The organism is Cupriavidus sp. YR651 (genome assembly GCF_900101625.1).
Lineage (GTDB): Bacteria > Pseudomonadota > Gammaproteobacteria > Burkholderiales > Burkholderiaceae > Cupriavidus.
Window position 1 is genome coordinate 111,636 of record NZ_FMYZ01000010.1, and the last position, 56,053, is coordinate 167,688.

Here is a 56,053-nt window from a genome sequence, read left to right on the forward strand (position 1 = left end):
CACCTGGTCGTGCGCATCCGCTTCCACCGGTTCCGCCACGGCGTTGTCGTCGACCGGGCTGACCAGCAGGCGGCCCACATGCGGCCACTCGGCCCACTGCGCGCCGCGCGCCAGGCCATGCTCGCGCGCCTCGGGAAAATCGTTGTCGAGATACAGCGTCACGCGGGCGCCGGCGTGTTCCACGATGTTGGCGATCTCACGCGCGGACAGCCGCGCATTGACCGGTACCGACCACGCGTCGATCGCGCTCAGCGCCAGCAGGATGATCGCGCATCCCACGCTGTTTTCGGTGAGCAGCACCACGCGGTCGCCCCCGCGCACGCCCAGGGTCGTCAGCGTCTGGGCGGTCTTGCGCACGGCGGCATCCAGCTCGCCATAGCGCAGCGCCCGGTGCGCATCCATGACGGCCACGCGATCGGGGTCGCTGGCAACCCACGGGGCCATGGTCTGGTGCAGGCGCTGGAAAGCGGGCAGGAAGGGAGGGAGGGTGGCGTGACCGGTACGGTCCGAGTTGTCGGTGGGGGAGGTGGGGGAGGTGGGTGTGGCGGTACTACGCATGCATGTCTCCGGCTAAGGCATCCGGTGTGATTCCACCGGTATTCGTTGGACCGGATCGTCCCATCGATTGGCGGACGCTGTCAACCGCAGTGTGGAATTGAAATTCTGCAATGCAGAATACAAAAAACTGGACGGAAAACGCGTCGATCCGTGAGGCGCGCCGTTTCAGGGTTTTTGCAACATGTCTGGCATTGTCTTGACGAAAATACAATGGCCGATGCGGTCTGGGATACACAACGCAGATGAGAACGCTTATCATCTGCGTTCTCGGATAGCAGGGAAGACGCAGGACATGAAGCAGGGCATTTCGGCCGGATACCGCGTGGCAGTCGCCTCGCGCGCACTGGCCGCCATCGTGGGCGGATACGCACTGGCTGCCGTGGCGACCGGATGTCTGTCCCTTGCACTCGTGCACGGCGCCGGATTGCCGCGTGCCGAGGCTGTTCTCACCGCCACCTTGTTGTCGTTCCTCTGGTACGGGGTGGCCGTGGTGTGGGTGTTCGCGGCGGATAGCGTGTGGCGCGCGTGGCTCGGTCTGCTGGTGCCATGCGCACTGCTGGGCCTGGGTTGGCTGACGATGCGTGGGATGTGATGGCAACGCTCAGAAAAGGTCAGGGCTTGCGCCAGTCGATGGCGTGGCTCCACACATGGTCCGGCTTGCTGGTCTGCTGGGTACTGTTCCTCGTGTTTTGCGGCGGCACTGCCAGCTACGTCAAGGAAGAGATCACCCTCTGGATGAAGCCGGAGCTGCACGCATCGCTGAACGAACACGTGCCCGCGACCGACGCCGCGCGACGGGCGATGGATTTCCTGCAGCGTCAGGCGCCCGATGCCGAGCGCTGGTTCATCACGCTTCCCGACGACCGCCGGCCGACGATTTCGGTGTTCTGGCTGCGCCAGCCCCGTGCGGCTGACGCGGGCAAGGGCAATCGCGCCCGGCTGGAATCGCGCACGCTCGATGCCGCTACTGGCAATCCCGTGCCCGGCGCGCGCGATACCCGCGGCGGCGAGTTTCTCTACCGCCTGCACTTCGACCTGCACTACATGCCCGCGATCTGGGCACGCTGGATCATCGGCATCTGCACGATGTTCATGTTCGTGGCCATCATCAGCGGCGTGATCACGCATCGGCGGATCTTTGCGGACTTCTTCACCTTCCGTGCGCGCAAGGGCCAGCGCTCCTGGCTGGACGCGCACAATGCCACGGCCGTGCTGGCGTTGCCGTTCCACCTGATGATCACCTACACGGGGCTGGTCACACTGCTGTTCCTGTACATGCCGTGGGGCATCCAGGCCGTCTACAACGGCGACGAGAAGGCGTTCAACGCGGAGCTGGCCGCCCGGGCGCCCCGCGTCAAGGCCGCCGACGTGACAGCACCGCTCGCTCCCCTGGGGCCGATGCTGACGCAGGCGGTGGCGCACTGGGATGGCACGTTGCCTGCGCGCATTGCGGTGGAACGGCCCAACGACGCCAATGCGATCGTCAGCCTCACGCGCGACGCGGGGCGCAACCTGACCGCGCAGCCGCCCACGATGGTGTTTTCGGGCACGACGGGAACGTTGCAAACCACGCTCGGCGATGACCCGGCCGCAGCCAGCGCCACCCGAGGCGTGATGGTCGGCCTGCATGTAGCGCATTTCGCGCCGCCGTTACTGCGCGCGCTGCTCTTCCTGTCCGGGCTGGCCGGTTGTCTGATGGTCGCCACCGGGGCGTTGCTCTGGGCGGTCAAGACACGGCAGTCCCATGCCCGCACGATCGCCATCACGGGGCGCACCCCGTTCGGTCTGCGGTTGGTGGAGAGCCTCAATCTCGGCGTCATCGCCGGAGTGCCGATCGCATTCGCCGCCTACTTCTGGGCCAATCGGCTGCTGCCGACTGATATGGCCCACCGTTCCGACATGGAAATCCGCGCGTTCTTCGCGGCCTGGGTGGTCGTGGCGCTGCTCGCGCAATGGCGGCCGACGCGTGCGATGTGGCGCGGATGGCTGTGGATGGCGGCCGCGCTGTTTGCCGGCTTGCCGGGGCTGAATGCACTCACCACGACGTCGCACCTCGGCGTGACGCTGGTCCACGGGCCGGCTGTCGTGGCGGGCTTCGACCTCACGGTGCTGGCGCTCGGTATCGGATTTGGCGCTGCCGCGTGGATGCTGGGACGGCCGCACGGGATGCGGCGCACCAGCGGCGCAGCGCGCGCGGCGGGCGGCGTGGGAGAAATGTCGTGACGAGCCTCGCGATGTGGCCAGTCGGCCTGGCCGGCCTCGGCTTTGCGCTCGGCGGATTTACCTGGCTGGCGCAGACGATCGAGCGACATCACGCCGATCGCTTCGGACGCGGCACATCGCCATCTGCGCAACGCATGCGGCGGCTCCGGCTGCAAGGGTGGGGCGCGCTGGGCCTGGCGTTGGCTGCCTGCGTCGCGGCGCAGGGCTGGGTGTTCGGCATCCTCTATTGGGCGGGACTGCTCACCGTGAGCGCGTTTGCCGTAGTGGGCGCGTTCGCGTGGGCCCCGCGCGCCACGAGCCGGATCGCGGCAGCGTCGATTGGCATTGGCGTCTTCGCATCGGCCGTTTTCATGCAGTGGTAGTGCAGTACCCGAGCCGCGCCTGCAGAGCGCGGCCGGCATCAACGGACACGGGTCAGTCCATACCCGCGGCAGTCAACCTGCTTCGCGGGTCATTCATCATTCAGGGAGTTTTACGTTGTCTTCCGCAGCATCTCGCGCTTTCTTGTGCACTCGCGCGCGCACATCACAATCCCCATCCACCAGACTTCGCCGCATGGTCGCGGTATTGGCCGCCGCTGGCGCGCTACCGTCGCTGGCATTCGCCCAGGAAGCTGCCACGCCGGCTGAAGCCACCAGCTTGCCGGCCGTGACCGTGCGCGGCGAAGCCACGCCGGACCAGTCGCCGCCTCCCTACGCCGGCGGCCAGGTGGCCCGAGGTGGCCGGCTTGGCGTCCTGGGCAACCAGGACATGATGGATGTGCCGTTCAGCATCACGTCCTATACAGCCAAGACGATGCAGGACCAGCAGGCGCACAGCATTGCCGACGTGCTGGCCAATGATCCGGGCGTACGCAGCAGCTATGGCTTTGGCAATTTCTCCGAGACGTTCGTGGTGCGCGGCTTCCCGCTCTCGGGCGATGACGTCGGCTACAACGGCCTGTTCGGCATCGCGCCGCGCCAGCTGGTGGCGGTGGAAGGCCTGGAACGCGTGGAGATATTCAAGGGCGCCAGCGCATTCCTGACCGGCGTGTCGCCGGGTGGCTCCGGCATTGGGGGCGGTATCAACCTGGTGCCGAAATATGCAACCGCTGCGCCGATCACGCAGGCGACGATCGACTATACGAGCGACGCCCAGGTTGGCGGCCACGTGGACATCGGCCGCCGTTTTGGCAACGCCAAGGAGTTCGGCATCCGGGTCAACGCGCTGGCGCGCGGGGGCGAGTCGTCGATCGACAAGGAAGACCGGCAGCAGCGACTGTTCACGCTCGGCCTGGACTACCAGGGTGAGTCGTTCCGCATCAACGGTGACTTTGGCTACCAGAAGCAGGCCGTGAACCAGGGACGTGGCCCGGTGCAACTTACGTCGACGGCGACAGCGCTGCCGCCCGTGCCGTCATCGACCACGAACTTCGCCCAGCCGTGGACGAACTCGATGCTCGAAGACACGTACGGCACGGTGCGCGCCGAGTACGACATCACGAAGAACTGGACAACATTCGCCGCGTTTGGCGCGCACCATACCAACGAGTTCGGCAACTATGGCGGCGCCACGGTGGGCAACGACGGATTCGGCACCTCATCGCGCCTGACCGTGCCGTTCAAGCAGGATACGTATACCGGCGAAGTCGGCGTGCGCGGCAAGTTTGCCACCGGCCCGGTCAAACACGCCGTCAGCCTGAGCTGGTCCGGATTACAGTCGCAGAAGCGCACGGCCTATGAGCTTTCCCGCAGCTATGCCACCAACCTCTACGATGCGCCGGAGGTGCCGCGTCCCGCTACCTTCCTTACCGGCAACAGCATGACCGACCCGGCCGTCACCGGCCGCACGAACCTCAACGGTGTATCGATCGCGGACACGCTGTCGTTCCTCGATGACCGCGTGCTGCTGACCGGCGGCGTGCGCCGCCAGAACATCGGCGTGCGCGGCTACGGCTATAACAACGGCCCAGTGACCTACTACAGCGAGGCCGCCACGTCGCCGGTGTTCGGCCTGGTGGTCAAGCCGCTGCAGAGCGTGTCGGTCTACTACAACCACATCGAAGGGCTCGCGCAGGGCCCGACGCCGCCGACCCGTGCGATCAACCGCGACGAGGTGTTTCCGCCGATCAAGTCCAAGCAGAACGAAGCCGGCGTGAAGTATGACGCTGGCACGTTCGGCACGACGCTGGCCATCTACGAAATCAAGCAGCCTACCGGCGTGACGCAGAACGATGTGTTCAGGGTCGCGGGCGAGCAACGCAACCGCGGCGTGGAGTTCAGCCTGTTCGGCGAGCCGATGCGCGGCGTGCGCCTGCTGGGCGGCGTCGCGTATATCGACACCAAGGTGTCGAACACCGGCGATGCGAACACCGAAGGCAAGCAAGCGGTGGGTGTGCCCAACTACACGCTGAACCTGGGTGCCGAATATGACCTGCCGTTTGTGCCGGGTTTGACGGTGTCCGGCCGCTATCTGCAGACCGGCCGGCAGCAGGTCAACGCGACCAACACGATCAGCGTGCCGTCGTGGAACCGCTTCGACCTGGGCGCGCGCTATGCCTTCAAGGCGGCGCAGCAGCGCTATACGGTCCGGGCGTTGGTCGAAAACCTGGGCAACAAGGACTATTGGTCGTCCGCATACGGTGGCTACCTGGTCCAGGGCGCGCCGCGCACGTTCAAGGTGGCGATGACGGTCGACTATTGACGTCAGCCTGACGGGCATTGTCAGGCATGACGATGCCCGCTTAGCGCGCCTCCCGGACTTCGACGTCGCGCAACCAGTCGCGCGGCGACTGTCCCACCTTGGCCAGGAAGACCCGCGATAATGCCGACGCATTGGCATACCCCAGTTCGTCGGCCATCAGCTTGATCGGTACGCCCGCGCGCAGCTTCGACTGCGCCAGGCTCACGCGCCAGTCGGCCAGATAGTCGGCGGGCGTCTGGCCGACGATATCGCGAAATGCTGCCGCAAAGGCGCTGCGCGACATGCCGGCGCAAGAGGCCATGTTCTCAAGATTCCACGCATCGCCAGGCGACTCATGGATGGCCACCAGCACGCGGGCGAGTCGCGGATCGGACATCCCTGTAATCAGCCCGGGCTGGATGCCGGCCTGGTCCGGATGGTCCAGCAGCCAGCGCAACAACTGGATGACCACCACCTCGAACAGCCGGTCCGCCAGCAGCCGCTGGCCGCAGCGCACGCGTTCCGTTTCGGCGAAAAGCAGCGCCAGCGCGGGATCGAGACCTTCCACACGCGCCAGGGGCAGCACAATCAGCGGCGGCAATGCGCGGGCGATCGGATTCATCGCACCGCCATCGAAATCGAGCGTAGCGCACGTGAACTGTGAGCCGTCGAGCGGTGGGTTGTGGAACATGTGGACCGTCTGGCGCGGGTAGAACAGCAGCGTCGGTTCATCGATCCGCAAGCGTCGCGGCAGTGCGCGCGAGGCGTGCGTGACCTCCATCTGGCCTTCACGCAGGACGTGGAGGAAGCCCCGGCCTTCCTCGTCGAACCGGGTGACGCCACAGAGCGGGCCCGCATGGAACAGGTGGGCTCGAATGCGAAAGCGCTCGAGCAGTGCGGACAAGCGATCGGGCGGCGGCCCGGCGGTCGGCGGCATGGTCTGGATGAATGGGTATGTTTGGTGGATGAATTGTATCCTTCCGTGCGGTGTTCGCGACGATAGTGGATTCCAAGGGCAGTGGCCTCATGCACCACGCCAACGCCCGAAACCCAATCCGGCTTTTCGCCTGACACCAGTAGAAGGAGTTCATCATGACCGCACGCGTACCCCTGCATAGTGCCGAGACCGCCCCGGCTGGCAGCGCTGCTGCCCTTGGCCAGATCCAGGCCGCCTTCGGCACCACGCCGAACATGTTCCGCGCTGTCGCCAATTCACCCGTCGCACTGCAATCCATGTGGGGATCGTTTGGCGCGCTGGGTGGTGGCGTGATCCCTGCCCAACTGGGCGAGAAGATCGCCGTGGCCATTGCCGATCGAAATCGCTGCGAATATTGCCTGGCCGCGCATACGGCGCTGGGCCGCAAGGCGGGCGCATCGGCAGAGGCGATGGCGGCGGCACAGGCCGGCCGTTCCGACGACCCGAAGACGGCTGCGGCCATCACGTTTGCGCTGAAGGTGGTCAACAATCGCGGTCAGCTTGGCGAAAGCGATGTCGCTCAATTGCGCGCCGTCGGATTTGGTGACGAGGAGATTGTCGAGATCCTGGCGCACGTGGCGCTGAACCTGTTCACCAACTACGTCAACGTGGCGTTCCACGTACCGGTGGATTTTCCTGGCGTGAAGCTGAATCCCCGCTGATCTCGCGCCGATCCTGCGCGCATCCTGATGGGATCTCGCGCGGAACCTGTGCCGTTGACCGTTGACGCACCCATGAAAAATGGCCGCGAATCATTGCGGCCATTTTCTTTCAACGGAAGGCTAGGGGGGCTCAGGCGTGGATCACTGCCGGTCGGAGGCTCTGTCCGGTCAGGCTGGCCACGGCGACGGCCATCGCCTGCTCGCGTGCCTCGGCTGCGGCCGGGGCGGGCATGAAGCGCTCCGGGGCCTCGCGTGCCAGTTGCTGCAGGTGGCGCAGCTTGGCCTTCAGGCCAGGCTCGACGCGCGAATCCGGCGTCACCGTGGATGGGCACGCGACACCGAGGATGTCCAGTGCCTGGCGGAAGTTGGTCACCGTGAGGCCTTCCGCGGGATCGACGCTCACCAGGTGCGCGCGCTGCGTCGCGCTCATCGTCTCGGGGGCTGCCGTGGACAGGATCACCCAGGCGCCCGGCGCGGTGCGTTGCGTGAACCAGGCGTCGATCTCGGCGCCGTGTCCACCCGCCACGCGCGGGGTCATGCCTTCGACCTGCAGGTCCAGTTGCTGGAAGATCGCCGCCGGCGTGCCGCGTCGCCATGCATCCGACACCACCACGCGGGCCCCGGCGATGCCGAACAGGCGGCGCAGGAAGCCAAGCGCGATGGGATCGAAGAACCTGACATCCCGCAGGGTTCCCGTGTTTGGCATACCGCCCAGGCGGGCAGCGGAGCGGTCCGAATACAGGACGCCGGGTACGTCCAGCATGATGAGGCGTTCAGACATGATTTCCTGTGGTGGTCAGTCGCTGTTTGGATGAGACAAGCGTACTCGGCTATGACGTGCCAGAGGCGACACAAAATGTGCGTAAGTGCAACAGTTCTGTAACTTGGTCGCTCAACTCGTAAATGCCGGTTACCCCTCGATGTCAATTGTTTCGGGCCGACACACCTGCGTTCGGACTGCTGCGAACCAGGCGCGGGAAACTGGCCAAATTGCGGGCCACACAATGGGCCAATGCAGGAGAAAACGGGGCGCGAGGCCCCTCGGTTGACAAGCAGACAATTAGGGAATTTACGGACAGGGCGATGGGGACCGCCAACCAGCGCCGGCTCAGCGCTTCTTCAAAAGTTGCATTTCGAAATGCTCAAAAACCTGCTGGCAGGATTCGTTGCAGAACAACATGCCGTCGGACAGCGGCGCCTCACAGGCGTGGCAACTGCCACATGGCCTGAGGCGCGGCGCCCAGTCCCTGCCGTCCGCCTCGAAGTCGTTCTGGAACGATGTGTCGTCTTGCACTGCCTTGCGTAGCGGCATGCGCGGTCCTCGCTTCCTTGTCCAAGAGTCGTCCCAGGATGTCCCCAGGTCGCCCCAAGGGAGTGTCACCGCCCAGCCGTCAGCGGTAGCTGAGCAGTGATGCTACGGGCACGGGTGGGCGCGGACAAATCGGAATATCCCGATTTACGGCAGCGACGTCCAAAAACTGAAGCCGCAGCGTACGACACTGCGGCTTCGGCCTGGGCGGAATTGGCGGGGACGGAAGAAGCGGGGGCGAGCGCCCGCCGCGGTCAGACGGTCAGACGGTCAGAAGTGGAAGCGTGCGACGTCCGATTCCAGCGCGGCCGCCTGGCTGTCCAGCCGCGCGGCCTGGGTGGTGACGGCCTCCACCAGCGCGCCATTCTGGGCGCTGGTCTGCTCGAGCTGGCCCAATGCGTCGCCCACGGTGCGGATGCCCGCGGCCTGCTCATCGGCCAGCTCGCGCAATTGGCCGGCCAGCGCGTGACTGTGGTTCACGGCGGATTCGATGCCTTCCATCGCCGCCACCACGCGACTGCTCAGGCCGGCACTGCGTTCGATTTCCTTTGCGGCATCACCGACGATCCCGCCAATCTCGCGCGCCGCATTGGCACTGCGTTGCGCCAGGGCGCGCACCTCCTGCGCCACCACGGCGAACCCGCGCCCGGCGACACCCGCGCGCGCAGCTTCCACGGCGGCATTCAGGGCGAGGATGTTGGTTTGAAACGCAATGCTCTCGATGACCGAGACAATCTCGGAGATGTTGCGCGAATGGCCGTGTACGTTGGCCATGGCGCCGCTCATGTCGCGCACCACGGCCATGCCCGCACCGGTGGCTTCGCGGGCCTGGCTGGCCATCGCACTGGACTCGGTTGCTTGCGCGTGGGCCTGCTGGACCAGCGCGGTCAGCCGCGCCACGTTGTCCGCAGCCTCGGCCAGCGCGGAGGCCTGGCGGCCGGTGCGCGCGGCCAGTTCCTGGTTGCCCGATGCGATGCCGCTGCTGGCAGCGGTGATTTCGTGCGCGCAATCCTGGATGCGGGACAGGACGCCGGCCAGTTGATCGCGCATGCCCGCCAGGAAAAACAGCAGGCTGCCGTTGTCGTGCGCGCGCAGGGCAATGCTGGCGGTGAGGTCGCCGCTGGCGATGCGATCGGCGACGGCCGCGGCGTCACGGGGCTCGCCACCGAGCTCGCGGGTCAGGCCACGCGCGGCAAACCAGGCCAGCAGTGCGGCCGCAATGAAGCTGGCCACCAGCAGAGTCGCCATGACCGTCTGCGCGGTCACCTGGCTCGCCGCAACGCCCGCAACCGTGTCGGCGGCCTGACGCTCCAGCGCCTTGCGCGTGGTCTCCATGAGGGCGCCGAGCTTCTGCAGTTGTTCGCCGAGAAAATGGCCGTCCACGGAGACAGCGCTGTCGAACTGCAACGCATCGAGCGGCTGCTTTCGAATCAGGGCCACATAGGCGCTCATGAGTTCGCCAGCGGCTGCGCGCTCCTTGTGGAGCGCTTCCGCCTGGCGTGGTGCGGCTTGCCGCACGCCATCGACGGCCTGGTCGAGCTGGCGCAGCGCCTCCTGGATATCGTTGGCCGCGGTATCGCGTTCACTGGAACTGGTGGCCAGCGTCAGGGCCAGTTGTGATTGCCCCAGCGTGGCCAGCGACGCCCGGGCCCGCTCGGCCGAAATCGCACCGCGCATATCCCGCTGATACAGCGTATCGGTGTCCTGTTTGAGAGCGATGAGATTGACGATCCCGGTCAGGCCGACGATGGCCCCGAATCCGTAGATCAGGACGAAGGCGGCGGACAGCCGCACAACCAGCGGCAGGCGGGCCAGCTTGCGCCACGCCGACCCGGCTTGGGCACGCGGCAGATTGAGCTTGATGGCTTGCAACACGAAACACACTCCTCCGAGACAAAAGCCCCGGCCATGCCATGACCCTTTTGACCACTGCCGGACCTGCCTTTCTGTCTGTCCCGGCGAGGGGCATCGAAGGCATGATCCTGTTGCAGTGCGGCGCGATGTTCGGCGAGTGGTGTGACGTCGGCGTGACACTCTTGTTTCATCGGGAATGTCACACCAGCGACACATTGTTGTCATGAAATGACGTCCGCTTCATGCCAACCTGCCTCACTAATGATTGCTCCGGACTGGCCGTTAACCTGCGGGTGGCCCGTCATCCGCCCTGACGGGGCATGGTCACTCCGGCTCGCTTGCGAGGGGGTGGCCCGCATTCGTCATTCCTTGCGCGCCTAGCGTCTTCCTGTTCCATGCTGCCAGTCGTCTCCGAGTCCGGCGCGGCCCCCGAGGCCGTGCGCCTGCCGCCCCTGCACGCGGTATTCCAGCCCATTGTGACGCTGGCAAACAGCGAGGTGCTGGGCTATGAGGCGCTGATTCGCGGTCCGGTCGGGTCGGCCTACGCATCGCCCGATGCGCTGTTCCGTCTGGCCGAGGCAACCAACGGCACCGTTGCCCTGGAACTGGAGGCCGCGCGCACGGCGCTGGCCGCGTGGTCGACCCTGGACCTGCCGGGCAAGCTGTTCCTGAATTTCAGTCCGCAGACCTTGCGCCGCCTGCTGGCGGGCCGTGGGCAGGCGATGGCCGCGCTGCTGGGCGCCGATGGCATGTCGAGTGCCGCCAGCGCCATCGCGCCGGCGCGTGTGGTGATCGAAGTCACCGAGCAGACAGCCATCGGCGATCCGGCCAGCTTCGGCCGCGCCATGACGGTGTTGGGCGAGATGGGCCTGCAATATGCGCTCGACGACTTTGGCACCGGCCATGCCAATCTGGACATGCTGGCCGACCTGTCGCCACAGTTCGTAAAGATCGACAAGTCGCTGGTGCAAGGCATCGGCTCCAGCTCGCGCCGGCTGGAGATCCTGCGCGCGGTGCTGCGGATGATGAGTGCATTCGGCGGACGCCTGATCGCGGAAGGCATTGAAGACGCGGAATCCCTGGCTGTGGTGCGGGACCTTGGCGTAGCCGCGGGGCAGGGCTACTTTCTGGGCCGGCCGGTGCCGACCCCTCCGCGGGAAGTGATGCCGGCGGTGCGGCAGGTGCTCGTTTCCAAGCAGATTGCAGTGTTTCCACAGACGCTGCGGTCTGGATGGTCAGGGATGACGGCGGGGCGCCTGATGAGGCCGGCGCCGACGGCCAGCCCTGCGACACTCAATAACGACGTGCTCGGCGTCTTTCACGCACAACCCGATCTCCACGCGATGGCGGTGGTGGACGAGGAGATGCGGCCGATTGCGATGATCAATCGCCAGACCCTGATCGACCGATATGCCACGCCGTTCCACCGCGAGCTCTATGGCAAGAAGGCTTGCATCACGCTGGCCAGCCGGGAGCCGGTGTGCTTCGACACTCGCGCGGGACTGGAAGATATGGCGCACTGGTTTGCCGGGGAGCACCCACGCGCGTTGGCGGACGGATTTGTGATTACCGATGGTGGCCGCTATCTGGGCCTCGGCACAGGCGCGGACCTGCTGCGCGCGATCACCGAGGTGCGCATGGAAGCCGCGCGCTATGCCAATCCGCTGACGTTTCTGCCGGGCAACATTCTGCTAAACCAGCATATCGACCGTCTGGTCGGTGCCGGTAGTCCGTTCCATGCATGCTACGTCGACCTGAATCATTTCAAGCCCTTCAACGATCGCTACGGATACTGGAGGGGCGATGAAATGTTGAAGGGTGCGGCCGCCATCCTCGCGGAGGCCTGCGATCCGGCACGCGATTTCCTGGGTCACGTGGGCGGCGACGATTTCCTCGTGCTGTATCAGGGCGATGACTGGGAGCGACGCCTCCGCGAGGCGATGACACGTTTCAACGAGGCCGCACGGGCCATGTACGCACCGGCTGACCGCGCGGCGGGCGGCATTCACGGCGAGGATCGGTTTGGCCGGCCGGTATTCTATGCTCCGGTCACGATGGCAGTCGGCGTGGTGCGCGTGAGCACGGAGGCCATGGCGGCGCAGCGGCTGGGCAGCCGGCACATAGGCGCGGCATCGGCTATTGCCAAGCGCGACGCCAAACGCGCGGCAAGCGGCATGGCGGTGATCGATCTGGGAGAGTTGGCCAGCCAAGGCGGCCTCGACAGCTGAGGCTGCCTGGGCAAGTCGGGGCAGGTGATGGGCGTTATCCGCTACGCCACTAGAAACGGCCGGGGTGTCTCGCCAAGGTCATGTCGGGCCACATGGTCGATGATATCGAGCCGGTAGCCCTGGGCGTAGACGACATTCACGGTAACGCCGCTCTCCGGACACAGGTTCAGTGTCCTGCGCATGCGGGACACCAGTCCGGCGAGGGCGCGCGACAGGGGCGGGAGGTCGTGCCCCCAGATCGTATGTTCAATGCGCTTGCTGGCGAGGATCCGTCCCGCGTTGGCGAACATCAGCGTGGCGAGGTCGAATTCCTTCGGTGTCATCCGGATGCGTTTGCCGTCGAAGACGGCGAAGCGTCCGATGTTGTTCAGTTCGTAGGGGCCGGCACGGACGTGCATGGTGCCGCGAATGCGTGTGTCCGACATGCGCCGGCGCAGTGCGGCGATGCGCGCCAGCAGCACCCGGGATGTCAGCGGGCCGACTACGTAATCGTCAGCGCCCGCATCGAGGGCTTCGACGAGGTCGTCGTCGTTGTTCTGGCTGGACAGCATGACGATGGGTACGTCGCGGGCACGCACCGAGCGGACCGCGCGAATGATGTCGATGGCAGAGACGTCGGGCAGTTCGCTGTCGATCAGCAACATGTCATAGCTGTCGTGCCCGAGGCCGTGGATCAGGTCCCGGCCGGCCTGGAAGAGACTGCATCGAAAGCCGGCGATGGACAGCATTTCCTGAAGAGGATGGCGGGGCGACTCGCGGTTGGCCAGCAGCGCGATGTTGGTGGTGACATTCATACAGCGGCTATCGGAACCTGAAACGGATTGAAAGACGTAAAAACACGGCTCAGCGTACCCAGCGCCCGGGGCACGAACAATAGGAGAATCTTGAAAAAATTCAGGGGACGTCGGCAAGCGACAAGCTGTTACATTGGATCGTCGGAAGATTCTTATCCACAGATTGTGTGGATAACTGCCAGGCCCGGGCGACCTGGCGCGCGTCCGCAAGCCGTGGCATCGGCGCGCCTAAAAATGAGGCAGCCCTGCCGGATGGAATGCGCCGGACGGGGGATGCCGGTCAGCGGCGCGCTATGCCAGAATAGCGCTCATCGTGTACGGGTCTGCCAAGGCTGAAACCTGCCCATGTTGCTGAGTCCTAGCGTGATTGCCGCGGTCGTCGTGACCTTCCACGCTGTCGGCGTACTGGCCGCGCTGCACGCTGTCATGACGGTGCGGACGGCGCCGGGCGCCATCGCGTGGGCCGGATCGCTGGTGATGATGCCGTACTTCGCGCTGATTCCCTACCTGATCTTCGGTCGCAGCACGTTCGCCGGGTACGTCAACGCGCGGCGCTTCAACAACGATCGCCTCCGCGAAATTCGCCAGGGGATGAGTGCGCCAGAGCGCGACGCCCTCAGGGCGTGCGTGGTGGCCTCGCCCGCGCAGGCCTGCATGCGGGCATTGCCGCGCCTGACCGGCCTGCCTTGCCTTGCCAACAACAACGTGCGGCTGCTGATCAACGGCACGGAAACCTTCGAGGCGATCTTCGCCGCGATCGAAGCCGCCACGCAGGTGGTGCTGGTTCAGTTCTTCATCGTCCATGATGACGAACTCGGGCGGGAACTCCAGCGCCGCCTGTGCGAGCGCGCCCAATCCGGTGTCAAGGTCTATTTCCTCTACGACAGCATCGGCTGCCATGGCCTGGGGCGCGGCTATGTGCGCGTCCTCCAGCAGGCGGGCGTGGAGGCGCGGCCGTTTGCCACGCATCCCGGCTTTGTCAATCGCTTTCAGCTCAATTTCCGCAATCACCGCAAGCTCGTGATCGTCGATGGCGCGCGCGCATTCGTCGGTGGCCACAACGTCGGCAACGAATACCTGGGCAAGCATCCCCCGCTGGCACCATGGCGCGACACGCATATCGAGATTCGCGGCGCCGCCGTGCTGGAGTTACAGATGGCGTTCGCGGAGGACTGGTACTGGGCGGCACGCGACGTGCCGTATCTGATGCTGCCGCCGCAGGAGGCGGTGGGGGCGATGGTGTGCCAGATCGTGCCTTCGGGGCCCGCCGATGCACAGGAGACCTGCTCGCTGTTCTTTGTCGAGGCGATCCAGTCCGCGCGCGAGCGGCTCTGGATCACGTCGCCGTATTTCGTCCCGGACGAGGCCGTGTTCGCCATGTTGCGGCTGGCCGTGCTGCACGGCGTGGACGTGCGCATCCTCATTCCGTCCCGGCCGGACCATCTGGTGGTCTACGCGGCCTCCACGCTCTACGCCTATCAGGCCATCTGCGCGGGTGTGCGGATCTACCGCTACCAGCCGGGTTTCCTGCACCAGAAGGTCATCCTGATTGACGACGAGGCCGCGGCAATCGGGACGGCCAATCTCGACAACCGCTCGTTCCGGCTTAACTTCGAGATGATGGTGATGACCGCCCATCCGGATTTCGCGCGTGACGTGACGCGCATGCTCGAGGCCGACTTTGCGCAGGCGCGGGAGATCGGCCGAGAGGAATTCCTGTCGTCACCGGCGATCATGCGGGTGGCCATGCACGTGGCCAAACTGTTCGCGCCGATTCTCTGAAAGCTATTGCTCCGCGGCGGACTTCAGGCTGGCGAGTCCGGCCTCGAAGTCCTGCCCGACCATTTTGTCCATCGAAAAGAACAACTGCATGATCTTGCCGATAAAGGTATTGGGACCATGCATGGCCCAGGTGACTTCGGTGGCAGTGGCGCCAGCGGGGCGCAGCGTGAAATCAACGTTGTTGTGGGCCTCGAACGGCTTGGTGAAGTCCAGCCGCAGGCTGACACGCGATGGCGCTTGCGTGTCGGTAATCTCCATGCTGCCCATGCCGATGTCCTTGTTGCCTTCCCACGCATAGGTGGCGCCCTTGCCTTCGGGCGATCCGCCAAAAGTGCGCTTCATCGATGGGTCTTTCTTCTCGTAAGGGGACCACGCGTCCCAACGCTGGAAGTTCACCAGATACGGGTAGATCTTGTCGGGCGATGCCTGGATGGTGGTGCGGCGTTCCACGCGGAAGCTGTCGGGGCGGGTGGCCGCGTAGATCAGCACAAGCGCGATCAGGGCAATTACAACAAGGGAAATGGTCTTCAGCACAGGCGTCTCCTGGGTCTCTTGCGTCAGTATCTGGCGGCATTTGTGTACACTGTCTACTATAAGTTAGCAGATAGTGTGGACAGCGTCCACATCGGAGTGGAAATGAACCGAACCGCCGCCGCAACGCCGCAATCGCCGCCCACGCGCACCACCTACCGGCACGGCGATCTCCGCCGCGCGTTGCTGGAAGCCGGTATCGACCTGGCCCGCGCGGGAGGCCCGGACGCCGTCGTCCTGCGTGAAGCCACGCGCCGTGCGGGCGTGGTGCCCAATGCCGCCTATCGACACTTCGCCAGCCGCCAGGACCTGCTGCAGGCGGTGCGCGCCGCCGCCTTGTCGGGGCTGGCGATGGCGATGGAGGCCCAGCTTGGAGCGCTGCCGCCAGATGCCTCGCCAGCGGACCGGGCGCGTGGCAGCCTGCGCGCCGTCGGGACCGGGTACTTGCAATTTGCGCTGGCGGAGACCGGCTTGTTTCGCACCGCGTTCTCGGTGCCGGATGACGTGGAAGACGACGCCGATCCCGCCAAGGCCGGCAACAGTGGACTCAATCCGTTCCAGCTGCTGGGCGCCGCGCTGGACCACTGGGTGGATGCGGGACTGCTGCCGCCCGAGCGCCGTCCCGGCGCGGAGTATGTCGCATGGTCCGCGGTGCATGGGCTTGCGATCCTCCTGATCGATGGCCCGCTGCGCGGCCGCGCACAGGAGCAAGCGGCCATCATCGGGCAGCGGCTGCTGGATATGGTCGAGAACGGTTTGTAAATTCGCATGCGACCAATCGTCCGATCAGATAAAAAAATGCCGCGTGGCGGGGACCACGCAGCATCGAAGAGTAGAACACCAGGGAGGGGTTGACCTTGGTGCCCATCGGGTTACCCGCATTGCACGAGCGACGCCAAGTGTATTGAGACGAATCTGATCCGAAAATCGGAAATCATCTAATTACTCTGAGCAGGGAGTCGCGCCGGTTCGCATCCGGAATCGGACTTCCGGGCACGATTCCTGTCTAACATTGAGTCAGACCTTGCAGATATCGTCGCAGTCGAGGAGACCACGATGGGACGCGCCCGCAGATGGGTATTGGGGGGGATCGCCGGAGCCACTTTGACTCTGGGCGGATGCGTGGCGTACCCGGGTTACGACGCCTATGGCTATGGCTACGCCGACGGCTACCCGCTGGGCTATTACGGCACGTACTACAACGGCTACGCGGGCGATTCCAGCTACTCCAGCTACTACGGCGGCAGCTATCCGGCCTATTCCGGGTACTACTACGGCGGCTATCCGTATTACTACGGTGGCTGGCCGGTCTACGGCGGGTTCTACGGCAGTGTCTGGTATCGCGGCGGGTATGGCGGCTACCGCGGCTACTACGGTTATCGTGGCTACTACGGCGGCTATCGCGGATACCGGGGCTATCGTGGCTACGGCGGCTACGGCGGCTACGGTGGATACAGAGGGTACGGTGGCTATCACGGCTACGGCGGCTGGCACGGCGGCGGACAAGGCAGCTATGGTGGCAGCCGTGGTGGTGGACGCGGCGGGCGCCGCTAGGCGATGGATCCGCCTGGCAAGCGGGCCCCGGCCGCACTACCATCAAAGCCTGCTGCTGCCGTCCACAGAGGAGTCTTGCGACATGACCAAGTCCAGCCCATCTCGGAAACCGGCCGCAAAGCCTCAGACCGGCAAGCCCCCTCCATCACGCGACGACATGGTCGAAGATGAGTTGGACGAAGCCTTGCGTGAGACATTTCCGGCCAGCGATCCGATCGCCGTGGATCCTAATCCGCGCAGCGCGCCCGATGGCGACCCGGCCAGGCGTTAAGGCGCTCTGGCCGTCGAGGTACTAAATCGCCGGGATGCGCGTCGGCAGGCCGCCTATGGCAACTGCCGTAACTGACCGATGACGGACATCAGCCGACCGTGCGCGACGATAACCGATGACTCATCCTGCAGCGCCTCCTGGTAGCGCTTGCGGAAGGCTTCGTCGCCGCGTTCGCTGAATAGTTTCTGCGCGGCACCGGCCACGGCGCGGCAGGTGTCGTCGTGATGCTCATCGCCCTCGAGCTCTTCGTCGATCTCGATAATCAGACGCGATAACGGGTCCAGCCACCGGAAGAAGGTTTCCTCGGTGACCAGTTGCACGAATTGCCCCGCGGGGATCGGGCCATGAAGCCGCTCGTATTGGCCGCGGTCGTAGCCGATGACTTCCTTGTGCACCTGGAGCAAGGCCGCGCGCAAGGCGCGCAGGCCGGAACGGCGGGTTTCCTGGGTGGCAAGGAATTGTTCGCTGGGCATGCCCATCTCCACTTTCCTGTTCATGGGCAGGTTGTATCGACATGACCCGTCGGCAGCGTCCTCCCGGGAACCGCCTTCACCTGCCCGCTATTGTTGGGCCCACGCAACCACTCTTTTTGAGCGTGCACTGTGTGCAAGTCAGTATAGGTAGCAAGCGTGGGCCGATCTAGCGCGGCAGCCTAGCGAAATACCCGTATTGCGGCCCTGCGCCAAGGCGTGGCGGCCACGTCTGGCGCGGCGCCGCATCCTCGGCGCGTTGCAGTGCAATGCGCCTGCCTTTACTTCTGCGCAGGCAACTCCTGCATCAGTTGCACCAGGTAGCCCTTCCAGATTTCCGGATGCGCAAGCGTCTGGTGGCCGAAGGTGTGCTCGCTTTCCGGCATCTCCACAAACTTGCCTTGGGGCACCTTCGGCACCGTACGCTGCATGACGCCAAGATCCACGGCGTTGATCATGTCATCCGCAAAGTTGACCGCAAAGAGCGGGGCGCGGATCTTGCCGAGGTCGGGCTCCGGGTTGTAGTCCCACGACGACTCGAACCAGTAGAGGTAGTCGTTCGCATCCAGGGCCCGGCTGTCCGATACGGCCTTGTCGAAATACTGGTTGACCTGATCGCGCGTGGGCGCGGCGCGCTGCAAGGTGGCTGCGCTCTGCGTCATCAGCGCGAAGAGCGGCACGGTATTGGTCCAGCGCGCAGGCTGCCGCGTGTAGTTGCCACCGTTCCATTCGGGGTCATTGCGGATCGCTTCGATCAGCGTGCGACGCCACAGCCAGTTTCGGCCGGACATCGCCACGGGCTGGCTGGCGATCGGCATCAGCGCATCCATCATCTCGGGGTGGCGCTCTCCCCAGATCCACGTCTGCATGCCACCCATCGACGTGCCGAGCACCAGCCGCAGGTGATCCACCTTCAGCCCCTCCGTCAGCAGGCGATAGTGGCCTTCCACGACGTCGTTATAGCCATAGCGCGGAAAGCCGGCGCGCAGGCCATCGCTGGGTTTGCTCGAGCCGCCGCGGCCAATACCGTCCGGCATGATGATGTAGTAGCGCGACGCGTCCAGCGGCTGCCCCGGTGCGAACAGCTCCTTCTGCATCAGCGGCGTCAGGAACGCGCGGCCCGTACCCGTGGTGCCGTGGAGCAGCAGCACGGCGTTGTTGACCTTGCCGTCGGCACCGCGCGTGGGGGTGCCCAGCGTCGTGTAGTGCAGCTTCAGGGTCGGCAACGTCTGACCATCCTGGAAGCGGAAATCGCGTACCACTGCTTCGCCGTCCTTCGGCTGGAGGGCCGATGCGGACGTCGCGGCCTGGGTCGGGCCCTGGCCCGGGGTCGAGGTCTGGGCCTGCGCCATGCCCCATCCCAGTGCCGCCGCGACGATCCATGGCGTCACGCCGCGCATTGCAGTCTTGCTCATCGAATATCTCCCTTGTGTTGTTTGAGTACGCGGGATCATACGCGCGGCGTGCGCGTTCTGCAGGCGCACGTGTTGCGGCTACAACGCGGCCATCGTGCGACCCTGATCCGAGCGCGATGCAGCGCTTCAGCGATGCTGCGGCAGCGCCATCACGCCGGCTTCGGCGAGGCCTGCGGGTGCTGTCAGCCGCAGTTGCGCCAGCAGGGGCAAATGGTCCGATGCCCGGCGTGCCAGCGGGCTGCGATGGCTCGACACCGAGACCAGATGCGCGCGCGGCGAGGTCCAGATCCGGTCGAGTGCCAGCAGCGGCCGTCGCGATGGAAATGTCGAGACATGCGGCGTGCGTTCGAAATACGCATGCAGCCAGCGCAGGGGACGGCCCCACAGGAACCACTCGTTAACGTCCCCCAGCAGGATCGTCGGTTGCGCGGGCGCCTCGGCCAGCGCGGTCAACAGCCTGCGCACTTGCCAGCGGCGTTCGCTGGGACGCAGGCCCAGGTGTGTGGCGATCACGCGCAAGGCAAAGGTGCCGTGCCCGATCGCGTCGCACGCCAGTAGCGTGTCGATGGCGCCGCGCGGCTCGCGACCCTTGACGCTCAGGTCGATATGGCGGACGAGCAGGGGCCGGTAGCGTGTCAGCAACGCATTGCCATAGTCACCGTCGGCCCGCGCCAGCGTAGGACCCGGGATGGCAAGCAGACCACTGTGGCCGGCCAGAAAACGGAGCATGTCGAACCCCGTCGCCCGGGTTTCCACCTCCTGCAGGGCGATGAGGTCCGCGCCGAGCTCTCGCAGTACGTCCCCGATGCGATTGGGTACGAAACGGCCATCCGTGCCGATGCCGCCGTGGATGTTGTAGCTGGCCACCGCGATGTCGGCGTGAAGTTCCGCCGTCCGTGGCGGCGCCGGGGCGTTCACGCGGCACCCTCGCGTGACGGCGTGCGCGCGCAGGCGCCGGACCGTGATGGTGGTGCATCGCCGTGGCCGTGCCGATTCGAGGTGTGGGCATGGCGTCGCCGGCGTCGGCGCAACACCCACAGCACGGTGGCAGGCACCAGCAGCACCAGCGCCAGCAGCGCGAAGGTGAGCGCCCCGGGATTGCGCGCGACGGCGGCGATGCGGTCCACCAGCGACGCGGAGATGACGATGCCCGGCGTCATGCCAATCGCCGTGCCGAGCAGGCAGTCGCGCAAGCTGATGCGCGATGCGCCCACCACCAGATTCACCAGCGTGAACGGCGCCACCGGAACCAGCCGCAGGACCACCATCGCCAGCAAGCCATGCTGCCCCACCTGCTGGCTCAGCCGGTTCAGCCGGCGTCCGCCAAAGCGGCGCACCGCGTTGCGTCCGAGCAATCGGCCCGCAGTGTGGCCGGCCGCCGTGCTCAGCACGGTGCCGCACAAGGCCAGCACGCCGCCGTAAAGCGGCCCGAACACCACCACCGTCACCACGATCAGCACGGTCACGGGCACCATCACCAACCCGCCCACGACATACGCCGCCATCATGGCCACCGGCGCCAGCGGCATGTCATCCACGCGGTGCACCAACGCCAGCAGGTGCCTGAAGTCCGCCCATTCGCGCAGCGGCGTATAGCGCCATGCAAAGGCCAGCCCGGCGAGCACGACGACCAGCACCACCACCATCGCCACGCGGCCCGCTACACGCGGGCGGGCTTCATGGCTGACGAACTCGGCGATGACCTCATCGCGGTCGATGGGTTCGATCGGGTCCAGCAGAGCGGCGTCCGGCAAGGCGGCATCCACTTCATCGGGAACCGTCGGCAAGAAGCGCTCAAGCGTGCGGCCGCCCCCACGGTGCAGCGTGGCGATGGCCGCATGCAGGCCGTCGCCGCGGGCCAGGGCCGCGTCCAGTTCGCCGGGCGTCACGGCCAGATGCTCGCTCAGTAGCCGACCCCGCATGGCGCGTATCGCCGATGCGATCCGCGCTTCGCCACGGCACTCGATCACGAGGTTGCATTCGGTATCGAGGCCGAACGAGCGGTTGCTCAGGTTGGCCGATCCGATGGTCAGCAGGCGGTCGTCGACCACCATGACCTTGCTGTGCACATTGACGCAGGCGTCGCCGAGATCCGGCACGTGCGGGCAGTAGAGCTGGAACCGCCCGTGCGCGTCGGCCTCGCGCAGTTGCCGGCAGAGCCGTGCGCGCAGCACGCCCATGCTGGCTTCCTCGAGCCAGCCGCTTTCCGTGCGGCGCGATACCAGCGCGATATCCGGCCCATCGGGCTCGCGCAGACGTTCGGCCAAGGCATCGGCGATCAGGCCGGAGCTGAAGTACTGGTTCTCCAGATAGATGTCATCGCGCGCCGCGCCAATGGCGTCCTCGTAGAGCGCACGGACTTCACTGACGGCCGGCTCGTCGTCGCAGGCGGGCGCGGTGCGGCTGATGCCGAGGCGGACATCGGTGAGATCGGGTTGTACGGTGTCCGGCCAGGCGTCTCCCGCGGGTGCCACCGGCTCGCGCGGATGGCGACCCGTGGCACGTAGCCAGCGCGCCGCGGCCAGTTCACCCAGTGCGCCTGCCGCCGGACCATCGACCATGCACTGCACGTCGTGGAAAGGCGGATAGGGCTTGCCGTCCGGATCCACGCGACGGGGATCGTCGGCCAGGTGATGGTGGGTATCCCAGCGTCGGATCGTAAGGTCCAGTCCGCCGACAAAGGCCACCTGGTGATCGATCACCACGACCTTCTGGTGATGCGATGCGCCGGCCGGGTGGTTGCCGTCGAGCTGGAACGACAGGCGATGGTGCGTTTGCCAGTGCGTCCTCGCCGCCGGCAGCCATTCGCGTTCGAGGGCAAACACCATCGCGAAGTCCCAACTCAGCACGTAGACGTGCAGCCCGCGCCGGCGACGACACAGGGCATTCAGGAAATCGCGCAATCCGGCGGGCAGGCCGTCATCAGGAGCATCAGGAGCACCCGGAGCAAGTTGCATCCGGCTGTCGATGTCCCAGCCGAGGATGAACACGCTGTGCTCCGCGCGGATCAACGATTGCCGCAGCGCCGAAAAATAGGCGTCCGCATCCACCAGCATCGCAAAGCGTTGGCAGGGCTCTACCCGCCAGCAGTTGGCGCCGGGTTGCAGGATTGAGGGGCTCGGGGTGGCGATCACGCCGGAGCCGGCGCAATTTCCGTACCGGTTGCGGCAATGCGGTTCGCCACCGCATCGCCGCGTGCATACCCGACGTACGCGTTACGGCGACCGGTGCGATGGAGTTGCCGTTGCTACGAGCCTTGCCACCAGCCTTTGTAAATTGCCCTTGTAAATTCTTCCATGCCGTCCCCGGGACATGTCACGAGGAATCGCCGGCGCGAGGCGTCGTGGCCGTCACGCAGGCGGCGCGACGGCAGCGGCTCGCCACGCCCCGGGCGGCATGCCGAAGCGGCGCGCAAATGCGCGCGTGAACGTGGTCTGGTCCGGATAGCCCACGGCAAAGGCAATCTCGGCCAGTGGCATCGTGCCAGCCATCAGCCACTGCACGGCCTGATCCAGCCGCAGGCGGGTCTGGTAGCCATGCGGCGTGTCGCCGAACGCTTCGCAGAAGAGAGTATGGAAGCGCCGCGCGCCCCAGCCGAAATGCGCGGCCAGCTGGTCGCTCCGCAGGGGCGCGGCCAGATTGGCCCGCAGGCAGGCATCGATGGCCATGACGGGGAAGCGTGCCGCCTCGTGCGATGCGGATTCCAGGCCGAGCGTGGTCGCCAGATCTCCGGCCAATGCCGCGGCATGTTGCCATGCGCGCTGCGGCGGGGCGCCGGGCGGTTCCGGACGTGCCGCCGCCAGCGACCGCACGCGGCTGGCGAACGCGCCTTCAATCGCAAACGTGCGCGGACGCGCCATCAGCCGGCCGGGCAACGCGACCGAGCCTGCGGGGAAGTCCGCTACTACCTGAAGGTTGGCGCGCAGACCGACGCAAACGTGATGGTCGCCAGCGGGCACCACCAGTCCGTGCCCGCCATCCACGCGATAGGCGTGACCGTCGATTTCCAGTTCGATGGCGCCATCCACGCCAAACAGCAACTGATGGTAGTCGTGCGCATGGCCGAGCGGCCACGGCTGGTAGCGCCGCAGGTCAACCAGCGGGGCGGCGTGATCAGCGCGCCGGGGCATGGCGAAGTCTGCCTTGTGTCTGGCACAGCCAGACGCCCGCGCCGGCCACCGCCATGCCGATCCACTGGACCGGGCCCAGATGGTCGCCGAACAGCAGTGCAGCCTGCACGGCCGCAAGAGGCGGCGCCAGGAACATCAGCGCCGCGGCATTGGCGGCCTGTCCGCGACGCACCAGGCCCAGCAACAGCCATGTGCCCGCACCGGACAGCACAAACGCCGCCCAGCCAAGCGATGCCCACAGCGTCAGGCCAGGGGTCCAACGCAATGTGTCGACATCGCCCGTTGCACAAACCAGGATGCCGGCCACCAGCATCGCGCCGGTGTTCTGCCAGGCCGAGCTGGTGCGAATGTCTGCTCTCGAAATCGAGGTCTTCTGCAACAAGGTTCCCATGGTGATGGAAAGAATGGCCAGCACGCCAATCAGCACAATCCACGGCGACACAGCATTCGGCGCGCCGGCCCGCATCGCCGGCACCACCACCAGGCCCACGCCGAAAGCGCCCAGTGCCAGCCCGCGCCACGTGCGCGGGGACGGCAGCTCCTTCAGCAGCGGAATGGCAAGCAGCGCCGTCAGCAACGGCTGCAGCGCGCCCAGCAGCGCCATCACCGACGGGGAAAGCCCGTGTGCCACCGCGCCGTAACCGGCACACAGGTAGATCCCCTGCATCAGCGCGCCGGCGATCAGATGGCGTGGCACTTCGCGCAGCGCCGGCCACCTGGCACCACCGGCCATGGCGGCGACGCCGAACATCACCGCCGCCAGCCCGAAGCGCGCCAGCAGGAACCGGTTGGTATCGGCGACGGGCACGACCGCCTTGCCGACGATAAAGCCGGTGGACCAGATCAGGACGAAGGCCAGGCCGGGCAGCCAGGCGGGGAGGGGGCGTGACATGATGCAACGGCCGTAAAGCAGCCAGCGTAGCGGAAACTGTGCGGAAGGGTATCGCGAGCGGGCAGGGCTGTCTTGGCAATTCCTGCAACGCGCTGACAGGGAAATGGCTTCCCGTACGACAGGCCAGGACGATTTGTGATCTGGAGCCGCCTTTTTGGTGCCAGGATGCTGCGGATTGAGCGAAAATGCCGCTCGCACACAACCCTGGAAGCGGATCGCCCGCACACGTGTGCGCCACGCCAACAACAAGAAAGGGGTCCTCGTGGTGAAACGATGGTGGATCGCGGTCTGCGCGCTGGCAAGCATCGCAGCCCATGCGGACGGGCCGCAGCCCGAAGTGCCGATATCCGGCCCACTTGCCGTCACGGCCATGGTGGAAAGCCTGTACGCCACCCGCGTGCAGGAGGATTTGCTGCGCAAGGCGCGTGACGCGACGGAAGGCGGGCCCTACCGGCCGGGCCTGTTCCACTGCCTTGCAACCGTGAGCCATGCGTCAGTCGGCGCCGCGCTTGCCCCCGTCGCCATGCAGAACCTGACTGCGGAGGAGATCGCGACGGTCACCACCTTCATCGGCAGCCCTACCGGCGAGAAATTCCGCTGGGTGCGCGGTCCGTGGCAGGCAAGGGCCGCCGCGCCGAACGTCGCGCCACTCAGCCAGACCGACCTGGATACCCTGCGGGCCTTTGCGGACAGCACCGTCGGCACCAAGCTGACCATCGTCCCGTCCCTCCCGGCACTGGTAACCGCGATTGGTGATTTCGAGGAACGGACGCTTGCGCGTTGCATGGCCTTGCCCGTGGGCCCGCTATCGGAGCGTCGAAGCGCTACGCTGGCGGAAGCGGGATGCACGCCACCGCTGCCGGTGCGCTATCCGGCTTCGGCCCGCCGCAGCCAGCAGAGCGGCCGCGTCGACGTGGCATTCTGGGTGGACAAGCAAGGCGCCCTGGAGACGACCGCCGTGGTGCGCTCGTCCCGCGTCGAGGCCCTGGATCGCGAGGCCGAGCGCGCCGTGCGCGGCATGCGATGCAAGGTGCTGGAGATTCAGGGCGTGCCAACATCGTTTACGGCGATTCAGCCGATCCAGTTTGAGCTGAAGTAGCCACAAGGAAGCATGATGACCATCCAGCCATCCAGCCCGCGTCACCGCCTGATCCGGGAACTCGGGCTGACACCGCATCCCGAAGGCGGTTTCTATCGCGAGACCTACCGCGATGCCGCGCGGGTGGTGCGTCAAGCCGACGGCGCCGAGCTGAGCGCCTCAACGGCGATCTACTACCTCCTGTGCGACGACGCGTTTTCCGCGTGGCACCGCATCCGCTCGGACGAAGGCTGGCATTTCTACGCCGGCGATCCGCTCGACGTGCATGTGCTGCATGCGGACGGCACGCTGCTGACGCATCACCTGGGCAATCCGCTGGTGGCGCGCGGCACCACGTACCAGGCAGTGGTGCCGGCGGGATGCTGGTTTGCGGCCGAACGCGCGGGCGGCGACAGCGGCTTCTCGCTGGCAGGCTGCACCGTGGCGCCGGGGTTCGAGTTCAGTGAATTCGAACTGGCCGATCCGGCAGCGCTGACATCGGCCCATCCCGCCCATGCCAGCCTGATCGCGCGACTGGGCGCCCGAAGATAGGGCACGCCGGGCGCCCAGGTAGGCCCTAAGCGGCTTCAAGAAGCCTCGGCGGCCAGCTCCGACGCAGGCCGCATCGAAACTGGCACAGCGGATTTCCTCTTAACTGGACCGGTTCAAACGGCGATGGATTGCGCAAACTGCTCCCATCCTTCCTCATCGCCGAGGTGCCGAAATGATGGCTTCCTTCCTGACCACCAATCTGCTCATCGCCTGGTCCGCTTACTTCATCGGCGCCGCCAGTCCCGGCCCCAGCAACCTTGCCATCATGTCGATCGCCACGACGTCGGGCCGCAGGGCCGCGCTGGTGTTCGCCGGCGGCGTGCTGTCGGGGTCGGTCTTCTGGGCCTCGCTGGCCACGCTTGGCTTGTCCGCCGCACTGGTGGCCTGGTCCGGCTTCCTCAGCGTGGCGAAAGTCCTGGGTGGGCTGTATCTGCTCTGGCTGGCATTCAAGTCCGGCCGGGCAGCGCTGAAGCCGGCGTTCGGCAACCATGCGCCATCCGCCGCAGAGCTATCGAACAGACGGCTCTACCTGCGCGGCGCGCTGCTGCAATTCACCAATCCCAAGACGATCCTGGTTTGGATCTCCGTCGTGGCGCTGGCGTCGCCAGCTGGCGGCGGCTCGGCCCATATGCTGACCGTGGTTGCCGGGTGCCTGTCGATTGCGTTCTGCGTGTTTGGCGGCTATGCGCTGCTGTTTTCGACGGCGGTCGCACGGCGGCTCTACCTGTCACTGCGTCGTTGGCTGGACGGCTGCCTGGCCGTGGCCTTTGGCGTGGCGGGATACCGGCTGCTGACCTCGCGCTGAGGATCGCTGCGCGGAAATGAAGCCGGAAATAGAGCGGGTTCAGCCGCGCGCCTGACTCCCGGAGCCCGCAAGGGAAAGGAGATGATGGATCTGCGCCACGACGCCCGCGCCTTCGCCGACGGCCGAGGCCACGCGTTTCGTCGATCCTGAACGCACGTCGCCAATCGCGAAAACGCCCTCGACGCTGGTCTGGGAGGGGAGCGTTGGCACAAAGGCGTCCCCGAGATCGACGCCGGTCAGCACGAATCCGTTTGCATCGCGCGCCACGCTGCATTGCTGCAGCCACGAGGTATTCGGCTGGGCGCCGATAAAGACGAACAGATGATGTGTCGTCATGCTCCCCTCGATACCACCCGCGCCACGATAATGCACGCGCTCCAGGCGCTGGCCGCCTTCGAGCGCGGTGACTTCGACCCGCGTATGCAGCGTCACATTGGCAAGCGCGTTGATCCGTTCGATCAGGTAGTGCGACATGCTGCCGGCAAGGCTGGCGCCGCGAATGAACATGTGTACGTGCTCGGCGTGCGATGCCAGAAATACGACGGCCTGTCCCGCCGAATTGCCGCCGCCGAGCAGCAGCACCGGCTGCTTGCGGCACAGCCGGGCCTCGATCGGCGTTGCCCAGTAGTAGACGCCGCAGCGCTCGAAACGCTCCAGATCCGCGACGTCGGGGCGTCGATACTCGGCGCCGCTGGCGATGACGACGGTACGCGCGGTGATCCGACGATTGCCGGACAGTTCGGCAACGCGTGGATAGGTATCGCAGTGCAGCGCCGTGACCTCGCACGGAATGCCGATATGGGCGCCGAACTTCTGCGCCTGGATGAACGCGCGGTTCGCCAGCTCCTGTCCCGTAATGCCGGTGGGAAACCCCAGGTAGTTCTCGATGCGCGCGCTGGTGCCGGCCTGGCCGCCGGGGGCGCGACAGTCGAATACCGCAACGGACAGGCCATCGGACGCGGCGTAGACGGCCGCCGCAAGCCCCGCCGGGCCGGCACCGATAATCGCCACGTCATACATTTTCGCGGGATCGAAGTCGGGGGTCAGTCCCAGGCAGGACGCGAGCTGCTCCACGTCGGGGTTGTACAGCACGGCGCCGTTCGGGCAGACGACCAGTGGCAGGTCGTCGGGCTGCGGCGTCAGCCGTTGCAGGAGCGCAATCGCGTCGGCGTCGTGCTCCGCATCGATGGCCATGCTCGGAAACGCGTTGCGGCGCAGGAAATTCTGCAGCGCGACGAACCGGGCATCGCCGGTGGCCCCGACGATGACGACGCCGCGTCCACGCTCCATCGCCAGGGTTCGCCGCAGGATCAGGGCTCGCATGATCTTCTCGCCCAGATCCGCCTCGCTGACCATCATGGCGCTCAGCTCGTCGGGGCGGATCAGCAAGGCGTCCACATCCTCGATGACATGCGCATCGACCACCGCCGGCTTGTTCGACAACTGGGTGATATCCGACGTGAACTCTCCGCGCTGCCTGTAAGTGTGGATGACGCGCTTTGCGCTCAGTCCTTCGGGGGCCACAATCCGCACGCTGCCGGACAGGATCACGAACACGCCCGGGCAGAGGCTCCCCACGCGGTACAGGGATTCGCCCTTCGCGTAATGGCATGGGCTGCCGAAGCGGGAGGCGCGCTGGATCTCGTCCCCGGTAAGCACTGGGAACATCTGTGCGCGGCGAGGATGATCGCGCACACTGGGATCTTCATCGATGTCGTTGTCGGCCACGCCGCCGTCATCGATGCCCGCCGAGGGCTTGCCGTGCGTTGCGTTTCCGGACTCCGAAGCTCCACTCATCGCCTCATCTCCTCATCACCTTCCCGACTGCGCGCTCAAAGCCTGGTCACGTCGAGCACCGCCTGAGCGAACGCCGTTGGCGCTTCCTGTGGAAGGTTGTGGCCGATGCCACCCGTCAGGTCCCGATGCTCATACTTGCCAGTGAACTTGCTGCGGTAGGCGCCGGGCGGAGGATGTGGCGCGCCGTTGGCGTCGCCTTCCATGGTGATCGTAGGCACGCCGATGGTGGGCCCCGTCGCCAGCCGTTTCTCGACGTCGTCGTATTTGGCTTCGCCTTCGGCAAGGCCGAGTCGCCAGCGATAGTTGTGTACGCTAACGGCCACGTGATCGGGATTCCGGAACGCGGCGGCACTGCGTTCGAAGGTCGCGTCGTCGAACTTCCATCGTGGTGACGCCTGCTGCCAGATCAGCCGCGTGAAGTCGTGCGTGTATTTCTGGTAGCCATCGCGCCCACGGTCCGTCGCCAGGTAGAACTGATACCACCACTCCAGCTCGGCTGCGGGCGGCAACGGCAGCTTGCCCGCAGCCTGATTGCCGATCAGGTAGCCGCTCACCGCGACGAGCCCGTTGCAGCGCTCCGGCCACAGCGCGGCAATGATGTCGACCGTGCGCGCGCCCCAGTCGAAGCCCGCGAGGACGGCTTTCTGGATACGCAGCGCGTCCATCAGCGCGACGATGTCCTGCGCCACGGCCGCCGGTTGACCATTGCGCAAGGTATCGTTCGACAGGAAACGGGTCGAGCCATAACCGCGCAGATACGGAACAATCACGCGATAGCCGCGCGATGCCACCAGCGGCGCAACATCGACAAAGCTGTGAATGTCGTAAGGCCAGCCATGCAGCATGACGACTGCGGGGCCTTCAGCGGGGCCCGCCTCGGCATAGCCGACATTGAGCAGGCCCGCGTTGATTTGCCGGATCGCCGGGAAGGCCGTATGCGTACCTGGTGTCGTGGCGGGCAGCGGCGTGGTTTTCGCCTGGCCGGTCTGGGCCATGGCGGGAGTCAGCGCGCCGAACTGCGCGGCGGCCAGCGTCAGGGCAGCAGTGCCCAGGAAGTCTCGGCGGGGCCGATCGATATCGTCTGTCATTGTTTTCCCCTGTTTGCGCGGAATGCGGCGAACGGCAGCCCGATAGTCAATCTAGTCTTGCAACGATCATTTGCAAACCAGAAAGTGACGTGCACCGCGTGAAGCATTTGGCGTCGGCAAACGGAACAAGGCCGGGCAGGCCGCGATGCTAGTGGCGCGAACGCTTCGGCAGCTCGCTGGCGATGTCCATGATGGCGTCGGCGCCCGCCTTGCCCATCAGGGCCCTGGCTTCGGCTTGCGCGGTCGACCATGCTGGTGCGGCGCGGCGGAGCAGTGTCTTGCCTTGCGCGGTGACGGAAAGCGGGCGTGTACGGCCATCCTGCTCCGGCGTGCCTTCGGCGAGCCATCCCTGGGCCAGCAGCGGCTGCAGGTTGCGTGTCAGCGTCGAGCGGTCATGATGATTCCGGCGCCCAAGGTCCGCGCGACTGATCGGACCCAACTCGTGCACGAGCACGAGCAGCGTGAACTGCGGCGCGTTGATGCCAAATGGCCGCAGCGCCTGATCGTAAACGGTGGTCAGGACCCGGGAGATCTGCCGGGTTCGGGTGAACAGGCAGTTTCGCAGGATCTCGCCGCCCACCTTGTCGCCCTTGCTCTTCCAGGTATCTGAAGTCATGTCAGCCAATGTGTTGTACATGCAGCAATCCCGCCGGCGCAGGCCCGAGGGGGATCGCCGGATGACGGCTCGCCGCCGCGCATCGAAAGCACCAAGGAACGTATTTAAGGCGAAGGTGGTATCGCGTCTGTATGGCGGCCAGCCCGGTCTTGTCGTGAAGTGTGTCGACGCCGGCGCGGGATACAGACGCGTACAAAAAGGATCAATGAGGATCAATGCTTGTGCGGTTGTGAAGCCTTCAGATCTGGCACGTTGACGGAAACCGTCTCGGTGCCGAGGATCTTGTGGTTCGGATCGGCGAGTTCGAGCCGAAGCTTATGTGCACCCGGCGTCAGCCCCACCACGATGATGGGATCCTCGCTGGTATGGGCCCAGGTGCCCGGCGTGTTATCGACGGTCACGTGAAGGTGCCCGACACGCGGCGATAGCTCGACGGCGGTCTTGCCGAACACCGGCATGATGCGGAAATTCTCGGTCCGGAACTGCACGATGACGACGCCACGGGCCAGCGGTTCAGGCAGCGGCGGATACGGGATCAGCTTTGGCGCCGGTTCCGATTCGACCGGAAGAAGTGCGGGGGGGCGACCGGCATCCGATGCAGTCTGGGCGAAGGCCGTCACGCAGAATGCCGCACCAGCCACAGCGGCTGACACCTGTCTCAGTAGGGAGCGCATGATTCTTGTCCTTTCGCAGATGGGTTGCCTCGCGCGAGCCGAAATGGCCCCGCGCGTAAGTACAGAGTAGGCGTGCGACGGCGTCCCGGATGCGATAGGGCGCGGCAAAATGCGTCGTCAGGCGCAGTGAGTGGCCTATGGCGTCCAATTGCTTTCACCCTGAGCAAGGAAGAACCGCGCTCACATGCGCGCGAGAACGCCGCCGCGTAGCCCGCGGTGGCGTTTCAGGCACGAGCACCGCGCTTGCCGAGGTCGGACATGAACAGATGAAAGGTTTATCGCCGATTTCCGGGTAAGGCCGCAGGGCGCTCGCGCGTCATCCATTTCATCATTCGCTCCGTGATGGTTTGCTGGCCGTGGGGTGACCATCCGCGACCCACTGTTCGATACCACCCTCGAGATACGTGACCGTATGTCCCGCGTTCTCCAGCCGCGTGGCGCAGTCCTGGCCTACCTGATGGCCTCGGACGCAATAGACGACGACAGGTCGGGAGGCGTCGATGGCCGTGATCCAGCGTTCGATGTCGGCGGGATCGTGCCAGTGGGCGCCGATCAGGATTCTGGCACTGGCCTCGAAAGCCTCCGGGCGTCGCACATCGATCAACTGCACGGCGACCGGACCTTCCATCGTCGCGGCAAGCTCACTCGGGGAAATTGACTTGGGCATGTCCTGGCACCTCCGTCCTATTGCTGAGCCGCCGTCTCGAAACGAGCGAAGGCTCTTGGGAATCCTGACGGCAGCATAGGCGGTCGTGAACGACCGCTGCAATGCTGTAGAGATCGCTACAGGCAGAGTCGGCTGCTGGCGATTCCATCAAGAAAGAGCCCAAAAAAAGAGCGCTCGCATACCGAGAGCGCTCAAGAGGACTACGGTTGGCGGCAGGCACGATCGATGTCCCGCGGCAAGGATCGGCCTGCCCGGCGGCTACGTGCCGCCGCTGCGGCTACGTGCCGCCGCTGCGATCAGAACTTGTGGCGAATACCCAGCGCTGCCCCGAACTGATTGCTGTTGCCTTGCGACAGGAAATAGCCGTTGGCAAAGCTGATGGCCGAGGTGTCGAAGTTCAGGCCGGAATTCTTGGAGTAGGCCACGGTCAGGTACACGTCGGTGCGCTTGGAGAAGTTGTAGTCGGCAATGAACGATGCCTGCCACGGGTTCGGCAAGTTGGTGTTCGCCTGCGCGGCGCTGAGGCGAAGCGTCTTCAGGTTGTCGTAGTAGTACGCCGCCGTCAGGCCCAGCGCCGGGGTCACCTGGTAGTTGGCGCCGATCCAGTAGTAGTCGTCACGCAGCAGCGTGTTGCCCGCGGCGTCCTTGGTCTGGCCCCAGCGGTAACCCGCCATCAGCTTGGCCGGGCCAAACGCGTAGCTGGCCGCGGCGCCCGCCTTCCTGGCGGTCCCTTGATTGCCGACCGTCACGGCGGGATTCCACTGGTCATAGGCGATGGCCATGCCAAATGGACCGCCGTTGTAGGCCACGCCGGCACCGTAGCCGGCGTTGTCGCGGAAGTTGCCCGGCGTCTCTCCCGCGCCGCCACCGGCCAGCGGCGTGGTGCCGATGGCGCCCACGCCGGTACCGAAGGACCAGTGCGCTTCCGCCGTGACATCGCCGAGCTTGGCCGAATACTTCGCGGTGTTGTCCGAGCGGAAGTTCGTGCCCAGCTGCGCCACCACCGGTTCATACAGCGTCGCGTAGCCGGTCGGCGAGAAGTTCGCAAACAGGTCGAACATCGTCGTGTACTGGCGACCGAACGTCAGCTTGCCGAAGCGCGCATCCTGCAGGCCGAGGTAGGCCTGGCGTCCAAACAGCCGGCCGCCTTGCGACGACTTGCCATCGTCCAGCGTGAAGCCGCTTTCCAGCACGAACAGCGCCTGCAAGCCGCCACCCAGGTCTTCCACGCCGCGCAGGCCCCAACGCGAGCCGGACAGGCCGCCGCCGCCGGAGAGCGCGACACGGCTGCCGCCTGGTTGCTGCGTGATCGCGCCCGTGGTGGGATTCACGGTTGGTGCGCCGCGTGCCATATGGTTGACGTACTCGATCGGCACGTCGACAACCCCGTACAACGTCACACTCGATTGGGCGTGCGCCGATGCGGCGATCAGCACCGCCGACGCCAGAATGGATCTTTTCACTTTGTCTCCCGAATAATCGTTCTGATGCGCACGATGCGCATGCGCCATTCTGAAGTGTTCGGCAAATTGCGTTTATCCGTACGTCACACCGAATTGTCGATATGACATACATGGTGAATACCCCGAACTCATCATCCAACAGCCGGCAGCGAGCCCATTGACGCGCGATGGCAACAAAAAAAGCCGCGGCAATTTCTGCCGCGGCCTTGCTGAAACAACGCGTCGCCGGACGCGTCGCGCAGGGATTCAATGCCGTGTCATTCGGGCGTGATTCCGGCCTTGGCCACGACCTCCTTCCACGCACGGATGTCGTTGCGAATCACCTGCGAAAACTGCTCGGGCGAGTTAGGGGCCGACCACAGCAATCCCTGCTGCGCAAACGCCGACTGCAAGGCGGGCGCCTGCATGATCCGCGCAATCTCGCGATTGAGGCGGCTGACGATGTCGGGCGGTGTGCGTGGCGGCATGAAGAATCCATACCATCCGTCCAGATCGAAACTGAAGCCTTGCTCCTTCAGCGTCTTCACGTTCGGCAACTGGGGCGCGCGGTGCGTGCCGCTCATGGCGACGGGCACCAGCCGGCCAGACTGGATCAACGCCACCGGCGAGCGCGCATCGACGAAGGCGAGCTTCACCACGCCCCCTTGCAGGTCGGTAAGCAACTGCCCCATGGTCTTGTACGGGATATGCCGCATCCGGAGCCGGCTGTCATGGGCGATGGTCTCCATCGTCAGGTGCCCGGTGGAACCCACTCCCCAGGTGCCGTAGGCGATATCGGGATTGGCGCGCACGTAGTCGAGGAATCCGCCGAAGTCGCGCACGGGCACGCCGGCGGCGGCAACCAGCAAAACCCCGCCCGCACTGACCTGGATGACCGGGGTCAGATCCTTGAGCGTGTCGTAGGGTAGGGTGCGGCGCAGGGCGGCATTGACCGAGACCGCCGAGGCGTTGCTGAAGAGGATCGTGGTGCCGTCGGGCGCGGCCTTCGCGGCCAGATCGTTGCCGATGAGGCCGTTGGCGCCGGGCCGGTTGTCCACGATGACCGGTTGCCCCAGCGCCTTGGACAGCGGATCGGCAAACAGCCGCGCCATCAGGTCGGTGCCGGAGCCGGCGCCGCCGGGCACGATCATGCGCAGGGGCTGGGTGGGCCACGTTGGTGACGTCTGCGCCCAGGCCGGCAACGCGCCGGCCAATATCGACATTCCGCCAGCGGGCAGCACCCTGGCTAACCAGTCGCGTCGGTTCATTGTCATCTCCCGAGGGGCGAGTTGCGTGACTGCCGGGCAGCGCCCGGCCATGAGCGCCGCATCCTCAGGTCCGTTTCGGCGGCGGCTGGAAACCAAGGAAGGCGCGATTCCAGGTCGGGCTGATGACCAGTTCATTGACCGTGGCACGCATGGGCAGCGCAATCACGAAGTCCACCGCGGCGGCTACGTCTTCGGCCTGCAGCATGCGCGCGAGATCTTCCTCCGAGGGCGGCACGGGCCGGTTGACGAGGATGGGCGTCGCGGTTTCGCCGGGATAGATCGCGCAGGCACGAATCCCGTTTGCGCATTCCTCCATCGCCACCGACATGGTCATGGCGGCCATCGCGTGCTTGCTGGCGCCATAGGCGGCGCCGGTCAGCGACGACGCAAAGCGCCCGGCCCACGAGGAGATATTGATGATGGTGCCTTCGCCTTGCTCGCGCATGCCCGGCAATACCGCGTGCATGCAATAGAACGCGCCGTTCAGGTTGATATCGATGACCTGGTCCCAGTCGGCGGGCGTGAGCTTCGCCATCCTGCGGTTCACCACATTGATGCCGGCCGCGTTGACGAGAATATCGATCGCGCCGACGCGCTCCTGCAGATGCCGGCCCGCTGCCTCCACAGCCGCGCGGTCCGCCACGTCAAGGGGCAGCGCGATGATCCGCTCGTTCCCGCACTCGGCGGCCAGCGTCGCGATGGCGGGCTGGCTGCGCGCGGAGACCACCACCGTGGCGCCTGCCTCCCACAGGGAGAGCGCGCAGGCGCGGCCGATGCCGCTGGACCCGCCGGTGATCCAGGCGGTTTTTCCTTGCAGTGACTTCATGATGGAGTTTCCTTGCTTTGCATGAATGGGTGCGCGCCGATCGACGCTCGATGTCGCGGCGCGGGTGTCGATCAGTGCGTGGTCACGCCCATGATCTGGTTGACGTCGTAGATCGGCGGGCGAGGATGTTTCGCCCACGTCTCGGTCAGCAGGTAGCGCAATCGGAAGCTCTCCGGCACGTCCGTCAGCCCAGGCGTAAAGAGCCACAGCCGCAGCAGATGCCGCTTGCGATCCAGCTCGGCGTAATCCTCGTAGCTGGTGCGCGAATGCAGGATCACGTAGTTGTTCAGGAACTGCATGTCGCCCGGCGCGAGTTCCATGTCGATGCGGAAACGCGGGTCTTGCGTGTATGCGTCGAACTGGTCCAGCGCGGCGATGTCTTCCGGCGTCAGGCGCGGTGCTTCCGGAAAGCGCTGCGCGGTATTGATGAAGCTGCGGACATAGCGGTTGAACAGCCGCCCGCCGTGCCAGGAGAACACCTGCGTCATCGTGAACGGCGCCTGCCCGGGTGCCTCTTCGTGACGGCGATCGAAGGCAAAGGGCTGATACAAGCGGGCGAGCAGGTCCGGATGCGCGCGCTGCATGGCGTTGTGGATCGCCATGGAGCTGGCGATGCTGCTGACGCCGCCGGCCTTCGCGGTACGCAGGCAAAGCAGCCCGACCACATCGGCGCCATCGGTGTGGAACGGCAGCCGATGCCTCGACTGGTATCCGCGCGCGGTCATGTCGTCCTTGGGGTTCTTGCCGAGATCCCAGACATGCCCGAGCACATCGCCAAACGCGTTCTGCGCCACGGCCCGCCCCAGATGCATGCCGATGCCCCAGTAGATCGTGCCCGCGTCCATCTTCGAATAGCGGTCCATCGGCAAGCCGCGCAGCAATACGACACCCAGCCCGCGTTCCAGGCGATGGCGCAGATCGTCGAGCTTGACGGCGAGGCGTCCCAGCGGAAACGTGGCCTTGCCGATTGCAGGCACCACCAGGCCCAGCGACTTGGTATGGGCCAGCGCCGCGTCCAGTTGCGCGACGTCGTCATCGGTCAGCCACATGACCCATTGGGACTCGTTCGCGGCGAGGTCCGCCGCGGTCCAGGCGGCAGGAGTGTCCACGGGCTGCGGTACGGTCTTGTCGTGCACGGATTCCATCTTTGTCTCCTCGTTTTCGTGTCCTCGCCATGCATCGGCGGGTGAGGCCATTGTGCAAAGCGCGCGCCCGCATGACTAATGAAAACTCGTGCCTTTGACAAAACCAAAAGGTAATATCTCGCCGCCGCGCCAGCCCGCTGGTCGGCAGAATCCGCGCAAAACACGCGCTTTATCGGGATTTATATCTATGGACGCGATTGGTTTCCTTCGCACCGGACTGAAGCTGCGCCATCTCCGGCTGGTAATAGCGCTGGAGGAATACCGGCAGGTGGCGCGCGTGGCACTCGCCATGAACATCACGCAGCCCGCGGTATCGAAGGCGCTGGCGGAGGTCGAGGAAGGACTGGGATACCCCTTGTTCGTGCGGCAGCCGCGCGGCATCGAGCCGACGCCGCACGGGCTTTGCTTTGTTCGCTATGCGCAGTCGATCCTCGACGAACTGGATCGTGCCGGTGACGAACTGCTGGCGCTGGGGCAGGGGGCATCGGCGACGATCGCCGTGGGCGCCATGCCGGGCACCACGCTGTCACTGGCGCCGCGCATCGTCGCACTGGCCAAGGCACGCATGCCGACGCTGAACATCGCTGTGTACGAAGCGCCGATGGATATCCTCGTCGGGCAGTTGCGCACCGGGCGGCTCGATGTGGTGCTCGGCGCGCTATCGGAGCGGGCCACGCCGCAGGACGTCGAGCAACGTCACCTCTACGAGGAAATCCTGCGCGTGGTGGTGGGCCGTCAACACGTGCTTGCCGCGCGCGCGCAAGTGGCGTGGGCGGACCTGAAGGATTTCCCCTGGGTGCTCCCGCCGCGCACGGCACGGCTGCGGCAGAGCCTGGAGGTCGCGTTGCGGCGCATGAAGGTGGAATGCCCGCCGCACCACGTGGAAACGGTATCAGCGGGGCTGGTGCTGGGGCTGCTGGAAGAGATGCAGGCCGTGGCGGTGGTCACCGGCCGTCTGGCACGCACCTATGAGGCCCACGGGCTGGCGCACATCCTGCCGCTCGACATTCCCGGCGTGCTGCTGCCCATCTCGACCTTCACGCTGTCGGGCCGCGCGACGACGCCCGCCGTCGACGTGTTCCAGCATTGCGCGGAACTGGCCGTGGCGGGCTGACGCACAGCGACTAGTCCGGCTTGATGTCGTTGGCCTTCACCACGTTCGCCCAGGTGAGGTAGTCATGCTTCACCGTGCGCGCGAATTCGTCGGGGCTGGTCAGCGGCGGGTCCGGCATCATGTTGAGTTGCTGGAAACGCGTGGTCAGTGCCGGCGCGCGCAGGGCCTTGTTGATCTCCCGGTTCAGCGTGACGACGATATCGCGCGGCGTGCCCTTCGGCACGAACAGGCCATACCAGCCTTCGTTGCTCATGGGGAAGCCCTGCTCGGCCATCGTCGGCACGTCGGGGAAGGCCGGCGCGCGATGCTTGCCGGTGACGCCGAGCGCGCGGAGCTTGCCGCTCTTGACCAGCGGGACCGACGTCGTGATATCGACAAACGCGATCTTGAGCACGCCGCCTTGCAGGTCGGTCATGATCGGCGGCACGCCCTTGTAGGGCACGTGCACCAGGTTCACGCCAGCCAGTGTGTGAAGCTGGCTCATGGCGAGGTGGCCGCCCGAACCAACGCCCCAGCTGCCATAGGCATACTTGCCCGGACTCGCCTTGACGGCGGCAACGAACTCCTTGACGTTGCCGGCCGGAAAATCCGGCGTGACGACCAGCAGCACACCCCCTGATCCGATCTGCGCCACGGGCACCAGATCGTCGACGATGTTGTAAGGCAGCCGGGGCTGGATCGCCTGGTTCATCACGGTGGCGGAGGCACTGGCAAACAGCACGGTGTAGCCGTCGGGCTGCGCACGGACCACGTTGTCCACCGAGATCTGTCCGTTGGCGCCAGGCTTGTTGTCCACCACCACAGGCTGCCTGAGCGACTGGGAAATCTGCTCGGCGAACACGCGCGCCAGCACGTCCGGCCCGCTGCCGCCGGGACTCGGGATGACGAGGCGGATGGGCCGCGAGGGCCAGTTGTCCTGGGCAAGGGCGGGGCCCGCCGCCAGGACGGTCGCCGCGACCGCTGCGATCTTGCGTGCCAGCGTGGCATGGCGGGGCGAATGTCGTTTCATGTTGTCTCCTGGAGCGCACGCCATTTCTATGAATATCCGGCTATGGGAGGCGTGGTGCGCGAATTCTGCCCAGCCTTCGGGCGGGAGCACTAATGAATTAAACATCCGGAGCGATAAGCAAACGGTAATGCCAGCGCCGGGGCGCCGGCTCAGGCCCCGCCCGCGCGGTGCATGGCCAGGCGCGGACGCCGGCGTTGTCCGGTACGCAGCGTGCCGGGCGGCACGCCTTCCCAGCGCAGGAATGCCTTGTTGAATCCCGCCTGTGTCTTGAAGCCCAGCGCCCGCGCGATGTCGCCCACCGGCAATTCCGTGTTGGCCAGCAGGCGCCGCGCCAGCGTGTGGCGTTCCTCATCCAGCAACAACGCGAAGGACGTTCCGTGGTCCTGCAGATGGCGATGCAGGGTAAACCGGTGCACGGCGAACAGCGATGCCAGCCGGGTAGCCGTGCATTCGCCAAGCAGCATCAGGTCCCGTATCGCATGCCGCACCTGCCCGAGAAAGTCCGGGACCACGTGGGATTCCAGTTCGCTGAGGTAACGCACCACCGACGACTCCAGCGCCTCATCCGCGACGCCACAGCGCTGGTCGAGCGTGCCGGCGGCAAACGTGAACTCGTCGCGCGGCTGGCCGAACAGCACGTGCGGGCCGAAGTGCGAGGTGTACGGCCTCAGCGCGCCGGGAGGGGGACGGGACAGGTGCACCGCCGCGGGCATCCACGCCTTGCCCAGCAACAGCCGGAACAACTGGAGGTTGGCCGCCATGTACGCGGTCAGCAGGTCTTCGCGCCCGGCAAACGCACCCTCGATCTCGATCGAGAAAGCCGCATAGCCCTCGCGCACCGTCAGCGCCGTGTCGATGCCCCGATACCAGATGCGCCCGTAACGCAGGATGCCTTCCACGGCATCCCGGACCGTCCGGGAGGACAGCAGCAGCAATCGCAAGGGCCCGGCGTTCTCCATGTTGGCGCGCGCGCCCACCAGCACGCCCAGATGAGGGCAGGCGGCCGATTCCGCGGCGTCTTGCAGGATCGCCGCGCAGACGGGCAACGCCAGCGGCGCCATCGGTTCACCCAGCGTGGCGGTGGTTACGCCGTGCCGAGCCAGGATCGGCCAGGGGTCCTTGCGGAGTGCCTGAAGCGCCTCGACCACGCGCGCCAGCGTGCCGATGGGGACAGATCGAGCCTCGGGTTTCATGAGTTCAGGGTTTCCACCGAATGTGACATCAGTAAGTGAAGTAGTGACGCAAGGATAAACAAAAGACCTTGATGCCGTCCAGAATAGCTTCCCTGCCCCAATGCCGAAGGGCTGACTGACTCAGGAGACCACTCATGCATTTTCTCGACGACAGCTTGCTGCCCGAAAACCAGGAAAAACTGGTGATCCAGGTGGCGCCGTATGGCCCGCAATGGCTGCCCACCGACTCCGACGATATTCCGGTCAGCATGGACGCCCAGATCCAGAAGGCCGTCGATTGCTACAACGCAGGCGCCACCGTGCTGCACGTGCATGTCCGCGAAACCGACGGCAAGGGCTCCAAGCGTTTGTCGATGTTCAACGAGATGCTTGCCCGCCTGCGCGAGGCCGTGCCTGACATGGTCCTGCAGGTTGGCGGTTCGATCTCGTTCGCGCCGGAAGGCGAGGGCAAGGCGGCCGAGTGGCTGGACTACGACACGCGCCACATGCTTGCCGAACTGAATCCGAAGCCGGACCAGGTGACCATCGCCATCAACACCAGCCAGATGAACATCTGCGAGATGCTGACCGAGGACGACGTCAAGGGCACCATCCTCGAAAAGCCCGAGTACGTGAAGGCGTACAGCGAAATGGTGGTCGATTCCAAGCCGTCGTTCTTCATTGAACACCTGGAGCGCCTGACCAGGGCCGGCATCCAGCCGCACTTCATGCTCGGGCACGTGGCGCAGCTCGAAACCGTCGAGCGCCTGATCCGCAAGGGCCTGTATCGCGGTCCGCTGGTGCTCAACTACGTTGCCATCGGTGGCGGCGCGGCTGGACTGCACCCGGCCGACATGATCGAGTTCGTGCGCCGCACGCCGGACGGCGCGGTGCTGACGATCGAAAGCGCGATGCGCGCGGTGCTGCCGATGAACGCGATGGCCATCGCCATGGGCCTGCATGTGCGCGTCGGCATCGAAGACAACCTGTGGGGCCGCAAGGGCGAGCGCATGACCTCGGTGAAGCAGATCGAGCAGACGGTGCGACTGGCCCGCGAGCTGGGTCGCGAAGTGGCCGACGGCAAGGATGCGCGCCGTATCTACAAGATCGACGAGTGGTACGACAGCAGCGACGAGACCATCCGCAACCTCGGCATGGCGCCGAACCGCAAGCCGGGCCAGCGCGGCTTCACCGTGCCGGGCACGGTGTAACGCCGGGCACCGCAGTCAGCAACGGCACGCCGGGCAGCATCGTCGGCGTGCCGTTTGCACTTGGCGGGAGTGGCCGAGGCAGTTGCCACGGACTCGCCACAGAGAGATAAAGATCATGAAACTTGCCAACAAGATTGCGCTGGTCACGGGCGTCGGGCCCGGACTTGGGCAGGGCGTGGCCGTGGCGCTGGCGCGTGAAGGCGCCGACCTGGTGATTTGCGACGTCAATCCCGCATCGCTTGCCGCCGCGCGGGAAGCGGTGCTCGCCGAAGGCCGGCGCTGCCTGTCGGTGGTCTGCGACGTGTCATCCAGCGAGGACGTTGCCCAGATGTTCGCGCAGGCCCGAGCCGAGTTCGGCACCGTCCATATCCTGGTCAACAACGCCGCGTTGACCCCGAATCGTCCTGCCGACGCCGCGCGCCGCAACAAGCTGTACGACTACAACAACCTGCCGGTGCCGCGCGCGTCGCTGGGTTTCACGCGCGAGATCACCGACGAGGAATGGCACCGCTGCTGGGGCGTCAACGTGCACGGCACCTTCTACTGCACGCGCGAGGCGCTGAAGCTGATGGAGCCGCAGCGCGAGGGCCGCATCATCAATCTCGCTTCCATCGCCGGCATTTCCGCGCTGAGTGCGCACAGCCCGCACTATTCCGCCACCAAGGGCGCGGTGGTCGCGTTCACGCGATCGGTGGCGCACGAAGTCGCAGGCGCCAACGTCCTGGTCAACTGCGTCGCGCCCGGTGGCGTCGCCACGCCCGCCTTCGATGACTATCTCGAAAAGATCGGCGACGAGGCACGCAATCGCCTGTGGCAGGGCTGCCCGCTCGGCCGCCTCGGCAGCATCGACGAGTATGCCTCCCTGATCACCTACCTTGCCGGCGACCACTACCTCGTCGGGCAGGTGATCAGCCCGAACGGCGGCGCCGTGATTTGAGCCGCCTCACGAAATCGACGAACACGCATCAGACCATGCAACAAAATCTCTTTCCGCACTACAAGGCCCTGCGCGATTCTGGCGTGCTCGGCAGCGAACTGGACCCGCTCACGGAGTGGGACCCCCACTGGATCGCTTCCTGGGTCGTGCTGGCCCGCGACGCGAATGCCGAAGGCGTGCTCGATCCCAAGCTGGTCGCGCTGATCCGCCTCAATATCGACGTGACCGCCACCCATCTGTACCAGCCGGGAGTATCCCGCCACGTCCGCGAGGCCATTCGCGTAGGCGCCACCCGTGCGGAAATCCTGGAAGTCTTCAAGCTGGCCAGCGTTGTGGGCATCCACGCCTGCGCGGTCGGCGTGCCGGCGCTTGCCGAGGAACTGGCGCGCGCGGGCATTCCCGACGAGCCGGTGGCAGCCGGCGCCACGCCGGTGTGCGATGCGGTCCGCGCCAACGGCATGTTCAACCCGCTGTGGGAAACGCTGTATCGCTGGGATCCGCAATATCTCGAGAAATTCCTAGCCATGGGGTTCGGCCTTTGGCGCGACAATATCCTGCCGCCGCTGTGGATCGAGTTTCTCTGCATCGCGGGCGATGCCGCCATCACCCATATGTACGGGCACGGCACGCAACGCCATATCGAAGCGGCACTCAAGCTGGGCGCTACCCGCGAACAGATCCTCGCGGTGCTCAAAATTGTCAGCCTGCAGGGCATCGAAGCCTGCGAACTGGCGGTGCCCATGCTCGATCAGGCGTGCCGGTCCGTCGAAGAGGGTCGTTGAGCCGACTGCGCTTTTCTCGTCATGATTCGCCCGGCGCCCGCATGCCAACGGGCGGCGAGCGCCACCATCGCCCCATGGAACGTCCAGGAGCCTGCAGTGCAACCACTGGCCCAACTCTCTCCCACCACATCTCAAGCCGACGATGCCGGCACGCTGGCCGCCATCTACCGCAAGATCATGTGGCGGCTGCTCCCGTTCCTGTTCTGCGCCTACGTGCTGAACACCATCGACCGGATCAATATCTCCTTCGCCAAGCTGCGCATGGCGAGCGACCTTGGCCTCACCGATGCCGCCTACGGCATTGGCGCGGCGGCCTTCTTCGCCGGCTATATCCTGTTTGAAGTGCCGAGCAATCTCTATATGCAGCGCATCGGCGCGCGGCTGACCCTCACGCGCATCATGATCCTGTGGGGCCTGGCGACCATCGCCACCAGCCAGGTCAGTTCGCCCACGGGGCTCTACGTGGCCCGTTTCCTGCTGGGCGTCGCCGAAGCCGGCTTCTTCCCCGGCGTCATCCTGTACCTGACCTACTGGTTCCCGGCCGCCCGGCGCTGGCGCATCACGTCGCTGTTCCTGATGTCCGGCACGATCGCCGGCATGATCAGCGGTCCGCTGGCGGCCGCGATCATGTTGCATCTCGATGGCTGGCTGGGACTGCGGGACTGGCAAGTGCTGTTCGTGGTGGAAGGCATTCCGGCGATGGTGCTCGGCGTGCTGGCCTATCGCTGGCTCGTGGATGGCCCGGATCGTGCGGCATGGCTGAGCCCCGCCGAAAAGGCCTTGCTGCATGGCGATCTGGCCACCGAGGCGCCAGCCGCGCATCACGGCGGGATCAGGGCGCTGCTGAAGGACCTGCGCGTTTACGCGCTCGGCCTCACGTTCCTGACGATCTACGCCGCCACCAACACCATCGCCTACTGGATGCCAACCCTGATCCATGACTTCGGCCAGACACAGGTCACGCGCATCGGCTGGATTTCCAGCCTGCCCTACGTGCTCGGCCTGACCGGGATGTTCGCGCTGGCGCGCAGCTCGGACCGGCACCTCGAACGGCGCTGGCACGTCGCCGGCACCATGTTCGTGGCGGCGGCGAGCTTTGCACTGATGGTGGCCTTGCGTGGTGACCTGGTGTATTCGGTACTTTGCATGACCATCGGCGCGGCAGCCTGCCTGGCCGCGCTGCCGGTGTTCTGGACGGTGCCGCCTGCCTACCTTCGCGCGGACCAGGCCCCCGCGGGGATCGCATTCATCAGCAGCCTTGGTGGCCTTGCGGCCATGCTCAGCCCGATAGCGGTGGGTGCGATCAAGACCCGCACGGGCGACCTGTACCTGGCGTTCCAGCTCATCGCCGTGCTGTTGTCGATCGGTGGCCTGGTGCTGCTCCTGACTATTCCGGCCCGGTTGCTGGCGGACAAACGGCGCGGCCAGGGGGCAGTCGGCGCGGCGTAAAGACATATCGGGCCGCTCCGCCATGTCGTCATGGCGGAGCGGCGCACTGGCCCCGCGTCTGGCCGTCGATAGCAAGGGTCTGGCCAACACGACAGGCCGCTGTCGGCTATTCTCAGAGCGATGCACCCTTTGAGAGGCCGATCCCATGAATACCGAGCATATTGAAATTCCCGGAAGCCACGGCAGCAAGCTGTCGAGCCGTCTGGACTTGCCAAGCGGTCCGGTCCGCGCCTACGCACTGATCGCGCACTGCTTCACCTGCGGCAAGGACAGTCTGGCCTCCTCCCGCATCGCCCGCGCACTGACCAGTCATGGCATTGCCGTGATGCGCATCGATTTCACCGGCATCGGCAGCAGCGACGGGGATTTTGCCAGCACGAACTTCTCCTCGAACGTTGCCGATCTGCGCGCGGTTGCGCAGTTCATGCGCGACCAGGACCGCGCCCCGACCCTGCTGATCGGCCATAGCCTCGGCGGCGCCGCCGTGCTGAGCGTCGCCAAACATATCCCGGAAGTCCGCGCGGTGATCACCATCGCGGCCCCCAGCGATCCCGGGCATGTGGTCGGCCTGTTTGGCGACAACGTGGCACGCATCCAGGAGGAAGGTGCCGTCGATGTCCGCCTTGCGGGCCGTCCCTTCCGTATCACGCGCCAGTTCCTCGAGGACGTCGGCAATCAGCGCCTGCTCGATGATGTCGCCAACCTGGATCGTCCGCTGCTGGTTCTGCATTCGCCGCAGGACACGACGGTCGGCGTGGAAAACGGCCTGCAGATCTTCGCGGCGGCGCGTCAGGCCAAGAGCTTCATGGCGCTGGATGGCGCCGACCATCTCTTGATCGACAAGTCGGCGGCGGCCTATGCCGCTGACCTCCTGCTGGCCTGGTCACGGCGCTATCTGCCTCCGGAGGCCGAGCCCGCCGCGCCGGAAGTGGTGGTCCCCGACGGCACCGTCCTCGTCGCGGAAAACCACCTGGGCCGTTACCAGCAGTCCATCAGGGTCGCCGGGCATCAGCTTGTCGCGGATGAGCCGGCCGCAGTAGGGGGCACTGGCGTCGGCCCGGGTCCCTATGACTTCCTGCTCGCTGCACTCGGCGCATGCACCTCCATGACACTGCGCATGTACGCCGAGCGCAAGGAACTACCGCTGGAACATGTCTCCGTTGCGCTGCGGCATGCAAAGATTCACGCGCAGGACTGTGCGACTTGCGACACGAAGGAAGGCCGGGTCGACCGGATCGAACGTCAGATCAGCTTGCGCGGCCCGCTAACGCCGGAGCAGCGCACGGCGTTGCTGGGCATTGCCGATCGGTGCCCGGTGCATCGCACACTCCAGTCCGAGGTGAGTATTGTGACGTCGGCAGACACGTCGGACGAGGCTCTGGACAATCCGTCGGGGCCATAACGGCGCAGACCGAACGGGGGCAGGGGCAGCGGCAGACGGTTGCCGAAAGCTGCCGCGCCATGATTGCGGCATGTTCGCGGAATGCGTCGCGCAGTGCGTCCCGGACTGAGCGCGCGTGGCGCTCGCGGTCGCGCGTGCCGTGCAGCGCCTGCACGCGTACCACGATATCGAGGAGCGTCGCCAGCACCGGCGCCGCAGCCACCAGCGCGCCGGAACCTTTGGCAAACAGCCCGGCATGCCGGAGCGCCTCGGACTCCGGCATGCGCCGGCCAATGGCCTGCAGGGCTGCCCCCAGCATCCTGGCAAGCGCGCCGGCTTCACGCGATGCGGCTTCCAGGCCGCCTGCAATCGGCGTGGCGGCCTGGTTCAGCAGACGTGTGAATCGCCACCGGGGCTCGGGAGGCGGTGGCAGCGCCTCCAGTGCGTTCGCCAGCATCGGCGCCATGCTGACGCCCGGGACGTCATCGCATCGCATGAGTACGGTGGCACGGCACGCGCACGACCATTCGCATGCTTCCACCTGAATTGTTTGCCACTGCGCAGCCACTGGCCCGGCGATCTGGCTGACTGTCTCGTCGAAGAAGGCGCGGGCCTGCTGGCCATTCATCGAAAGATCGATACGCGCCATCGCCTGCGCGGCATGGGCAAGCACCGTCGAGGCCAACTGCTGCCGCCAGAACGCCCTCAGCGCGCGCAGGCGCCCCGCGTCGGCATGTGGCGCCTCGTCTGGTGACGAGAACAGCGTGGTTGCACCGTACACCCAGATTCGCTGGCGGCAATGCGCGAGGGCGAGCGCGTTCCGAAACGCATGGACGAGTTGCGTTCGCAGCGTCGTTTGCCACAGCGCTTCAGCGGCTTCCCGGCGAACAAGGATCTGGCAAAGCCATCGTTCCGACATCCACGCCGCACCGATGGAGAGGGCGGTGGTGACGGCGGGCTGCCAGGGCACGTCGGGCAGCAGTTCGGCCCATGCCCAACTGGCCAGCACGGCCGCGAGCGTGGACGAGACGCTGCAGAGCACGATATCCAGGTATTTGCGCCAAGGCGCCCGGCCGGGCGCGCGACGGACACCGCCAGCGACGCGCGGCCATGGCATGGGCGCTGTGGGCGGCGCTGGATGTTTGGCCGGGTCGCCCCCGGGCTGCAGGATGTCCGCCATCTGATGCGTCGTGTCGCCGATGCCGTGATCCTCCAGCAGGCGCCGCCAGCACGCTTCCAGATCGGTGTGCAAGCGTGTGCCGCGAAACAGCACCTCGACCATTCCCGGTACGGCGTCGTGCGCATGCTGAAACCGTATGGACAGCAGCCGCAGCACATGCCGGCGGACGCGACGATGGGCAAGCGTGGAAGGAATTGAAGGGCTGTGCTGCATGGAGATCGCCCGATGACAGATGGCGGTAAGGTGAATCTAGCAGCCCGTCGCGTGCCATCGCCACGGCAACGTGGCACCAGTTTCGGCCGACGGCCCGTGCGCCTCGGCCAAGGGCAAAGTCAGCCGGGAAACGGGTCGCCTCCTGACCGATTCCATGCCAACGTTGGCGCAGGATGCCGCCGGTTGGCACAGGCGATGCGTGGCACTACTGCTAGAGTCCATGGCGTCTACAGGCAACAAGATAGGAAGGAACCGAATCGATGAACTGGACACTGGAAGAGATGGCTGCGCAAGCCGCGCGCACATTGCGCGACGGCGAGTTCGTGGACCTGGGGTCGGGTATGCCGACGACCCTCGTCGCGCATATTCCCGATGACGTGGAGCTATGGGTGCACCTGCAGGAGCCCCGGGCAGGCATGACCGTCTATCCGACCGACGACTACATGGATGCCGGCTTCATCGCCGCAGGGCAGGAAGGCGCAGCGCACGAGCGGCGGCCGACGACTTACCACTCGACCGCGTCCTTTGCCGCGATGTCGAGCACGCACGCGGATGTTGCCGTGGTGGAAGTGACGCACGCGGAGGCATTGCAAGACGCCGTCGCCAGCGCAGTCATCAGCGTTGGCGCCAGGCGTGTGCTGGCCATGCTCGCATCGCCGCAGGCGCTGGACCGGCTTCAGGGTTCCGGATACGGCGTGCCGGTGCGGATCCTCACCCCCGTGGTCGTCGCCGACGTGACTCCCCAAGGCTTGCGCATCCTGGCGGCTGCCGAAGGCTTCGCATCACAACACGTGCAAAACGGGGAGGACATGCTGGAAGGCCGATAGGTCCATGCCGCGCCATGCCGGCGACGGCATGGCAGCGACTACGCGGGATGCTGTGGACGTCCCCGCGTAAACGGGCCGAAAGCGCCGGCATGAACGTCGCGACTGAAATGCTCCAACCAGTCCGATTCGTCACCGATCAGGTATTCGCGCTCGATGTTGTTGGACAACCGCCGCACCGTCAGCCAGCCTTGCAGCCCATAGATCTCATCGGACCTCGGGTCGGTGGTGTCGATTTCGATCAGTACGAAGTCGTGGTGCGGCAGGCCATGTCGCTCCAGCAGCGACAGGAACCGGGAATGTTCGTCCGCGTCGATCAATTCCATGATGCATATCCTTCAGAGTGCGTGGCGACACCGCGTCGCCATCTGGTACCTGTCACTCTAGCAATCGCCTGTCGCTGATTGAAGGCCGGCAACCGTCATTTCCGTGCCAACTGCACGGCGGTTCCGGCCGGATCCTGCATCAGAACGTATAGCGCACGGCGGTCAGCGCCAGCACCGAGGTGCGGCGCTCCACGATCGGGCTCTGCGCCGCGTTGCCGATCAACGTGGACACGGTTAGGCTGTTCATCAGCGACCAGTGGCGATCGAAGCGATGCCGCCATGCCAGTCCAACGTCTGCGGCAAATGGTCCACCCCGCATCCCATACTCCTGGAATCCCGATCGGGCGGACTGCCCGGCATCGACGCCGAAGTAGCTCTGGTTGTACCGTCCGTTGCCGAGCAACAGCCCCCCGCTCACGACGATCTCGTCAAGCGGCCCCTGATAGGCGATGTACCTGACCGTGGCGTTGCCCATGACGCCGCGTTCGCGATGGGTTAGCGGGATATCCACGGTGCCGGATACGGAGAGACGATCTGTCACCGCGTAGCCGAGCATCAGGCGATTGACCACCGAGCCGCGGATCTTGCCCATGCCTGCCAGGTGATCGGAGCCTGGCAAGTCCGCGCGATTGTGGTCCTCCCGGCCGAGCGCGTAAGCCAGGGCCGCCGACCCGAAGATGCCCGTGGAGGACGAGAAGCGATAGCCAAGGCCATCGGGAAAGGAGGCAAACAAGCCGTTCTCGGCCTGGGCGGAGAGCAGCGGTGCGATGACCGGACGGTAGTCCTTGCTGCCCAGATATCGGGGCGCAACGCCCCCGGCCAGGCCGATGCTGACACTGCTGCCGCCGGATTGTGCGTCATCGGTAGTGGTGCGCGCGAAGGTGGCTGCAAAGGTCGAGCTTGCAACGGGAATCAGAAGTAGGGCGAGGGTGCGCATGTGGGCGGCTGAGTTGGAAAAGTCGCCCACTGTATGAGGCCGGAATCGGCAAGTCTGTCGCGATTCCGTCTGGAGTTGTCGCAATCTGTGACTCGTCCGTGCGCACCCTGGCAAGTGCATTGACCTGCGGCGCCGCTATGTCCGCATCAGCCTGCAACGTCCTCGGTAGTCATCTGCCGAGCAACCAGCGTCGCCACATGCCGCCCCTGGAACTCGGCCAGCGCCAGTTCCCGCTCGCTCGGCATCCGCTCGCCCATCATGCCGGCGATGGTGGCCGCACCGTAGGGCGAGCCACCGCGCGTTTCGCTGATGTCCCGCAACTCGGGCGCCGTGTACGGCAAACCGACGATGACCATGCCGTGATGGATGAGGTTGTGCCAGAACGAGGTGATGGTGGTCTCCTGCCCGCCGCCGGTGCCGGTGGACGTGAAGACGCTCGCGAACTTGCCGACCAGCGCATTGCGCATCCACAGCGCGCCGGTCGTATCGAGGAACTGGCGCATCTGGGCGGCCATGTTGCCGAAGCGGGTCGGCGTGCCAAAGAGGATGGCGTCATAGGCCTCCAGCTCGTCCGGCGTGGCAATCGGCGCGGGCTGGTCGAGCTTGAAGCCATGACGCACGGCGGTCTCATGCGGCACCGTCTCGGGCACGCGCCGGATCGCGACTTCCGTCGCGGCAACAGAGGCGGCGCCACGGGCAATCGCGTTAGCCATCAGCTCGACATGGCCGTAGGTGGAGTAGTACAGAACAAGGATCTTCTTCATATTGGCAAGACGAAATCGTTGGAGGTGCGCAGCGAGGCATCTGGTGCCCGCGCCAGGCCGGTGCCAGTCTATGTGGGCACGGGTGCAACGACGCGCCAACATGGCGTCGATACCGGCCAATGCCGCGATCTGGCTGAAGGCTGCACCGTCTTGGCTGACGCGGCGCAATATCAGTGCCTATGATCGCCAGGTCAATTACGCTTGCACGAGGCTGGTCATGCTATCGCCACAACTGGACGACATCGTTCATCTTCTTCAGACGCACAACGCTCGCCTCGCAAGCGAGCCATCCGTGCTGCAACTCCGCGAGCATGCCGATGCCCTCTACGACGCCCTCGACATTCCACAAGGCGTGCGATTTATCGACGGCGACGAAGTGCACGGCACGTGGACGACCTTCCACGGGGCGCGCCGCAATCAGGCCATCCTTTACCTGCACGGCGGTGGCTATGTCATGCATACCCCGCAGCAGTATCGGACGCTGACGGCTGCGCTGGCGCTGGAAACGCAGCGCGAAGTGTTCGCCGTCGACTATCGCCGTGCGCCGGAGCATCCGTTCCCCTATGCGCTCCACGATGCATTCAACGCCTACAAGTGGCTCCATGACCGGCTGGGCGAAGACCCGTCGATCGTCATCGCCGGGGATTCCGCGGGCGGCGGCCTGGCGGTCGCGTTGATGCTGATGTGCGATCAGCACGGCATGCCGATGCCGCGCGGCGCCTTCCTGATCTCGCCGTGGACCGATCTCAGCCTGAGTGCGGAATCTATCCGCTCGCGTGCGGCGCTGGATCCGATCGTCTCGGAAGCGGGGCTCCGGTTCTTTGCGCGAAGCTACCTGCAGGAACACCAGGACCCCCACCATCCGCTGGCGTCGCCACTCTTCGGCGACCTGGTCGGGCTGCCACCGATGCTGATTCACGTCGGCGGCAACGAGGCGTTGCTCGATGATGCGACGCGGCTCGCCGCGCGTGCCGCCGCAGCGGGCGTGGATACCTCGCTCAAGGTGTGGCCGTCGATGTTCCATGAATGGCATATGTGGCACACGCGCCTGCCGGAAGCCCGCGCGGCCGTGATGGAAGGCGCCGCGTTTATCCGCGCGCGCTTCGACGCCTGAGTGATGGAAATGGAATCGCTGGTTGCGGGCGTCACGCAGGAACCCATACGCCCCCTGCACCCCACAAGTCCCATACGCATTCCTATCCGCATCACACCGGGCAGGCCGGGGTTCAGCCGCATCGCGTGCGGCGATGCAGCGCACCCGCTCGACGCAACCGGTGCATTGAGAGCGCAACTTGCGCTCGCGTTTGTGCTGGAGAACATCCTTGGCCTGCCGCAGTGCATCGCGTACGGCATGCAGCTTGCCAATGTCGAGGTCAAGACCGATGTGGCGATGGCCTGCGCGCTGGCGATGGAGTCCACATTGTGCTTTCTCGGCATGGATGCGCGGATCGACCCCACAAACAAGGAATCAGATCATGATTGAACTCCGGCGGCTGGATGGCCCGGCCGGCACCGAGATCCTCGAAGTCAGCTGCATCGGCTACACGCCCGATGACGTGTTCACGCGCTTCGTTCGCATCAAGGTCAGCATGGAAAACCTCCTGCCGGCCGCGTCCATCCTGCAAACACCCCACACATCGGCGTCGGGAGAGGTCGGATTGCGATGGTGCGTCGGGCTTGGCGAGAGCCCCCGCTACCTCACACTGATCCGCGCAGCGCTGGATGTGCTGGGGCTCAGGTATCGCGATGGGGCGATGGGCCAACCGTCGAACCGCGGGAGAGAACTCAAGTGAACGCGCCCGCTAACACGCCGATGGCGGTCGAAAAGATTCTCTTGCTCAGGGACCCTCGTGATCTCGAAGCCATGCTCAAATGGCTCGATGCGGCCTGGGCGGATCTCTACAACCCCTTTTCGCTGCGCTATGACGAACTGATCGGCAGCGGCATGGCAGCGAGCGTATCCACCTGCCTGTCGACGGCCGTGCTGGAGGTGTCGATCGACGACCCCGGCAGCTGCGGAAACAAGGCGCGCATCCGGATTGTCGCGCGCAGCACTGCCGCTCCGACGCCCGACCGGCTGCGTTGCCTCGATGATGTGGTGACCACCGTCTTCCTCCAGCACGTGGCTTCGGCGTTCGCCTTCGACGTCGAAGCCAATGCCCCCGCGTCCACGCCGCGATGAAAGTCGCCGTGCTCGCTTTTCCCGGCATCCACATGCTCGATCTGGTTGGCCCGATCGACGTCTTCAACGAGGCGGCGCGGCAGGCCGGCACTCCCGGCGCGTATCGCTTCGAGATCATCTCCGCCGCGCCCGGGCCGCTCACCGCTTCCAACGGCATGCAGGTCACGCCCGACGCCACGCTGGCGACCAGCAGCCGGGACATCGACACCTTGCTGGTCGCCGGCAATCCGTTATCGGACTCGAAGACGGACGACAGGCTCGTGCAAGCGTGGCTGCATCGCCATGCCAGTACAGCGCGACGAATCGGCACCGTGTGCGCCGGGACGCTGCTGCTGGCGAAGGCCGGCCCGCTCGACGGCAAGCGCGCCACGGCACACTGGCGCGCAACGCCGCGGCTGGCGCGTGCGTTCCCGACCGTCAACGTGGAGCCCGATCAGATCTATGTGAAGGACGGCAGCATCTACACGTCTGCGGGCGTGACGGCGGCGCTCGACCTGGCACTTTCCATGGTGGAAGAAGACTTCGGGCGTGCGGTTGCGCTCGGTGTGGCGCGCGAGTTCGTCATGTTTCTGAAGCGCCCCGGGGGGCAATCGCAATTCAGCGCCCATCTGGCCGCGCAGACGGCGGAACGGAGCGCGATACGGGAGACCCAGAACTGGGTGATCGAGAACCTGGAGATGCCGATGTCCGTGGATTGCCTTGCTGTCCATGCCGGCATGAGCACACGGAATTTCTCGCGCGTGTTCAAGCAAGAGTGCCAGGTCACGCCCGCCGATTTCGTCGAGGGCGCCCGGGTCGATGCCGCGCGCAGGCTGCTCGAAGAAACACGCAACCCGCTCAAGCGCGTGGCGGCGCTGACGGGATTTTGCGACCCCAACGGCCTGCGGCGTGCGTTCGTGCGTCGGCTCGGGGTGTCGCCGGGAGAATACCGGCGGCGCTTCCGCGTCGCCGCGTAGCGGCCGGAAGGGTCGAAATTGCCGGAACAGGAACCCATCACATGTACGTCAAAGTCAACGGCATCGACATCCACGTCGAGATACAAGGCGCCGGCGCGCCGCTCGTGCTGGTCCACGGGCTGGGCGCGAGTCTTCGGGTCTGGCAAGCGGACGTCGCGCGCTATGCGCCGCATTTCCGCTTGATGACCTACGATGCGCGCGGCCACGGCAAGTCCTCGCGCCCCGCACGCTATACGCTGCAGGACCATATCGAGGACCTGAGAGCGCTGCTGGATACGATGGGCGATGGGCCGGTCACGCTGCTGGGCGCGTCGATGGGTAGCTACATCGCGCAGGGCCTCGCGTCGCGCTATCCGGCTAGCGTCAGCAAGCTGGTGCTCGTGGCGCCGAAATGCCACGGCGCGACATCGTCCTCGGCCCGAATACTGGCCGAGCATGCCGATGCCGTCGCCGGCATGACGCATCGCGAGCGACAGGCCTTCCTGCTCGACAAGGCGTTTTCATCGGCCGCGCCTGCCTCGGTCCGGGAGGCGGTTCTGGCCTTGGAACTGTCCGACCTCCTGGATGAGCAGGCGATGGCCGCCGCCAGCGACGCGCTGGCAGGCTTCGATTTCCGGCAGATGCTGCCACGGGTCAGTGCGAGCACGCTGGTGATTTGCGGGCGTGATGACATCCTCAATCCGCCCCAGGCGGCGCAGGAATGCGCGGCGCTGATTCCTGACTGTCGATACGTCGAGATCGCCGACGCTGGCCACTTCCCCGGCGCGGAAGCACCGGATCGCTACTACGCGGCGCTCGATGCGTTCCTTGGAGTGCCATCCCGGCCGTAGGTGCCGGAAGAATGGCCGCGCGCCACCCTTCGCGGCCATACGCCATCCGAAAGGGGACTCCGATAATCGAAGCACCACGGCTCGCTTTCTCATCCGGGAAGCGGCGCGCGTGTTTCGTTACTGGAGGACCCCATGAAAAGCGAAGTAGTGCTGTATCACGACGGCTGCAAGGTCTGCCTTGCAGTGGTCGATGCGATGACCGGCCTGATTGACAGTGACCGCCATGACCTGACGGTCATCAACCTCGCCGCCAGCCACGCGCTGACCGCGCAGGCGGAAGCGGCCGGCGTCAAGCGCCTGCCCAGTCTGGTCATCGACGGGAAGGTGATCGAGGTCCAGCCGCATGCACCGGTGGCAGAGTTCCGCGAGGAGCCGATGCCGCAATGAAATCGAGTCGACTTCCTCTCTACATTTTTGCGGCGATGCTGCTCGGCGTGATCGTCGGTGCCAGCCTCCACCATACGCTGACCCCGGACGACGCACGGTCGGTCAGCGGCTACCTCTCCATCCTGAGCGATATCTTCCTGCGGCTGATCAAGATGATCATTGCCCCGCTGGTCTTCGCGACCCTCGTGGGTGGCATCGCCGGCATGGGCGATGGCCGCGCCGTGGGCCGCATCGGTCTGAAGGCCATGTCCTGGTTCCTCCTGGCCTCCATCGTGTCGTTGCTGCTGGGGCTGGTGATGGCGAACCTGCTCGCACCCGGCGAGGGCATGAACCTGCCGCTGCCGGCCGCGGATGCCGGCACGGGCGTGAAAACCGCCGGCCTCAACCTGCGCGACTTCATCGGCCACATGTTCCCGAAGAGCGTGGTGGAAGCGATGGCGACCAACGAGATCCTGCAGATCGTGGTGTTCTCGCTGTTCTTTGGCGTGGCGCTGGGGCGACTGAAGGATGGTGCAGGGCAGCCGGTGCTGCGTTCCATCGAGGGCATCGGGCAGGTCATGCTCGGGCTGACCAACACGGTCATGGCGTTTGCGCCGGCAGGCGTCTTCGGCGCCGTGTCATCGGTGATCGCCACGCAGGGGCTCGGCGTCCTGCTCGTCTATGGGAAGTTGCTGGGCAGTGTCTATCTGTCGCTGGCGATTCTTTGGGTGGGGTTGATCGCGGCGGGCTACCTGTTCCTTGGCCGCCGGGTATTCGCGCTGCTGCGGGACATCCGGGAGCCGCTGCTGGTGGGTTTTGCGACGGCGAGCAGCGAATCCGCGTACCCGAAGCTGATGGCGCACCTGACACGCTTTGGCGTCAGCGAGCGCATCGTCAGCTTCGTGCTGCCACTCGGCTATTCCTTCAACCTGGATGGGTCGATCATGTACACGTCGTTCGCGGCGCTGTTCGTGGCACAGGTATACGGCGTGCAGCTATCGGTGAGCCAGCAGATCACCATGCTGCTGGTCCTGCTGGTCACCAGCAAGGGGATTGCGGGCGTTCCCCGCGCGTCGCTGGTGGTCGTCGCGGCGGTGTTGCCGATGTTTGGCTTGCCGGAAGCCGGGATCCTGCTGGTACTTGGCATCGACCACGTGCTCGACATGGCGCGCACGGTCACCAACGTCCTCGGCAACGCGCTGGCGACGGCCGTCGTCGCCAGAAGCGAAGGAGCGCTTGCGCGATCTTCGGACCCGGCCGATGCGCGCGGTGCCGGACAGGTCGGCTATTCATGATCTGACGACGCGCGTGCAGCCCCAATGAAAAAGCGGCCACCTTGCGTGGCTGCTTCGACATGGATGCAACCGGTATGAGTCAGGATACGGTCGGCGAAACCAGCTTCAGCCCGATCACCCCGCAGAGAATCAGCGCGATGCAGGCGATCCGCGCGGCGGAAGCCGATTCGCCGAGGACCAGCATGCCGATCAGCGCGGTGCCTGCCGCGCCGATCCCAGTCCACACCGCATAGGCGGTGCCCACGGGCAGCGTGCGCAGTGAAAGGGTCAGCAGAAAGATGCTTGTGATGCCGGTCACCACGGCATAGGCACTGGGCCACGGACGGCTGAAGCCGGCGGACCACTTCATGCCGAAGGCAAACGCGATTTCAAGCAGCCCGGCGATGGCGAGCAGGATCCAGGGCATGGCAAAACTCCAGAAGAGCAGGAAAGGAAAGATAAGAGGCCCCGGGGAGGGGGCCTCTGCGTTGCGAATGTGTGGATTCGTCAGCCGACCAGCAGGCGATGCGTGAAGAGCCGGTGCAGCGTGCGGATGAACAGCACAAGGATCGCCACGCTGAGGAGGAACAGGATGACGCCTGCCAGCAGCGTCAGCACCCAGGTATTGGCGTACATCGCGTACTTCAGCGCGGCATTCGACAACGCGGCCATGGGGAAGCTGATGGCCCACCACGATGCGGCAAACGGAATCGACCGCCGGAAGACCTTGAACGACAGCGCGACGAAGAGGAACAGGCCGAAGTAGAACAGCAACGCCGCGAACATATCCACGTGCTGGGTGACGTTGACGTATGCGAGGAAGCCCACTTCGAACGGCGCGATCATGATGATCAGCGACGGCACCATGCCGTTTGGCA

The 56,053-nt window shown here is 65.6% G+C and carries 57 protein-coding genes (2 of these 57 only partly in view); 28 read left to right on the top strand and 29 right to left on the bottom strand.

Translation table 11 applies throughout. From position 1 onward, the window contains the following. Window positions 1-558, bottom strand: the 5' portion of a protein-coding gene (locus BLR29_RS23800) for a class I adenylate-forming enzyme family protein (protein WP_255371396.1). 1,035 nt of this gene lie to the left of the window's left edge; the window shows 558 of its 1,593 coding nt (coding positions 1-558); it begins with the start codon at window positions 556-558; the stop codon falls past the left edge of the window. Window positions 559-850: 292 nt separating this feature from the next. Here BLR29_RS23800 and BLR29_RS23805 point away from each other — a divergent pair, with 292 nt between their 5' ends. The 4 genes from BLR29_RS23805 to BLR29_RS23820 all read left to right on the top strand — a co-directional run bounded on the left by BLR29_RS23805 (window position 851) and on the right by BLR29_RS23820 (window position 5,463). Further along, a complete protein-coding gene (locus BLR29_RS23805; RefSeq protein ID WP_092140254.1) occupies window positions 851-1,150 on the top strand; it encodes a DUF3649 domain-containing protein in 300 nt (99 codons plus the stop codon). Beyond that, the gene (locus BLR29_RS23810; RefSeq protein ID WP_092140255.1) at window positions 1,150-2,781 is read left to right on the top strand and encodes a PepSY-associated TM helix domain-containing protein; all 1,632 of its coding nucleotides are present in this window, start codon (window positions 1,150-1,152) and stop codon (window positions 2,779-2,781) included. The genes BLR29_RS23805 and BLR29_RS23810 overlap by 1 nt, the downstream gene beginning before the upstream one ends. After that, a complete protein-coding gene (locus BLR29_RS23815; protein ID WP_255371397.1) occupies window positions 2,778-3,143 on the top strand; it encodes a DUF3325 domain-containing protein in 366 nt (121 codons plus the stop codon). Before BLR29_RS23810 ends, BLR29_RS23815 begins: the two co-directional genes overlap by 4 nt. Window positions 3,144-3,336: 193 nt before the next feature. Next, a complete protein-coding gene (locus tag BLR29_RS23820; protein WP_092140257.1) occupies window positions 3,337-5,463 on the top strand; it encodes a TonB-dependent receptor in 2,127 nt (708 codons plus the stop codon). Window positions 5,464-5,503: 40 nt separating this feature from the next. Here BLR29_RS23820 and BLR29_RS23825 read toward each other — a convergent pair whose 3' ends face one another. After that, a complete protein-coding gene (locus tag BLR29_RS23825) occupies window positions 5,504-6,379 on the bottom strand; it encodes an AraC family transcriptional regulator (protein WP_092140258.1) in 876 nt (291 codons plus the stop codon). A 155-nt stretch (window positions 6,380-6,534) separates the two neighbouring features. On the opposite strand from BLR29_RS23825, the gene BLR29_RS23830 reads away from it, so the two are divergent. Beyond that, window positions 6,535-7,080 carry a carboxymuconolactone decarboxylase family protein gene (locus BLR29_RS23830; protein WP_092140261.1) on the top strand — a complete coding sequence of 182 codons (546 nt, stop codon included), beginning with the start codon at window positions 6,535-6,537 and terminating at the stop codon, window positions 7,078-7,080. A 130-nt stretch (window positions 7,081-7,210) separates the two neighbouring features. Here the strand turns inward: BLR29_RS23830 and BLR29_RS23835 are convergent, their stop codons facing one another. The 3 genes from BLR29_RS23835 to BLR29_RS23845 all read right to left on the bottom strand — a co-directional run bounded on the left by BLR29_RS23835 (window position 7,211) and on the right by BLR29_RS23845 (window position 10,264). Beyond that, a complete protein-coding gene (locus tag BLR29_RS23835; RefSeq protein WP_092140262.1) occupies window positions 7,211-7,861 on the bottom strand; it encodes an HAD domain-containing protein in 651 nt (216 codons plus the stop codon). A 327-nt stretch (window positions 7,862-8,188) separates the two neighbouring features. Next, window positions 8,189-8,392 (bottom strand): hypothetical protein, encoded by a 204-nt coding sequence (locus BLR29_RS23840; protein ID WP_092140263.1) that lies wholly within the window; start codon window positions 8,390-8,392, stop codon window positions 8,189-8,191. A gap of 267 nt (window positions 8,393-8,659) precedes the next feature. Beyond that, window positions 8,660-10,264, bottom strand: a complete 1,605-nt coding sequence (locus BLR29_RS23845) for a methyl-accepting chemotaxis protein (RefSeq protein ID WP_092140264.1) — start codon at window positions 10,262-10,264, stop codon at window positions 8,660-8,662. Window positions 10,265-10,638: 374 nt separating this feature from the next. Here BLR29_RS23845 and BLR29_RS23850 point away from each other — a divergent pair, with 374 nt between their 5' ends. Continuing rightward, window positions 10,639-12,471: a phosphodiesterase gene (locus BLR29_RS23850; protein WP_092140265.1), complete on the top strand. Its 1,833-nt coding sequence runs from the start codon at window positions 10,639-10,641 to the stop codon at window positions 12,469-12,471. A gap of 41 nt (window positions 12,472-12,512) precedes the next feature. Here BLR29_RS23850 and BLR29_RS23855 read toward each other — a convergent pair whose 3' ends face one another. Further along, on the bottom strand, window positions 12,513-13,265 hold the full coding sequence (locus BLR29_RS23855) for a response regulator transcription factor (RefSeq protein WP_092140267.1): 753 nt from the start codon (window positions 13,263-13,265) through the stop codon (window positions 12,513-12,515). A gap of 345 nt (window positions 13,266-13,610) precedes the next feature. Between BLR29_RS23855 and cls the strand changes: the two genes are divergently transcribed. Beyond that, entirely contained in the window at window positions 13,611-15,047 is a 1,437-nt protein-coding gene (cls, locus tag BLR29_RS23860; RefSeq protein ID WP_092140269.1) for a cardiolipin synthase, read from the top strand. Window positions 15,048-15,050: 3 nt separating this feature from the next. On the opposite strand, the gene BLR29_RS23865 is transcribed toward cls, so the two are convergent. Beyond that, window positions 15,051-15,581, bottom strand: coding sequence for an SRPBCC family protein (locus BLR29_RS23865; protein WP_092140271.1), 531 nt, complete (start codon window positions 15,579-15,581; stop codon window positions 15,051-15,053). A 102-nt stretch (window positions 15,582-15,683) separates the two neighbouring features. On the opposite strand from BLR29_RS23865, the gene BLR29_RS23870 reads away from it, so the two are divergent. The 3 genes from BLR29_RS23870 (at window position 15,684) to BLR29_RS23880 (ending at window position 17,403) form a co-directional block, all read left to right on the top strand. After that, the gene (locus BLR29_RS23870) at window positions 15,684-16,340 is read left to right on the top strand and encodes a TetR/AcrR family transcriptional regulator (protein ID WP_092140273.1); all 657 of its coding nucleotides are present in this window, start codon (window positions 15,684-15,686) and stop codon (window positions 16,338-16,340) included. 342 nt (window positions 16,341-16,682) lie between these two features. Beyond that, window positions 16,683-17,132, top strand: coding sequence for a hypothetical protein (locus BLR29_RS23875; protein WP_255371398.1), 450 nt, complete (start codon window positions 16,683-16,685; stop codon window positions 17,130-17,132). 82 nt (window positions 17,133-17,214) lie between these two features. Further along, window positions 17,215-17,403, top strand: a complete 189-nt coding sequence (locus BLR29_RS23880) for a hypothetical protein (protein ID WP_092140276.1) — start codon at window positions 17,215-17,217, stop codon at window positions 17,401-17,403. 53 nt (window positions 17,404-17,456) lie between these two features. On the opposite strand, the gene BLR29_RS23885 is transcribed toward BLR29_RS23880, so the two are convergent. The 6 genes from BLR29_RS23885 to BLR29_RS23910 all read right to left on the bottom strand — a co-directional run bounded on the left by BLR29_RS23885 (window position 17,457) and on the right by BLR29_RS23910 (window position 24,310). Beyond that, complete coding sequence (locus BLR29_RS23885; protein ID WP_092140277.1) at window positions 17,457-17,882, bottom strand: hypothetical protein; 426 nt, start codon at window positions 17,880-17,882, stop codon at window positions 17,457-17,459. 272 nt (window positions 17,883-18,154) lie between these two features. After that, complete coding sequence (locus BLR29_RS23890) at window positions 18,155-19,288, bottom strand: alpha/beta fold hydrolase (protein ID WP_255371399.1); 1,134 nt, start codon at window positions 19,286-19,288, stop codon at window positions 18,155-18,157. Between the two features lie 126 nt (window positions 19,289-19,414). Continuing rightward, the gene (locus tag BLR29_RS23895) at window positions 19,415-20,206 is read right to left on the bottom strand and encodes an endonuclease/exonuclease/phosphatase family protein (protein WP_255371400.1); all 792 of its coding nucleotides are present in this window, start codon (window positions 20,204-20,206) and stop codon (window positions 19,415-19,417) included. Continuing rightward, a complete protein-coding gene (locus BLR29_RS23900) occupies window positions 20,203-22,422 on the bottom strand; it encodes a VTT domain-containing protein (RefSeq protein WP_255371401.1) in 2,220 nt (739 codons plus the stop codon). The genes BLR29_RS23895 and BLR29_RS23900 overlap by 4 nt, the downstream gene beginning before the upstream one ends. A 216-nt stretch (window positions 22,423-22,638) precedes the next feature. Beyond that, window positions 22,639-23,418: a helix-turn-helix transcriptional regulator gene (locus BLR29_RS23905; protein ID WP_092140279.1), complete on the bottom strand. Its 780-nt coding sequence runs from the start codon at window positions 23,416-23,418 to the stop codon at window positions 22,639-22,641. Next, a complete protein-coding gene (locus BLR29_RS23910; protein WP_092140280.1) occupies window positions 23,402-24,310 on the bottom strand; it encodes a DMT family transporter in 909 nt (302 codons plus the stop codon). The genes BLR29_RS23905 and BLR29_RS23910 overlap by 17 nt, the downstream gene beginning before the upstream one ends. Window positions 24,311-24,485: 175 nt before the next feature. Between BLR29_RS23910 and BLR29_RS23915 the strand changes: the two genes are divergently transcribed. From BLR29_RS23915 to BLR29_RS23925, 3 genes are all read left to right on the top strand, one after another. After that, window positions 24,486-25,409 (top strand): energy transducer TonB, encoded by a 924-nt coding sequence (locus tag BLR29_RS23915; protein WP_143018509.1) that lies wholly within the window; start codon window positions 24,486-24,488, stop codon window positions 25,407-25,409. Window positions 25,410-25,424: 15 nt separating this feature from the next. Then, the gene (locus BLR29_RS23920; protein ID WP_092140283.1) at window positions 25,425-25,940 is read left to right on the top strand and encodes a cupin domain-containing protein; all 516 of its coding nucleotides are present in this window, start codon (window positions 25,425-25,427) and stop codon (window positions 25,938-25,940) included. 172 nt (window positions 25,941-26,112) lie between these two features. After that, on the top strand, window positions 26,113-26,745 hold the full coding sequence (locus BLR29_RS23925; protein WP_255371402.1) for a LysE family translocator: 633 nt from the start codon (window positions 26,113-26,115) through the stop codon (window positions 26,743-26,745). Between the two features lie 39 nt (window positions 26,746-26,784). Here BLR29_RS23925 and BLR29_RS23930 read toward each other — a convergent pair whose 3' ends face one another. The 9 genes from BLR29_RS23930 to BLR29_RS23970 form a co-directional block, all read right to left on the bottom strand. Next, window positions 26,785-28,542, bottom strand: a complete 1,758-nt coding sequence (locus BLR29_RS23930; RefSeq protein ID WP_092140284.1) for an FAD-dependent oxidoreductase — start codon at window positions 28,540-28,542, stop codon at window positions 26,785-26,787. Between the two features lie 35 nt (window positions 28,543-28,577). Beyond that, entirely contained in the window at window positions 28,578-29,630 is a 1,053-nt protein-coding gene (locus BLR29_RS23935) for an alpha/beta fold hydrolase (protein WP_092140285.1), read from the bottom strand. A 148-nt stretch (window positions 29,631-29,778) separates the two neighbouring features. Then, complete coding sequence (locus BLR29_RS23940; RefSeq protein WP_255371403.1) at window positions 29,779-30,267, bottom strand: MarR family winged helix-turn-helix transcriptional regulator; 489 nt, start codon at window positions 30,265-30,267, stop codon at window positions 29,779-29,781. Between the two features lie 191 nt (window positions 30,268-30,458). Next, window positions 30,459-30,920 carry a DUF6130 family protein gene (locus tag BLR29_RS23945; protein WP_092140290.1) on the bottom strand — a complete coding sequence of 154 codons (462 nt, stop codon included), beginning with the start codon at window positions 30,918-30,920 and terminating at the stop codon, window positions 30,459-30,461. 328 nt (window positions 30,921-31,248) lie between these two features. After that, complete coding sequence (gene chrE, locus BLR29_RS23950; protein WP_092140294.1) at window positions 31,249-31,587, bottom strand: rhodanese family chromate resistance protein ChrE; 339 nt, start codon at window positions 31,585-31,587, stop codon at window positions 31,249-31,251. Between the two features lie 296 nt (window positions 31,588-31,883). Then, window positions 31,884-33,050, bottom strand: a complete 1,167-nt coding sequence (locus BLR29_RS23955; protein WP_092140403.1) for a porin — start codon at window positions 33,048-33,050, stop codon at window positions 31,884-31,886. Window positions 33,051-33,307: 257 nt separating this feature from the next. Further along, window positions 33,308-34,297 carry a Bug family tripartite tricarboxylate transporter substrate binding protein gene (locus BLR29_RS23960; protein WP_176861042.1) on the bottom strand — a complete coding sequence of 330 codons (990 nt, stop codon included), beginning with the start codon at window positions 34,295-34,297 and terminating at the stop codon, window positions 33,308-33,310. Between the two features lie 64 nt (window positions 34,298-34,361). Beyond that, on the bottom strand, window positions 34,362-35,123 hold the full coding sequence (locus BLR29_RS23965; RefSeq protein WP_092140296.1) for an SDR family oxidoreductase: 762 nt from the start codon (window positions 35,121-35,123) through the stop codon (window positions 34,362-34,364). A 71-nt stretch (window positions 35,124-35,194) separates the two neighbouring features. After that, entirely contained in the window at window positions 35,195-36,268 is a 1,074-nt protein-coding gene (locus BLR29_RS23970) for a TauD/TfdA family dioxygenase (protein ID WP_092140297.1), read from the bottom strand. 187 nt (window positions 36,269-36,455) lie between these two features. On the opposite strand from BLR29_RS23970, the gene BLR29_RS23975 reads away from it, so the two are divergent. Further along, a complete protein-coding gene (locus BLR29_RS23975; protein ID WP_092140298.1) occupies window positions 36,456-37,382 on the top strand; it encodes a LysR substrate-binding domain-containing protein in 927 nt (308 codons plus the stop codon). Window positions 37,383-37,392: 10 nt separating this feature from the next. On the opposite strand, the gene BLR29_RS23980 is transcribed toward BLR29_RS23975, so the two are convergent. Together BLR29_RS23980 and BLR29_RS23985 are read right to left on the bottom strand one after the other, a co-directional pair. Continuing rightward, entirely contained in the window at window positions 37,393-38,391 is a 999-nt protein-coding gene (locus tag BLR29_RS23980) for a Bug family tripartite tricarboxylate transporter substrate binding protein (RefSeq protein ID WP_143018510.1), read from the bottom strand. Between the two features lie 149 nt (window positions 38,392-38,540). After that, window positions 38,541-39,584 (bottom strand): AraC family transcriptional regulator, encoded by a 1,044-nt coding sequence (locus tag BLR29_RS23985; RefSeq protein WP_092140300.1) that lies wholly within the window; start codon window positions 39,582-39,584, stop codon window positions 38,541-38,543. Between the two features lie 134 nt (window positions 39,585-39,718). Between BLR29_RS23985 and BLR29_RS23990 the strand changes: the two genes are divergently transcribed. The 6 genes from BLR29_RS23990 to BLR29_RS24025 all read left to right on the top strand — a co-directional run bounded on the left by BLR29_RS23990 (window position 39,719) and on the right by BLR29_RS24025 (window position 47,543). Continuing rightward, entirely contained in the window at window positions 39,719-40,774 is a 1,056-nt protein-coding gene (locus BLR29_RS23990; protein WP_092140302.1) for a beta-keto acid cleavage family enzyme, read from the top strand. A 115-nt stretch (window positions 40,775-40,889) separates the two neighbouring features. Next, entirely contained in the window at window positions 40,890-41,711 is an 822-nt protein-coding gene (locus tag BLR29_RS23995; RefSeq protein ID WP_092140303.1) for an SDR family NAD(P)-dependent oxidoreductase, read from the top strand. Between the two features lie 35 nt (window positions 41,712-41,746). Then, window positions 41,747-42,493: a carboxymuconolactone decarboxylase family protein gene (locus tag BLR29_RS24000; protein ID WP_092140405.1), complete on the top strand. Its 747-nt coding sequence runs from the start codon at window positions 41,747-41,749 to the stop codon at window positions 42,491-42,493. A 96-nt stretch (window positions 42,494-42,589) separates the two neighbouring features. After that, window positions 42,590-43,942, top strand: coding sequence for an MFS transporter (locus BLR29_RS24005; RefSeq protein WP_255371404.1), 1,353 nt, complete (start codon window positions 42,590-42,592; stop codon window positions 43,940-43,942). 145 nt (window positions 43,943-44,087) lie between these two features. After that, window positions 44,088-45,344: a bifunctional alpha/beta hydrolase/OsmC family protein gene (locus BLR29_RS24010; protein WP_092140312.1), complete on the top strand. Its 1,257-nt coding sequence runs from the start codon at window positions 44,088-44,090 to the stop codon at window positions 45,342-45,344. 1,632 nt (window positions 45,345-46,976) lie between these two features. Beyond that, window positions 46,977-47,543 carry a hypothetical protein gene (locus BLR29_RS24025; RefSeq protein ID WP_092140318.1) on the top strand — a complete coding sequence of 189 codons (567 nt, stop codon included), beginning with the start codon at window positions 46,977-46,979 and terminating at the stop codon, window positions 47,541-47,543. Between the two features lie 38 nt (window positions 47,544-47,581). On the opposite strand, the gene BLR29_RS24030 is transcribed toward BLR29_RS24025, so the two are convergent. The 3 genes from BLR29_RS24030 to wrbA all read right to left on the bottom strand — a co-directional run bounded on the left by BLR29_RS24030 (window position 47,582) and on the right by wrbA (window position 49,567). Further along, window positions 47,582-47,866, bottom strand: a complete 285-nt coding sequence (locus tag BLR29_RS24030; protein WP_092140319.1) for a transcriptional regulator — start codon at window positions 47,864-47,866, stop codon at window positions 47,582-47,584. 139 nt (window positions 47,867-48,005) lie between these two features. After that, on the bottom strand, window positions 48,006-48,803 hold the full coding sequence (locus BLR29_RS24035; RefSeq protein ID WP_176861043.1) for a MipA/OmpV family protein: 798 nt from the start codon (window positions 48,801-48,803) through the stop codon (window positions 48,006-48,008). 146 nt (window positions 48,804-48,949) lie between these two features. Then, on the bottom strand, window positions 48,950-49,567 hold the full coding sequence (gene wrbA, locus BLR29_RS24040) for an NAD(P)H:quinone oxidoreductase (RefSeq protein ID WP_092140321.1): 618 nt from the start codon (window positions 49,565-49,567) through the stop codon (window positions 48,950-48,952). A gap of 217 nt (window positions 49,568-49,784) precedes the next feature. Here wrbA and BLR29_RS24045 point away from each other — a divergent pair, with 217 nt between their 5' ends. From BLR29_RS24045 to BLR29_RS24080, 8 genes are all read left to right on the top strand, one after another. Continuing rightward, window positions 49,785-50,681 (top strand): alpha/beta hydrolase, encoded by an 897-nt coding sequence (locus BLR29_RS24045; protein ID WP_176861044.1) that lies wholly within the window; start codon window positions 49,785-49,787, stop codon window positions 50,679-50,681. Window positions 50,682-50,690: 9 nt separating this feature from the next. Then, on the top strand, window positions 50,691-51,050 hold the full coding sequence (locus BLR29_RS24050; RefSeq protein ID WP_092140323.1) for a hypothetical protein: 360 nt from the start codon (window positions 50,691-50,693) through the stop codon (window positions 51,048-51,050). Continuing rightward, window positions 51,043-51,360, top strand: a complete 318-nt coding sequence (locus tag BLR29_RS24055) for a hypothetical protein (RefSeq protein ID WP_092140324.1) — start codon at window positions 51,043-51,045, stop codon at window positions 51,358-51,360. The genes BLR29_RS24050 and BLR29_RS24055 overlap by 8 nt, the downstream gene beginning before the upstream one ends. Window positions 51,361-51,380: 20 nt before the next feature. Next, window positions 51,381-51,749 (top strand): hypothetical protein, encoded by a 369-nt coding sequence (locus BLR29_RS24060; RefSeq protein WP_092140325.1) that lies wholly within the window; start codon window positions 51,381-51,383, stop codon window positions 51,747-51,749. After that, the gene (locus BLR29_RS24065; RefSeq protein ID WP_092140326.1) at window positions 51,746-52,705 is read left to right on the top strand and encodes a GlxA family transcriptional regulator; all 960 of its coding nucleotides are present in this window, start codon (window positions 51,746-51,748) and stop codon (window positions 52,703-52,705) included. The genes BLR29_RS24060 and BLR29_RS24065 overlap by 4 nt, the downstream gene beginning before the upstream one ends. Before the next feature lie 41 nt (window positions 52,706-52,746). Beyond that, window positions 52,747-53,535: an alpha/beta fold hydrolase gene (locus BLR29_RS24070; RefSeq protein WP_092140327.1), complete on the top strand. Its 789-nt coding sequence runs from the start codon at window positions 52,747-52,749 to the stop codon at window positions 53,533-53,535. Window positions 53,536-53,667: 132 nt separating this feature from the next. Beyond that, window positions 53,668-53,922: a hypothetical protein gene (locus BLR29_RS24075; protein WP_092140328.1), complete on the top strand. Its 255-nt coding sequence runs from the start codon at window positions 53,668-53,670 to the stop codon at window positions 53,920-53,922. Then, window positions 53,919-55,196, top strand: coding sequence for a dicarboxylate/amino acid:cation symporter (locus tag BLR29_RS24080; RefSeq protein ID WP_092140329.1), 1,278 nt, complete (start codon window positions 53,919-53,921; stop codon window positions 55,194-55,196). The genes BLR29_RS24075 and BLR29_RS24080 overlap by 4 nt, the downstream gene beginning before the upstream one ends. Before the next feature lie 79 nt (window positions 55,197-55,275). On the opposite strand, the gene BLR29_RS24085 is transcribed toward BLR29_RS24080, so the two are convergent. Both BLR29_RS24085 and BLR29_RS24090 read right to left on the bottom strand, forming a co-directional pair. Continuing rightward, on the bottom strand, window positions 55,276-55,602 hold the full coding sequence (locus BLR29_RS24085) for a DMT family transporter (protein ID WP_092140330.1): 327 nt from the start codon (window positions 55,600-55,602) through the stop codon (window positions 55,276-55,278). Window positions 55,603-55,682: 80 nt separating this feature from the next. Continuing rightward, window positions 55,683-56,053: the end of an SLAC1 anion channel family protein gene (locus BLR29_RS24090; RefSeq protein WP_092140331.1), read on the bottom strand. The gene runs 619 nt beyond the window's last position; only the last 371 of its 990 coding nucleotides appear in the window; its start codon lies off the right edge, out of view — the gene reads right to left on this strand; the stop codon is at window positions 55,683-55,685.

Bases quoted from the DNA above. Each gene is read 5' to 3' on its own strand.
- BLR29_RS24050 (WP_092140323.1), top strand. From the start codon at position 50,691: ATGGAATCGCTGGTTGCGGGCGTCACGCAGGAACCCATACGCCCCCTG.
- BLR29_RS23850 (WP_092140265.1), top strand. From the start codon at position 10,639: ATGCTGCCAGTCGTCTCCGAGTCCGGCGCGGCCCCCGAGGCCGTGCGC.
- BLR29_RS23945 (WP_092140290.1), bottom strand. From the start codon at position 30,920: ATGCGCTCCCTACTGAGACAGGTGTCAGCCGCTGTGGCTGGTGCGGCA.
- BLR29_RS24035 (WP_176861043.1), bottom strand. From the start codon at position 48,803: ATGCGCACCCTCGCCCTACTTCTGATTCCCGTTGCAAGCTCGACCTTT.
- BLR29_RS23870 (WP_092140273.1), top strand. From the start codon at position 15,684: ATGAACCGAACCGCCGCCGCAACGCCGCAATCGCCGCCCACGCGCACC.
- BLR29_RS23825 (WP_092140258.1), bottom strand. From the start codon at position 6,379: ATGCCGCCGACCGCCGGGCCGCCGCCCGATCGCTTGTCCGCACTGCTC.
- BLR29_RS23880 (WP_092140276.1), top strand. From the start codon at position 17,215: ATGACCAAGTCCAGCCCATCTCGGAAACCGGCCGCAAAGCCTCAGACC.
- BLR29_RS23820 (WP_092140257.1), top strand. From the start codon at position 3,337: ATGGTCGCGGTATTGGCCGCCGCTGGCGCGCTACCGTCGCTGGCATTC.
- BLR29_RS23810 (WP_092140255.1), top strand. From the start codon at position 1,150: ATGGCAACGCTCAGAAAAGGTCAGGGCTTGCGCCAGTCGATGGCGTGG.
- BLR29_RS23970 (WP_092140297.1), bottom strand. From the start codon at position 36,268: ATGGAATCCGTGCACGACAAGACCGTACCGCAGCCCGTGGACACTCCT.
- BLR29_RS23960 (WP_176861042.1), bottom strand. From the start codon at position 34,297: ATGAACCGACGCGACTGGTTAGCCAGGGTGCTGCCCGCTGGCGGAATG.
- BLR29_RS24075 (WP_092140328.1), top strand. From the start codon at position 53,668: ATGAAAAGCGAAGTAGTGCTGTATCACGACGGCTGCAAGGTCTGCCTT.
- BLR29_RS24025 (WP_092140318.1), top strand. From the start codon at position 46,977: ATGAACTGGACACTGGAAGAGATGGCTGCGCAAGCCGCGCGCACATTG.
- BLR29_RS24065 (WP_092140326.1), top strand. From the start codon at position 51,746: ATGAAAGTCGCCGTGCTCGCTTTTCCCGGCATCCACATGCTCGATCTG.
- BLR29_RS24085 (WP_092140330.1), bottom strand. From the start codon at position 55,602: ATGCCCTGGATCCTGCTCGCCATCGCCGGGCTGCTTGAAATCGCGTTT.
- BLR29_RS24010 (WP_092140312.1), top strand. From the start codon at position 44,088: ATGAATACCGAGCATATTGAAATTCCCGGAAGCCACGGCAGCAAGCTG.
- BLR29_RS23890 (WP_255371399.1), bottom strand. From the start codon at position 19,288: ATGAGCAAGACTGCAATGCGCGGCGTGACGCCATGGATCGTCGCGGCG.
- BLR29_RS23920 (WP_092140283.1), top strand. From the start codon at position 25,425: ATGACCATCCAGCCATCCAGCCCGCGTCACCGCCTGATCCGGGAACTC.
- cls (WP_092140269.1), top strand. From the start codon at position 13,611: ATGTTGCTGAGTCCTAGCGTGATTGCCGCGGTCGTCGTGACCTTCCAC.
- BLR29_RS23885 (WP_092140277.1), bottom strand. From the start codon at position 17,882: ATGGGCATGCCCAGCGAACAATTCCTTGCCACCCAGGAAACCCGCCGT.
- BLR29_RS23940 (WP_255371403.1), bottom strand. From the start codon at position 30,267: ATGTACAACACATTGGCTGACATGACTTCAGATACCTGGAAGAGCAAG.
- BLR29_RS23830 (WP_092140261.1), top strand. From the start codon at position 6,535: ATGACCGCACGCGTACCCCTGCATAGTGCCGAGACCGCCCCGGCTGGC.
- BLR29_RS23975 (WP_092140298.1), top strand. From the start codon at position 36,456: ATGGACGCGATTGGTTTCCTTCGCACCGGACTGAAGCTGCGCCATCTC.
- BLR29_RS23925 (WP_255371402.1), top strand. From the start codon at position 26,113: ATGATGGCTTCCTTCCTGACCACCAATCTGCTCATCGCCTGGTCCGCT.
- BLR29_RS23935 (WP_092140285.1), bottom strand. From the start codon at position 29,630: ATGACAGACGATATCGATCGGCCCCGCCGAGACTTCCTGGGCACTGCT.
- BLR29_RS24080 (WP_092140329.1), top strand. From the start codon at position 53,919: ATGAAATCGAGTCGACTTCCTCTCTACATTTTTGCGGCGATGCTGCTC.
- wrbA (WP_092140321.1), bottom strand. From the start codon at position 49,567: ATGAAGAAGATCCTTGTTCTGTACTACTCCACCTACGGCCATGTCGAG.
- BLR29_RS23990 (WP_092140302.1), top strand. From the start codon at position 39,719: ATGCATTTTCTCGACGACAGCTTGCTGCCCGAAAACCAGGAAAAACTG.
- BLR29_RS23805 (WP_092140254.1), top strand. From the start codon at position 851: ATGAAGCAGGGCATTTCGGCCGGATACCGCGTGGCAGTCGCCTCGCGC.
- chrE (WP_092140294.1), bottom strand. From the start codon at position 31,587: ATGCCCAAGTCAATTTCCCCGAGTGAGCTTGCCGCGACGATGGAAGGT.
- BLR29_RS24060 (WP_092140325.1), top strand. From the start codon at position 51,381: ATGGCGGTCGAAAAGATTCTCTTGCTCAGGGACCCTCGTGATCTCGAA.
- BLR29_RS23930 (WP_092140284.1), bottom strand. From the start codon at position 28,542: ATGAGTGGAGCTTCGGAGTCCGGAAACGCAACGCACGGCAAGCCCTCG.
- BLR29_RS23980 (WP_143018510.1), bottom strand. From the start codon at position 38,391: ATGAAACGACATTCGCCCCGCCATGCCACGCTGGCACGCAAGATCGCA.
- BLR29_RS24055 (WP_092140324.1), top strand. From the start codon at position 51,043: ATGATTGAACTCCGGCGGCTGGATGGCCCGGCCGGCACCGAGATCCTC.
- BLR29_RS24070 (WP_092140327.1), top strand. From the start codon at position 52,747: ATGTACGTCAAAGTCAACGGCATCGACATCCACGTCGAGATACAAGGC.
- BLR29_RS23965 (WP_092140296.1), bottom strand. From the start codon at position 35,123: ATGAAGTCACTGCAAGGAAAAACCGCCTGGATCACCGGCGGGTCCAGC.
- BLR29_RS23835 (WP_092140262.1), bottom strand. From the start codon at position 7,861: ATGTCTGAACGCCTCATCATGCTGGACGTACCCGGCGTCCTGTATTCG.
- BLR29_RS24030 (WP_092140319.1), bottom strand. From the start codon at position 47,866: ATGGAATTGATCGACGCGGACGAACATTCCCGGTTCCTGTCGCTGCTG.
- BLR29_RS23855 (WP_092140267.1), bottom strand. From the start codon at position 13,265: ATGAATGTCACCACCAACATCGCGCTGCTGGCCAACCGCGAGTCGCCC.
- BLR29_RS24045 (WP_176861044.1), top strand. From the start codon at position 49,785: ATGCTATCGCCACAACTGGACGACATCGTTCATCTTCTTCAGACGCAC.
- BLR29_RS23910 (WP_092140280.1), bottom strand. From the start codon at position 24,310: ATGTCACGCCCCCTCCCCGCCTGGCTGCCCGGCCTGGCCTTCGTCCTG.
- BLR29_RS23985 (WP_092140300.1), bottom strand. From the start codon at position 39,584: ATGAAACCCGAGGCTCGATCTGTCCCCATCGGCACGCTGGCGCGCGTG.
- BLR29_RS23905 (WP_092140279.1), bottom strand. From the start codon at position 23,418: ATGCCCCGGCGCGCTGATCACGCCGCCCCGCTGGTTGACCTGCGGCGC.
- BLR29_RS23840 (WP_092140263.1), bottom strand. From the start codon at position 8,392: ATGCCGCTACGCAAGGCAGTGCAAGACGACACATCGTTCCAGAACGAC.
- BLR29_RS23995 (WP_092140303.1), top strand. From the start codon at position 40,890: ATGAAACTTGCCAACAAGATTGCGCTGGTCACGGGCGTCGGGCCCGGA.
- BLR29_RS24000 (WP_092140405.1), top strand. From the start codon at position 41,747: ATGCAACAAAATCTCTTTCCGCACTACAAGGCCCTGCGCGATTCTGGC.